Genomic DNA, 57067 nt, shown 5'->3' on the forward strand with positions numbered 1-57067 from the left:
ACTGTTCGGTAATATATTTTACCTTATCTTTCAAAATGGATTCCATTTTGCTGGATTTAGCACCTTGCTTTCTATAAGCAGGTTGCCGAGCTTCGCCGGGCCAGTTCTCTCCGCTTCTCTTGATAAGCTTTGTATTTGTATTTTATCACAATTCTGATTTTTTTCAATCCTAGTTTTCCGATATATTTTAATTACTTTATTTTATAAAAAAGGAATTGCCCATCCGAACAACTCCTTTTTCCTCATTTAAACAAGTTCTTTTATACGTATGCGATCGTTCCCAATAATATTTTCATATGTTTCGCGCTCTACAACAATTTGTGATGTACCACCTTTCGCGAAGACGACAGCTGGTCTACGAATCCGATTATAATTATTCGCCATTGAGTACCCGTATGCCCCTGTACACGAAATTGCTAGTAAATCCGCAGAAGCAACTTTCGGTAGAGTAATATCCCAAATTAACATATCCCCACTCTCACAGCACTTCCCTGCAATCGAAACAACTTCCTCGTTCTCATCATTCCCTCGATTCGCTAACATCGCTTCATAACGAGCGTTATATAAAGCAGGTCTTAAATTATCAGTCATCCCACCATCCACTGACACATATTTCCGAATACCAGGAATGTCTTTCACAGATCCGACTGTATAAAGTGTCGTTCCAGCATCACCTACAATGCTACGACCTGGTTCAACCCATATTTCTGGTAGTGGATATTCACATACTGTAAATTGTTCTCTCACCGCACTTGTTACAGCTCGCACATATGTCTCAAGAGTTAATGGTGTATCGGACTCTGTGTAGCGTATTCCGAATCCTCCCCCTACATTTAGCACTTTTACTACATAATTTGTTCGCTCTCTCACTTTTTTTAAAAATTGATGAAGAACTTCAATCGCTCGCACAAAGCCGGCTGTTTCAAATATTTGTGATCCGATATGTGAATGAATTCCTAACACGTTATAATTTGATTTTTGTAAAGCAAGCTCAATTGCCTGCATCGCTTGACCATTTGACACGCCAAATCCAAATTTTGAATCATCTTGACCTGTTGTAATATATTCATGTGTGTGCGCCTCTACTCCGGGCGTTACACGAATTAATATGTTCACAAATTTCCCATGTTGCACTGCTAAATCATGCAAAATTTCTAATTCTAAAAAATTATCTACGACAAAACAACCAATATTTGCCTGAAGAGCCATCACAATTTCTTCATCTGTTTTATTATTGCCGTGAAAATGAATGCGCGATGCCGGAAATCCTGCTTGAAGCGCAGTATATAATTCTCCTCCAGAAACAACATCTAATGACATATTCTCTTCACGAGCTACTCGGCACATCTCCATGCACAAGAACGCCTTGCTTGCATATGCTACTTGATAAGAGAAACCACTTTCTTTAAAAGCACGATGAAACGCGCGGCACTTTCCTCGAATTGACTCTTCATCGTATACATAAAGTGGTGTTCCGTATTGTTTTGCTAGCTGCGTCGTGTCGCACCCTCCAATTTCTAAGTGTCCTTGCCCATTTATTCGGCTTGTGCCGTGTAAATACATTTGAATTCCTCCCTTATTTCCTCTAAAACTCATAACCCCAATCTTCTATTCATTGCAGCACGCTTTTAGATAGACAAAAAACGCGCGGAACAATGTTCACACGCGTTTCTTATTAGGAAAAATATATATTGAAAAAATAAACGAGTTGTTATCTCCTCAAAATAAGAAACCGCATCAACATCTCCAAATAGCTCTCCATAAAATAAATCTTATGACAGTACTACATTTATTCAATGCAGTCCCAATATATGAATAAGATGGTTATTCTTATATTTCGGCAATAGTCCCTTTCAACCTATGATCACAGATTCCATTAAATCTCCCATAGCTTACTCTTTCCTATCGCGGCCTCTACCTTTGAGAGTAGATGAGGTAAGTCTATTTAATTTTCAAACATCTAATTGTTGCTATTAACAATACCAAAGGATCATTTTATTTGTCAAACAATTTTTTATATTGCTTTTTTACAGTTTAGTTTCGTATCGTTTGGTAAGCGCTTTACTGAAACCTTTGTCACTTCCCATTCGCCTTCTTCGTTATTAAATGTAATCGTTACCTTCTCAAAGGGTGGCGCAATTTTCCCGGCAACACGTTCATACTTTGTCACTTCAATACTTGCTTGAAATAAATATGTACCACTATACACTTTTTTTAAACTAATAATTTTAGGACATTGATAAGGCTTCAAGCTCCCATATTGTTTTTCAATTGCTTTATTTATTTTCGGGAATAACACAGAATAAAGGGCATCTTCCATAAGAGGTGCATCATATTGAGCTACCGACACACTTGGTGAAGCAAAAAGTATAACACTACTGCATACTATAAAATATAATAATTTTCGCATTATAACCTCCGTATTGTTACACGATTCTTTCCGCGCACGATAATAATCATACATAGAAACTCCATTTTATTGTCTCCTACTGCCCTTTTTCTACTCAATTGTTATAAAAAAGTCCACAACTCTCTTTTATTTTCGTATAATGATACTCATAGTATAATAAACATAATAATAAAGGACTGTTCGTATATATAAAATGAGGCGCTAATCAAATAGGCCCACAAGAACCGTCATGCTTTTTAGGAGAGGAGTATATTATGCTACAACGTCTGTTTCCAAAACTGCGATTCGCACTCGTTGCAGTCGTTTTATTATGGATAAAAACATATATTGTGTACAAGCTAGCTTTTGATATTAAAATTGATAATTTCTTTGAAGAATTTATGCTTTTTATTAATCCATTAGCTGCGTTACTTTTATTTTTCGGTTTTGCTTTATTTGCATCTAAACACCGGAACCGCATTATAGTTGGAATTAGTTTTATACTATCATTCATTTTATTTGGAAATGCAATGTTTTATGGATTTTATAACGATTTCGTTACGTTCCCAGTATTATTTCAAACAAATAATATGGCTGATTTAGGGACGAGTATAAAAGAACTCTTTACGTATAAAACATTACTGTTATTCGCAGATGCGATCATCTTAATGTTTCTTTCGCGTAAATTCCCAGCATTTTGCGACAAGACGCCGCTTTCTCGCTCTGAGAAGAGAACTTTCTTTAGCGGTGTAACTGCTCTATTAGCACTACAAATTGTTGTTTCCGTTATTTATAAACCACAAATGTTCTCGCGCTCGTTTGACCGTCAAACTGTCGTGAAAAATTTAGGTTTATACACATATCATCTATTTGATATTACACTTCAATCTAAATCTTCAGCTGAACGTGTATTTGCAAGTGGGGACGGGTTCTCTGAAATTAAAAACTATACAGACTCAAAAGATAAGCAAGTTGATAAGAACTTATTTGGAGCTGCAAAAGGTAAAAATGTAATTTTAATTTCAATGGAATCTACACAAAGTTTTGTTATTAATAAAAAAATAAATGGAAAAGAAATTACTCCATTTTTAAATGAATTTATTAAAGATAGTTTTTATTTCGATAACTTCTATCATCAAACAGGGCAAGGTAAAACTTCTGATGCTGAATTTATCGTTGAAAATTCACTTTATCCGTTAGACCGCGGTTCTGTATTCTTTACTCATGCAACAAATGAATATACAGCTACACCAGAACAATTAAAGAAATACGGATATTCTTCTGCTGTCTTCCATTCAAACGATAAAACGTTTTGGAATCGTGATGTAATGTATCCTGCACTTGGATATGATCGTTACTTTAATTTAAATGATTACGTAGGCACAGAACAAATGTCTGTCGGTTGGGGGTTAAAAGATAAAGAGTTCTTTGAACAATCTATTCCAAAGCTAAAATCTTTACCACAGCCGTTCTATACAAAATTCATTACTTTAACAAACCATTTTCCATTTCTTCTAAATCCAGAAGATCAATATGTTGATGAGTTTAATTCAGAAAGTGGTGTTGTAAACCGTTACTTCCCAACTGTTCGTTACACGGATGAAGCTCTTAAACAATTTATTAAACAATTAAAAGAAGAAGGACTGTATGATAATTCCGTAATTGTCATTTATGGAGATCATTACGGTATTTCTGAAAACCATAACGCAGCTATGGCTCAGTTCCTTGGGAAAGACGCTATTACACCGTTTGATTCTATGCAATTACAACGCGTCCCTCTCATCATTCACGTGCCTGGTCAAGAAGGAAAAGTCATTTCTAAAGTGTCTGGTCAAATTGATATTAAACCAACGCTACTTCATTTACTTGGTATTAAAACAAATCAATCAGTTGAATTTGGAACTGACCTATTTATTAAAGAAAAAGACCCTCTTATGGTAATGCGTGATGGTAGCTTCGTTTCGGGAGATTATGTGTATACAAAAAACATGTGCTATAAACGAAACACAGGTGAAGAAGCAGACATCTCATTATGTCAACCGAATATTGAAAAAGCAAAAACGGAATTGAAACTTTCCGACAAACTCATTTATGGAGATTTGTTACGTTTCGATCCTAACAACCGGTATAAAACTGGAACTATGACAACGAAATTTGAATAATACACGAAGCAACTTGATAAAAGTTGCTTCTTTTTTCACTTATTTTTCAAATCATTCTGCTATGAAATCTTTCACAAATTGGGAATTTCTTTCGTATGAGGAAGAAATTTATGGTATGATAAAATAAGTAAACTTTCATACACTAATTAAGAATTTATTACAGAAAGCAAGGGATCAGATTTTGTATAGAGCAGCTATTCCAAACTTATTTACGCTCGGAAATTTATATAGTGGATTCTTGTCAATCGGCTATGCATCTTTAGGATATTATAAATCAGCTGCTATTTTAGTACTTATCGGGATGATGTTAGATAGTCTTGATGGGCGTGTTGCTCGTTTATTACGTGTTGATTCACAAATGGGAAAAGAACTTGACTCGCTTGCGGATGTCGTAACATTTGGTGCAGCACCTGCTGTTCTTATGTATTACACATCTTTCTCTAATTATGGAATCATCGGACTATACATAGCGGGGCTATTCCCTCTTTTCGGAGCATATCGTTTAGCACGATTTAATGTAACACCATCTTCTACTTCAATGAAATACTTCACTGGGGTACCGATTACAGCAGCGGGAGGGCTTGTTGCTTTCTTAACATTATTTTCACATACCATTCCAAAAATCGTTCTTATTACAGTATTTGTAACGTTCGCATTTTTAATGGTGAGCCGCATTCGTATCCCAAGTTTAAAAGATGTACCAATTCCACGATATAGCATCATTATTACACTATTTTTAGTGGGCATCATTATCACAATGTACCAAACAGGATTCGGTAATTTTTCTGTTTTCTTATTCATTGCTATTCCACTATATATTTTGTACATGCTATCTCAATTCCTTAGACAAAGACCATCAAAAAGAGCAAATAAAGAAAAATAAAAAGAAACCTTCCGATTCCGGAAGGTTTCTTTTTATTTTGTAACGAATACTTTTTGATTGACAGGTGTTACAGGTTCTTCGCCATTTAACACAGCTAAAATATTTCTTACCGCCGTTTCGGCCATCGCATCACGCGTTTCGAATGTTGCATTTCCTACGTGAGGAGCAAGTACCACATTCTTTAATCCTTTTAGCTCTTCAGTAATTTTTGGCTCAAATTCAAACACGTCAAGAGCTGCCCCTTCAATTTCATTCGTTTTTAAAGCATGAGCAAGTGCCGCTTCATGCATAATTGGTCCACGTGAAGCATTTATAATATACGCTGTTTTCTTCATCATTTTGAACTGTTCCTCATCAATCATATGATGCAATTTCGGATTATACGCACAGTTAATTGTAATAAAGTCTGCTGTTTGTAATAATTCTTCCAATGTTACATATGTTGCTTCCAGTTCACTTTCAGCTTCAGGCTTTCGATTTGGTCCTGTATATAAAACATTCATTCCAAACGCTTTTGCACGCTTCGCAACTGCCTTTCCGATTTCTCCAAGACCGATAATTCCAATTGTCTTACCATGTACTTCGCGGCCTAAGAAAAATAACGGTGCCCATCCATTAAATCCAGTTGTACGACATAGCGTATCACCTTCAGGGATTCTACGTGCAGCTGCCAAAAGAAGTGCGAATGTTAATTCTGCTGTCGCTTCCGTTGATACTTTCGGTGTATTCGTTACGGCAATCCCTTTTTCTCCAGCATACGAGTAATCAATATTATCGTAACCAGCACCGTAGTTTGCAACAATCTTCAAATTAGGTGCCGCATCAATCACTTCTTTTGTCACCTTTGTAGAAAGTAGGCTTAACAATGCATCTTTGTCTTTTACACGCTCTGTTAATTCATCTAAAGAAATTAACTCCTCTTTATCGTACATTTCTACATTATGATCCTTTAATAGTTCTAATCCGATTGCTGGAATTTTCCCTGCTACTAATATTTTTGCCACTACTAACACCTCTTCTATAGAAAATAAGATCTCTCTTATCTTTCATTGTAAGAAATCCACATATAAAAACCAAGGAATTTGATTATAGTTTTGAAAATCGACACTTTTCCACAAAAAAAGAGGAGATGCAAGTCTCCCCCTCTTCTTATTCTTTTTCTTGCGATTGTTTTCCAAGCTTCACATCGATCGTTCCTTCTGCAACTGTATCACTAATTTGTTCCTCAATAACGGATTGAGATGTAGCATTCGTTTCAGAAGTATACGCTTGTTGCTGTGCATCTTGTGCATTTCGTTTATTTTGTTGTTTCACCATTTCTTTACCCTCCTTTTTATTCTTTCTTATTTTGAACAAAAAGATGGGTTTTCATGAAAAAATCGTGATCATTTTGAAATTGTTACTTCTTCTAGTAATCTCATCGTTCGGACTCGTTTCGTAAATGTAGCTAAGTGAACAATATCATGATTACGTAACGTCTTTATATTCTCTTCCACATATTTTCCTAAATCATTCGGATAATGAGCATCTGAAGAGAGTGTAATCGGAACTTCGTGTTTAGCTAATACTTGTAAATATAGCGGACTCGGACACATTTCGCGCACAGGATAGCGATAGTACAATCCCGCATTTATTTCCGTTGCTGTATTTGTTTCTACTAATGCACGCGCAATTTTCTTATAATAAGAAAGTTGTTCATTCTCATCTAACCGATAATTAAATACTTTTATGTTGTCAAGATGAGCAATAATATCAAATAACTCAGAACGAACTGCGCACTCAACCGTTTTGAAAAACGTATCATATAAAGCATATAAGTCATGTTCCTTAAAATATTCTTTCGTATCTGGATTATCAAATCCCCAGCCATTTAAAAAATGAACAGAACCAATTACATAATCAAAATCTCCTAATGCGAGTAAAGATTGTAATTGTTGTTCACCACCAATAAAATAATCTGCTTCAATTCCAAGTTTAAGCGTAACACCTCTTTTACTCCACCGTTCTTTCGCCTCTTCAATTGCCTTTGTAAAATCATGTAGTGAAGCTACCCTTACTTGTTCTAACCATTCCTTTTGTAAACGTCCAAGCCCCGAATCACTAATATCAACATATTTTTCATAGTATTCTTTCGCTTCATAAAAACGATATAAATGATCGACAATACCAACTTCTTTTATCCCTTTTCGCAAAGCTTCTTCTAAATATAAATCAATCCATTTCGTTGTAAATGGTCCTTCATTCACACGTCTTTGCAGGCGTTCTTGTGTTTTCACAAGCCATTCCATAGAATGTTTTTCTTCTTTTAGCGGTTCATAATGTTGTAATGATTCATTTATTTTAGCTAGCCATCCTATTGAATATGGCCCTTCTTCTAAATGAATGTGATAATCCACCTTCATACATATTCCCCCCTATAATGTATCTATTTCTCTTCTGTCCCCTATTCTCGAAAGCTTCCCATTTCTTTCTGTCACTTCCTCTATAATATCTTCTAATGATATATTTTTTTCGGCTAATAACACGAAGCAGTGATACAATACATCAACCATTTCTTTCACTAGCTCTTCGTTATCATTATTTTTGGATGCAATAATTACTTCAGAACATTCCTCACCAATTTTCTTTAAAATTTTATCTTCTCCTTTTGAAAACAAGTAATTTGTATATGATTCAGGAAGTGGGTTTCTCTTTCGTTCTTCAATTGTTTCAAATAGTAATGTAAAGGCGTTTTTCATATGTATCCCCCTATATAATTTTGTAATGAAAACATGTTTTTTCTCCCGTATGACATGCAGGTCCTACTTGCTTTACGACAACAACGATTGAATCTTGATCACAGTCTAAATAAAGAGATTGCACATGTTGGACATTACCTGATGTTTCTCCTTTATTCCATAACGACCTTCTTGAACGAGAATAAAACCATGTTCTTTTCGTTTCTATTGTTTTTTCATATGCTTCTTCATTCATATAAGCTAGCATTAAAACTTCTTTTGTATCTTCTTCAATTACAACTGCTGGTAATAGTCCTTTTGAAAAGTTAGGTTTCATAGCCGCACCTCAACGTTTGCATTTCTTAACTTTTTCTTTACGTCCCCTATTGTCGCCTCACCGTAATGAAAGATTGATGCCGCTAATGCTGCATCAACTGTTGTCTTTTGAAACACTTCTATAATGTGATCAGCATGACCACATCCACCTGACGCGATGACAGGTACGGAAACACTTTTTGAAATTTCTTCTGTTAAACGAAGGTCATATCCGTTTTTCGTTCCGTCTGCATCCATACTCGTTAATAAAATTTCGCCTGCGCCTAGCTCTGTAACGCGCTTTGCCCACCTGATTGCATCCATTCCCGTATCAACTCTCCCGCCGTTCACATATACATTCCACTTATCTTCTGCTACTTTTCTAGCATCAATTGCGACGACGATACATTGTGAACCAAAATGCTGTGCCCCTTCTTCGATTAATTTTGGATTTCGCAATGCTGCTGAGTTAATTGAAACTTTATCTGCTCCAGCTCTTAGTAAATTGTACATATCTTTCACACTTGAAATTCCTCCGCCAACTGTAAGAGGAATAAATACTTTTGAAGCCGTTTTTTCTACAACATCTATAATTGTTTTTCGTCCTTCATACGTTGCCGTAATATCTAAAAATACTATTTCATCTGCTCCCGCATCATTATATAAAGCTGCTATTTCAACAGGATCCCCGACATCTTGTAACCCTATAAAATTTACCCCCTTTACGACTCGCCCTTCTTTCACATCTAGACATGGAATAATGCGTTTTGCTAACATAACTTTGTTACCTCTAGCACTTCTTCTAAATCAATCGTTTTCTCGTAAAGAGCCTTACCAATTATGACACCGTATATGTTCATATCATTTAACTTTTTCACATCTTGAATAGATGCAACTCCTCCAGAAGCAATAAGTCGAGTAGAAACGCTTTTTTGTAGTAACTCCAATTGTTCTATATTCGGTCCTGCAAGTGTCCCGTCTTTCGAAATGTCTGTAAATACAATCGTTTGAACACCTACATTCTCCATTTGTTTCGCTAAATCAATGTAAGAAATTTCAGATAAATCAAGCCAACCTCTCGTTGCTACGAAACCATTTTTCGCATCAATTCCGACGATGATTTTTTCTTTATATAAAAAAACTGCTTCTTCTAAAAATGTCTTATCATACAGAGCAGCTGTTCCTAAAATCACTTTATCTACCCCTACTGAAAATAACTTCTCTACCGCTACAAGTGATCGAATTCCTCCTCCAACTTGCACTGGAATACGTACTGCCTTGCAAATTCTTTCAATGACGGACAAGTTTAACGACTCACCAGCAACTGCACCATCTAAATCAACAATGTGCAACCGTTTCGCTCCAAATTTTTCAAATATAATCGCTTGCGCAACCGGATCTTCATTCATTACTGTTTCTTTACTAAATTCTCCTTGATACAGTCTAACGCATCGTCCCTTTTTTAAATCGATAGCTGGGAAGATTTCCATGATTCTACCACTCCTTTAAAATTTTTCAACATTTTCATCCCTATGTCACCACTTTTTTCAGGATGAAACTGTGCGCCATATATATTTCCTTTTGCTACAAAACCAGGTACTTTCACTCCATAATCACTTATTCCATACACAATTTCATTTGGACAATCTGCGTAATAAGAGTGGACATAATATACGAAAGAACCGTCCTCTACTCCATTCCAAAGCGCTATCTCTCCTTCTTTCTTTAACTCATTCCATCCCATATGAGGAATTTTATAAGGAACCTTTAACTTTCGAATAACGCCTGGCAATAAATTTAACCCGTTACAGTCTTGTAGTTCCTCACTTTTTTCAAATAAAAGCTGCATTCCTAGGCAAATACCTAGAAGTGGTTTTCTTGAACGCCCTATTTCTTGTAACACACGCACTAAATCTTTTTCTTCCAATACATCCATCGCTTTTGGAAATGCACCTACTCCTGGTAAAATCACTCCATCACTTCTAAAAATCTCTTCTTTATCACTCGTTACAATGTACGCTGCTCCAATATACTTTAATGCTTGTTCTACACTACGAATATTTCCCATTCCATAATCTATAATGGCAATCAATTACAACATCCCTTTCGTTGAATTTACACCAGTAATGTTAGCATTTCTTTCGACTGCTTCTCTAAGCGCTCTACCAAATGCTTTAAATAACGCTTCAATTTTGTGATGTGTATTACTTCCGTATAAAATACGAGCATGTAATGTAATATTGGCAGCATGAGCAACTGCTCTAAAAAATTCTTCTGTTAGTTCTGTATCAAAATCTCCTAGCTTTGGATTCGTTAATTCTCCTTGAAACACAATATACGAGCGGCCGCTTATATCAATTGCGACAAAACCTAAAGATTCATCCATCGGTACATAAGCAGAGCCATAACGGTTAATCCCCTCTTTATTTTGCAATGCTTCTTTCAAACAATTTCCGAGTACAATTCCAACATCTTCAACTGTATGATGCGCATCAACGAATACATCGCCTTCCGCCTCCACTTGCAAACCAAATCTTCCATGCCTTGCAAATAAAGTTAGCATATGATCAAAAAATCCCACTCCCGTTTGTACAGAAACGTTCTTTCCTTCATCAAGCTGCAAACTTAATTTTATTTTTGTTTCTGTCGTCTCACGTATTTGACTAAACTCACGCATTATTCTTCCTCCTCAAATCTTATTTGAATTGCTCTCGCATGCGCATGTAACCCTTCTTTATTGGCAAGTTCTACAATATGATGTTGGACATCTCTTAACGCGTCCTCCGTATAAGACAGGAAACTTGATTTTTTCACGAAATCATCGACTGATAACGGTGAGAAAAATCTTGCCGTTCCACTCGTCGGTAACACATGATTCGGTCCTGCTACATAATCACCGAGCGGTTCCGGTGCATATGGTCCAAGAAAGATAGATCCTGCGTGTTTCACATAAGCTAAAGCATTCATCGGTTCTTTTATATGTAACTCTAAATGTTCCGGGGCAATTTCATTCGATAATTGGAGCGCCTCATTTAAAGAAGGAACGATACAAATAGCTCCATTTCTATTTATCGATTCACGTGCAATTTCGCTTCTCGGTAATGTTTCTAACTGTCTTTCTATCTCTTTTTCTACTTTTTTTGCTAACTCTATATTTGTTGTAATACAAATTGCCGTTGCTCTCTCGTCATGTTCTGCTTGTGATAATAAATCAGCAGCGATATATTTTGCATTACCGGTTTCATCAGCGATAACTACAATTTCTGATGGTCCGGCAATCATATCGATATTTACTATTCCATATACTTCTCGTTTTGCTAGAGCGACGTACAAATTTCCAGGTCCAACTATTTTATCCACTTTCGGAATCGATTCCGTTCCGTATGCTAAAGCTGCAATTGCTTGCGCACCACCTATCGTATAAATTTCATCCACCCCTGCAAGACTTGCAGCAACTAAAATATGTGGATCAATTCCTCCTTCTCTCGGCGGTGTTACCATTACAATCTTTTGCACACCAGCGAGTTTTGCTGGCAATACATTCATTAATACTGACGAAGGATACGAAGCCGTTCCGCCCGGCACATATACTCCTACATTTTCTAACGGCCGAATGATTTGTCCTCTAACGATGCCTTTACTCTCGCAATCGAATATGGATTGCCTTTTTTGCTTTTCGTGATACGAAATAATGTTTTTCTTCGCCTCTTGTAACGCTTCTAAAAATGAATTTTCTACAAACATACTCGCTCTTTTTATTTCTTCTTCACTTACACGAAACTCTTTCATCTCCACACCATCAAACTTGTTTGTATAAAAAGATAGGGCCTCATCCTTACTCTCCCTTACATTCCGAACAATTTCGCTTACATTTCTTTGAACAGTTTCTTCTATTATATTAGCGTTTTCTCGTAGCAATTTTATTTTCGATAACGCTTTTTGAAAATCTTCACAAACGATCTCCATTACAAGCCCCCCTATTTTCCTGACAAAATTTCTTGCTCCATCATATTTATAATACTGAATATTTCGTCTTTTTTAGTTTTTAATGCAGCCTTATTTACAATCATTCGAGCAGATATAGAACACATTTCCTCAAATACAATGAGTCCATTCTCTTGTAATGTTTTTCCTGTTTCAACAATATCGACAATTGCATCTGCCAATCCAAGAATAGGAGCGATTTCTACAGAACCTTCTATTTTAATAATTTCTACATTCTCTCCTTTATCATGAAAATAGTTAGAAGTAATATGTGGATATTTCGTTGCAATACGTTTCTTTCGGTAACTTTTCGGGTTATAAGTAGGAATAGAAGCTACACAAAACTTACACACGCCTACTCCTAAATCCAACATTTCATAAATATCTTTCTCGTTTTCCATTAGAATATCTTTTCCAACGACACCAATATCAGCTACTCCATGTTCTACATAAGTAGCGACATCTACTGCTTTCACTAAAATAAATGAGATATCTGTATTTTTACTTTGAAAGACAAGCTTTCGTCCTTTATTTTTGAGCTCTGAACAATCAATTCCAATCTGCTCAAAGAGTGGAATCACATGCTTCTCTAATCTTCCTTTCGTTAACGCAATTTGAATGTTACGCATGAAGTTTCTCCTTCTTTCTGGACTACCCATTTCTCTTTCCATACATATTCCACTAACGATTCATTCTTTGCCTCAACGACCGTTACTATTTGATTTTTTCTTGCAAATTGAAAGGTGTCGTTTACATTAGAGAATAAGGATAGCTCTACTTTTTTCCCATCCTTTTGAAGTAAATTTCGTAATCTTTCCGCTTCTGCTAATCTATTTAACTCATAATGAATGATAATATCTATTTTCTTTCGTTCATATGGTTCTTGCTGCTCTTGCATCGCCTTCACAATTTGATTGACTTGCACCGCGAGCCCAACAGCCGGCAGCATTTCTCCAAAATTTCCGATTAACTCGTCATATCTTCCACCACTAACAATTTCTTCTCCAATCTCATATATATACCCTTTTAAAATAACTCCTGTATAGTAATCTAGATGTTGGATCATACCTAAATCGATTGATATGTAAGATCCATAACCTAGTTTTTCAATGGCTTCATATATTTCTTTCACTCTTGCGATGGCCATTTTCATTTCATTACTCGAGGCGAGTTTTTCTGCTTCCTCAATCACTTCTAAATTCCCAAATAGCCTTGGTAATTTCTCAAGTAATCTTACTGTTTCATCACATCGATCTAATTTCTTTTCTCTAATAAAATTTGATAAAGCAGCATAATTTTTACTTTCAATATATGTTCTAAGTACTCTCTCTTCTTCCTCATGAATGGAGAGCTTTTTGACAATACATTTATATAACTGCACTTGCCCAATCTCTATTGTAAAAGATTGCACCTTCACCTTTTGCAGTGATTGAATGACGCTTATGACGCATTCAATTTCAGCTCTTACATTATCAATACCAATAATTTCAATACCACTTTGTACGATCTCATTATATTTTCCGGTTAGGGACTCATTCGCTCGAAATACATTTCCGCTATACGTCACTTTAAGTGGCGTATCACACCTCTGCGTTCCGATCACTCTCGCTAAAGGAATTGTCATATCTGGACGCAATACGATAATCCTTCCCTTTTCATCAAAAAATTTATACATCTTTTCTTCATCTATCGGCCGGCTTTGAAAGGCGAACACATCATAAAATTCAATTGTTGGTGTCCTTATTTCTTCATAACCTCTCTCTAAAAAAGTACGCCTTAATTTTTGCTCCACTTCTTCAATTAACGTACATTCTTCGAATAAATAATCTCTCGTTCCATTTGGATTTGCCCGTTTCCATTTTGTCATCGAAATTCTCACACCTTTCCCTTTCTAATGTATGCTTATTTCATGCACCTAAACCGAAAATAAAAAGAGCCTTGTAGATAAAATATACCTACAAGGCTCTTTAGTAGCGTGTAGGTACAACGGGAATAACCCTTGCACCTACACGTTTTCACGCTAGGTTCAAGGGCTTTATGTATGATGATGTAGTTGTGTAAGCATTTTAATAGATTGCATTGTTTTCATAATACTTACTCCCTTTCTCCTCTAATTTTTACATAGTATATAATACTTAATTCTGAATGTAAATACATTTTAAATATTCCGTTATTTTTTAATATACAGCTACCCTTCTTTCATACTCTTTTATTTCTTGTTCATATTGCATTGTAATACTAATTTCATCTAAACCATTTAATAATTTCTCTTTCCACATTTTCTCGATTGTAAAATGAAACCTGTGCGTACTTGTTGTAATGACCTCATTCTCTAAGTCTACTTCTATTTGTTCTCTTGCATCCGTTTTGGCAAGCTTTTCTCGCATTTCTTTATCCATTACAATTGGTAACATACCATTCTTCATACAATTCATATAAAAAATATCTGCAAACCCACCAGCGATAATAACACGGAAACCATAATCAGCAAGCGCCCACGGAGCATGTTCTCTTGAAGAACCGCAACCAAAATTATCACCTGTAATTAATATACTTGCTCCTTTTCTATCTTGTGCATTAAGCGGAAAATTAGGATTTTCATGGCGGTTATTATCAAAACGCCATTCATCGAATAAATATTTTCCAAATCCCGTCCTTTCAATTCTCTTTAAATATTGCTTCGGAATAATTTGATCTGTATCAATGTTATCATTCATCAGTACTGCGGCAGTACCTTTATGAATACGAAATGGCTCCATCATAACTCTCCTTTCTAATATCAACAAAATGACCATATAACGCAGCTGCTGCCGCCATTGCTGGGCTAACTAAATGTGTTCTTGCTCCTTTTCCTTGTCTTCCTTCAAAATTACGATTTGAAGTGGAAGCACAATGCTCTCCCTCAGGTACTTGATCTGGATTCATTCCAAGACACATGGAACATCCAGGTTCTCTCCATTCAAATCCCGCTTCTTCAAATATGTGATGTAGTCCTTTTTGCATCGCCGCGTCCCTTACTCTTTTCGATCCAGGCACAACGAGTGCTCGCACACCTTCTTTTACCTTTCTCCCTTTCACAACAGATGCAGCAATTTCTAAATCAGAGAGCCTGGAATTTGTACAAGATCCAATGAAAACATGCTGAACTGGAATGTCATACGTACTTTGTCCGGGTCTTAATCCCATATAAGAAAATGCTCTTTCGTCATTTGCATCATGCTTTTCTGGCAATTTTTCATCAATACGAACACCCATACTCGGGTTTGTTCCCCACGTAACGTACGGTGCTAAATCCGCCACATCTACCGAAATATGTAAATCATACATTGCATCTGAATCTGTATACAGTTCAGACCATTTTTTCTCAAAAGTTTCATAGTCTTCCGGTGCATATTTACGTCCTTTTACATAAGCAAATGTTTTTTCATCTGGTGCTATAATACCAGCCTTCGCTCCTCCTTCAATTGCCATATTACAAAGCGTCATTCTCTCTTCCATCTCCATAGCTCCAATTGTCTCTCCGTAAAATTCCATTACATATCCAGTTCCAACTGCTACACCGTACTTTGAAAGGAGATGTAAAATAATATCTTTTGCGTAAACGCCTTTCTGTAATTTCCCTTTTAGCTCAATACCCATCGCTTTCGGTTTTCTTTGCCACAGCGTTTGCGTTGCCAATACATGTTCCACTTCACTCGTACCAATACCAAACGCTAGCGCACCAAACGCACCGTGCGTCGCTGTATGACTATCACCACAAACAATAGTTTTTCCTGGCTGCGTGAGCCCAAGTTCTGGTCCGATAACATGAACGATCCCCTGCTCTTCATCTCCGATATCCGCTAACGGCACCTGAAATTGTTTACAATTTTCCCGAAGTGTATCTAGTTGCTGCTTCGCAATGCGATCGGTAATATTCCAAACATCTTTCGTTGGAATATTATGATCCATCGTTGCGAATGTTAAATCTGGTCTGCGTACCGTTCGGTTTGTAAGCCGCAAGCCTTCAAAGGCTTGCGGTGACGTTACTTCATGAACAAGATGCAGATCGATATATAATAAATCTAATCCATTTTCATTTGTCGTAACTACGTGTTTTTCCCAAAGCTTATCTAGCAACCTTTTCCCCATTATCTTCCTCTCCCTACTAACGCTTGCTCTTCCATTTCTTGCATAACTGCCTTTGTAAATGAAGTTGTCGTTTCAGTCCCCCCGATATCTGCTGTACATTTTCCTGATTTAAGAACTGCTGAAATCGCTTCTTCAATTGCACACCCTTCTCTCGTTAATCCGAACGATTGCCCAAGCATCATGGCAACAGAGCGCATCATAGCAATTGGATTCGCCTTATTTTTCCCGGCAATATCAGGTGCTGATCCATGAATAGGCTCATATAATGAAGGTCCCTTTTCCGCGTGACTTGCTGACGGAAGCATTCCTAATGATCCAGCTAATACGGAAGCTTCGTCACTTAAAATATCCCCAAATAAATTTTCTGTTACAATTACATCAAACCGTTCTGGATTCCGAATTAACTCCATGGCAGCAGCATCTACTAAAATATGTTCTAGTTCAACATCTGGATAACGAAGTGCTACTTCTTCTGTTACAGTTCTCCATAGTTTACTAGATTCTAAAACATTCGCCTTATCAATAGATGTTACTTTTTTCTTCCGCTTACTCGCTAATTGAAAAGCATAAGAAACGATACGTTCAATTTCATGGCGATGATACGTAAGTGTATCTGTTGCTACTTCGTCCGTCCGTTCTTTCGGGTAAGAAAAATAAATCCCACCTGTTAATTCACGAACGACAACGAAATCAATTTCATCAGCCTTTTTTAATGGCGATAAATGTGCCGTTGCACTTTCTACCGTTACAGGGCGAACATTCGCAAATACACCGAGGCCTTTTCTTAGAGCTAATAATCCTTTCTCTGGTCTTTCTTTCGCACTATCCCACCTTGGTCCACCAACTGCTCCTAGTAAAACCGCATCACTTGCTAAACAAGCGGCAAGTGTTCGTTGTGGTAATGGTTGCCCATTTGAATCAATAGCACTCCCGCCGAAGTACTCATCTTGCAAATGAAAATGATGACCATATAGCCTTTCTACCATGCGCAATACTTCCTTCGCACTTTCCATAACTTCCGGACCAACACCATCACCAGCTAAACAAACGATACGTTTTTCCAATTTCAACACTCCTTTTAACAGAATTTTCAGAACTATAATTGACAGGTGAGAATAGCTCCTCTCACCTGTCAAACACTTATTTCACAAGCTGGATAAAAGATTTTAATTTCCCCGCTGCGTGGACATATGCTCTTGCCGACGCTTCCAATACGTCTTGCGCGACACCAAAACCTGATACTTGATGCGTTCCTTCTTTTAATTCAACATGAACATGAGCCAGCGCGTCTTGACCTTGCGTAATAGATTGTATGCGATAATCTGCCAATTCACATTCTAAGCCTAAAATTCTTTGGATTGCATTATAAATTGCTTCAATACTACCTGAGCCAGTAGCTGCATCTTCGTATACATTTCCTTCTTCATCTTTTAATACAACTGTCGCGCATTGTGTACTATTTGATACGAAATGTACTTGCAGTTGCGTAATTGTATATTGCTGAGCCGCAAATGCTGCTTCACCAAGCATAAGTGCTTGTAAATCTTCCTCCGTAATTTCCTTCTTACGATCAGCTAATTTTTTAAAGGCTTCAAACACTGCATCTCGTTCTTCCTTTGTAAATTCATAGCCAAGCTCTTTCATTTTTTCTGTAAACGCGTGACGTCCAGAATGTTTTCCAAGTACAAATAGATTTTGAGATTCGCCTACTAGCTCTGGTTCAATAATCTCATACGTTGTCACTTCTTTTAATACACCATCTTGATGAATTCCTGATTCATGAGCGAATGCATTCGCTCCCACGATCGCTTTATTTTTCGGTACAACCATCCCTGTTAATCTGCTTACTAATGTACTCGTCGCTTTAATTTCTTTTAGCGTCATAGAAGACTGCGCTTTATAGAAATCTTTTCTAATATGAAGAGCAACTGCGACCTCTTCTAACGCCGCATTCCCTGCCCTTTCTCCAATTCCATTAATTGTTCCTTCTACTTGTAACGCTCCGCCTTTAACCGCAGCTAATGAATTGGCTACAGCCATCCCAAGATCATCGTGACAATGACAAGAGAAAATTGCTTTTTCATATGAAGGAACGGATTCTTGTAAGTATTTAAAAAGAGAATAATATTCTTCTGGATTCGTATATCCAACTGTATCTGGAATATTAATTACATTTGCTCCTGCACGAATCGCCACTTCTACTGCTTCAGCTAAAAAATCTCTTGCTGTTCTTGTCGCATCTTCTGCAGAAAATTGTACTGTCGGAAATAACGATTTCCCAAGTGTAACCGAGCGATGAATACTATCTAATACATCTTCCTTTGACATACAAAGCTTATACTTCATATGAATATCACTCGTAGCTAAAAATACGTGTAGACGAGGAGATACAGCACCTTTCACCGCTTCATATGCTCTTCGAATATCACATTCTTTCGCTCTAGCTAAACTCATGACTGTAGCATTTTGAATCGTATTTGCGATGCGTTTTACCGATTGAAAATCCCCTTCGGAAGCTGCTGCAAAGCCAGCTTCCATTACGTTAATACCAAGTCTCTCTAATTGCCTTGCGATTTGCAATTTCTCTTGTTCATTTAAATTCACTCCTGGTGATTGTTCGCCATCACGTAGCGTCGTATCCATGAACAAAATCTGCTTCATATTATTTGACCCCTGCCTTTACTCGCGGCTGTACGAAAGGCATCATTTCACGTAATTTACGTCCAACTACTTCGATTTCATGTTCATTCTCTTTCTCATTTGTCGCATGGAAATTTGGTTTTCCTGCTTTATGCTCTGCAATCCAACCTTTCGCAAATGTACCATCTTGAATTTCGGCTAGTACTGCACCCATCGCTTTCTTCGTATCTTCCGTTACAACGCGTGGTCCTGATACGAAGTCGCCCCACTGTGCTGTATCTGAAACTGAATATCTCATATTTTCAAGTCCACCTTCATACATAAGGTCAACGATTAGTTTTAGTTCATGTAAACATTCAAAATATGCAAGTTCAGGCTGGTATCCTGCATCAACTAGCGTTTCAAATCCAGCTTTTACTAGCGCAGTTACTCCGCCGCAAAGTACAGCTTGCTCTCCAAATAAATCTGTTTCTGTTTCTTCTTTAAACGTCGTTTCTAATACGCCCGCTCTCGTCGCTCCAATTCCATCAGCATAAGAAAGTGCCTTTTCAGTCGCAACTCCTGTTGCATCTTGGTATACTGCAAATAATGCCGGAACAGCGCCGCCCTCACTAAATGTACGGCGTACAAGATGTCCTGGACCTTTTGGGGCTACTAGAAATACATCTACATTCGCTGGTGGTTTTACTTGATCAAAGTGAACATTAAATCCGTGTGCAAAAACGAGAGAATTTCCTGCCTGTAAATTTGGTGCAATTTCAGCTTCATATACTTCTGGTTGCAGTTCATCTGGCAGTAAAATCATTACTACATCAGCCTGCTTTGCTGCTTCCGCTACTGTATATACAGAAAATCCATCTTCTTTCGCTTTATCCCAAGACTTCCCTTTTCTTAAACCTACTACTACATCAAATCCGTTATCACGCAAGTTTTGCGCATGCGCATGACCTTGCGAGCCATATCCGATGATTGCTACTTTCTTTTCTTTTAATACATTTACCGTTACATCTTTCTCATAATAAACCTTTGCCATTTTCATTTCCCCCTATATTTAAATGATTATTGAATTAACATAATTTGCTTATCTTGTTTTTTCATACTACGCGTAAATGCTGTTACACCTGTTCTAGCAATTTCTTTCAAACCGTATGGACGAAGTAATTCAATTAACGCTTCTACTTTCTCCTGCGTACCGGTTACTTGCACAACTATGGAATCCTTTCCAACATCTATTACAGCGGCTCGAAACGGTTCAATTAAACTATATAATTCCGCTCTCGCTACTGAAGTTGCTACTTTAATAAGTGCAAGTTCTCTTGCAATCATCGCTTCTTCTGTAATATCTGATACTTTCAAAACATCAATTTGCTTATGAAGTTGTTTAATTAACTGCTCCACTTGCTGTTCATTTTCAACGTGTACAACAATCGTCATCCGCGATATATCCGATGATTCCGTATGACCTACTGAAATACTTTCAATATTAAAATGTCTTCGTGTCATAACACCTGTAATTCGATTTAACACACCGCTTTGATTTCGAACTGTTGCTGTAACAATTCTCTTCACCTTTTTTCCACTCCCTCCATTTGGTGAACACCTCTCCCTGGCGCAACCATCGGCATTACCTTTTCTGATTGAAGTACACGGCAATCAATTACAACTGGCTCTTGTAATTCAATCGCATTCTGTATTTGCTTCTTTGCAAGAAGTGGATCATCTATGCGAACTCCTTTTATACCATACGCATTCGCAAGAGCGACGAAGTCTGGTTGACACGACAGTAAAGAGTGCGAGTATCTTTGATTATAAAATTCATCTTGCCATTGTCTTACCATTCCTAAAGCTTCATTATTTAAAATAAACACTTTAACAGGTAAGGAGTGTTCTTTTAACACACTTAATTCTTGTAGGGTCATTTGAAATCCAGCGTCACCGACAATTGCAATTACTAATTCTTCAGGCTTTGCAATTTGTGCACCAATTGCTGCAGGGAATCCGAATCCCATCGTTCCTAATCCTCCTGAAGTTACCCATTTATCTGGATTTTTTAGCGGATAATATTGGGCTGCCCACATTTGATGTTGCCCCACATCTGTTGTTACAATCGCTTCTCCTTTCGTAATTTCATATAACATATCAATTGCATATTGAGGCTTAATACTTTCAGAATTTCGTTTATAAGAGAATGGATACTTTTCTTTTCTTTTCTTTAATAAAGAGATCCACTCATGATGATCTTCTTTTCTTCCTTCTGGTTGAAGTAATACTTGGAGCGCTTGCTTAGCACTTGCAACAATAGGAATTTCAGTCGGCACATTTTTTCCGATTTCTGCTGGATCAATATCAATATGCGCGACAGTCGCCTCTTTCGCAAAATAAGCTAAATTTCCAGTAAGACGATCATCGAATCTCGCACCTATATTAATGAGTAAGTCGCATTCATATAACGCCATATTAGCTGTGTAAGAACCATGCATTCCTCCCATCCCTAGAAAAAGCTCTTCATCTGGCGGAAAGCCTCCAAGACCAAGTAATGTATGCACAACTGGAATTTCATATTTACGAGCAAAACTCGTTAACTCTTTTGATGCTTTCGCATGCAATACACCTGCTCCAGCTAAAATTAACGGCTTGCTTGCAGTCCTAATTGCTTGTAATAATTTGTTTATTTGGAGTAGATTCGGTTCATAATTCGGATTGTATCCTGGTAAATCCATTTGTACGTCATTACATCGTTCGCCTTGCTCTACTACCATATCTTTCGGAAGGTCAATAACGACTGGCCCTGGTCTTCCTGTTCTAGCAATATAAAATGCTTCTTTAATAATTCGAGGTAAATCTGAAGCCTTTCGCACTTGATAATTATGTTTGGTCACCGGCATCGTAAGCCCCATAATATCTGCTTCTTGAAAAGCATCACTTCCAATTAACGTTGTTGCTACTTGCCCTGTAAATACTACAAGTGGTAATGAATCAATCATCGCATCTGCTAGACCAGTAATCACATTTGTAGCACCCGGTCCACTCGTTGCAATGACAACCCCTGGATTGCCAGTAATTCTGGCATATCCTTCAGCAGCGTGAATAGCACCTTGTTCATGCCTTGCTAAAATATGCGGAATTTCACAGTCATAGAGTGCATCATAAAGAGGTAAAACAGCACCACCAGGATAACCAAAAATCACTTCTACTCCTTCCTTTTCTAGCGCTTCTAACAATAGCTGTGCACCAGTTGCCAGTTTCTCTTCCGTTTTTGAAGACATTGTTCTTATAAGCCCCCTTTTAAAAACTTTTATCAATAAAAAAAATCCTACGTCCACACTCCAGCTATGTGCTGAAGGGACGAAAGATTTCGCGGTACCACCCTTCTTTGCAAGAATACTCTTGCCTCAGTGACCCATAAAATGAGTCTAGCTAATAACGGAGCTACCGTCTAAGCCTAGACAAATGCTTCAGCTTAGCACTCAAGGGCGATGTTCGTCGACGTGAACCATCGGTTTCCAGCAACCACCGACTCTCTGTGAGGCTTCACAATCAACTACTCCTCCCTATCAACGCTTTCTTATGTTATAAAGAGTTGTTATCCAACTTTATTTTCTTCGTAAATTTTCTCTCCATCTTCTATAACTAACTTTCGGAATTCTTCTAATAAACGATTCGTATGTGGACCCGTTTGCCCTAAACCAATCGTTCTACCATCTACTGTCGTAACAGCAATTACTTCAGCTGCTGTTCCTGTTAAAAATACTTCATCAGCTACATATACGTCATGTCTTGTAAATAACTCTTCTCTAACGTCATATCCAAGTTTTTCACCAATTTCTAAAATAGCGTTTCGTGTAATACCTTCTAACGCTCCAGCAGAACTTGGTGGTGTAATTAATTTATTTCCTTTTACAATAAATACATTATCCCCTGAGCCTTCAGCTACGTATCCTTGATCATTTAACATAAGCGCTTCTTGTACTCCAGCCAATTTCGCTTCGATGCGAACTAAAATATTGTTTAAGTAATTTAAAGATTTTACTTGAGGCGACAATACATCTGGACGGTTTCGACGCGTTGCAACTGTTACAACTGGAATCCCTTTTTCATAATATTCTTGCGGGAATAAAGATAGTTGCTCTGCAATTACTACTACATTCGGTTTTTTACAAGAATCAGGATCTAATCCAAGGTTTCCTGCTCCTCTCGATACAACTAGGCGAATGTATCCATTAGATAATTTATTTTGTCGAATCGTCTCAACAACAATATTCGTTACTTCATCTAAAGAATATGGAATTTCTAACATGATGGATTTTGCTGATTCATATAACCGGACAAGATGCTCTCTCAAACGGAAAACATTACCGCTATAGACTCTAATTCCTTCAAATACTCCATCTCCATATAAATAACCATGATCATATACTGATACTTTTGCCTCGTCTTTTGGAACAAATTCTCCATTTAAGAAAATCCATTGCTCGTTCACTGGAAAGCGCCTCCTATGTTCTATGAATTTTTTATTGTTTCCTAGTTTACTCTCCTTTCTAAATAAATCAAGTGAATTTTTAGAAAATTTATAATTTTTATTCGCACGTACATCTTTAATTATATTGATTTAACAACATTGTTAACGTTTACAAAAAGTCAAAAAATTTTTTTCGTCAATTTTCACTAAAAAAAATATTTGTTTAAAAGAAGGATTTTCGTCAATTGATACGAATCTATTGTATTCAATAAACGGACGTCCGTTTTTATAAATTCGGGAATATACAATGACTTTTGCTGAAAAAGGGGGAAAATAATAAAAATAACGCTGTCTAAAAATAACATTCATATTTTTCATTTCGGAATCATAATCCTATTTTTAAAAAACAATTTGTCAAAATGAAGGAGGAAATCAATATGGCGTGTGTACAAATTAAAGGAACGAGACAAGAGGTAGTAGAAATGCTTCAACTATTTGATCTAATGGATACGAAAGGTTTTTGTAAATTCGATAATTATGTAGAGGTAGAACCAAATAATAAAAAACATAACAATTTTATTGCTTCCATCGACATCCATTCAAATACTTCTTCCGCCCAAGATACTTTAAACGATCAATTCGTAAGCCAAATGCTTACTGGTGTATATAACGACTAAACAAATGAATATATCCTACCATCTTTCATAAATATATGCGCCGAACTTGAGCATACTAACAACTAGATGGTAGGAGGTGAGAATTATGGCTAAAATTGGTGTTGAAAACTCGTTAACAGATGTTCAGCAAGCTCTTCAGCAACAGGGACATGAGGTCGTTACCCTTAACTCAGAACATGATGCACAAGGATGCGACTGTTGTGTTGTAACTGGGCAAGATTCTAATATGATGGGTATTGCAGATACCTCAATAAAAGGATCGGTAATTACAGCTCATGGTTTAACAACGGATGAAATTTGCCAACAAGTTGAAAGCCGTATTTAAATTCAATACACAAAAAGAAAGAGGACTCCTTCTGAAAAGGAGCCCTCTTTTTTATATTCACCTAACGGGAAAGTAACATATACTGGATGAAAGCCCTACCTCTCTCTCATCATTACGGTTCCACTGACCGCTCCTTGATTCACTAGTATACCTATAAAGCCTATAATTATAATTTATAGGGTTTGTTCACAAAAGTTGTTGGTAAAACTACCCGATCTTTCGCAAACTTTTCGTATTATATTTATAAGATTTATTCACTTTACACTAGCTGTAACCGAGACACGAATTAAAATTTTAACATCAATATAATAACTTGTCAACATTTTTTACAAATTAAAAACAGACAGTAACGGTTTGTCTGTTTTAGAATGGAGCTTTTTCTTTTATTACATATACAACAAAGCCGCTTACTAACATACATAAGCCAACTACTAAGTTTTTGATATTAATCATAAGTTCCTCTCCCTTATTCCACACATCATATATATTTACAGTTCAATTATTCCGATCATCATAAAGCGCACTTTTTCTAATATATCATAATTCCTAAAAAATGCAAGTTCACTTTTGACGATTATTTACAAATTTATCTACAGTGCTTGGTACAGTATTTAAAGCCTTCTCAATTAAATGCGTACTACTATTGAGGTGCAATACTTGCACACCGTTAGAACCAACTACTAAAAAAGCAACTGGGCTAATAGAAACCCCAGCCCCGCTTCCGCCTCCAAATGGATGACTTTGCTTATTCTCTTTATGCTGCCCTTGTCCATTATTATGTTTTTGGGAAATAAATTCACCTTTAAAGTCACTTCCTCCAGCTCCAAAACCAAAGGCCACTTGAGATACTGTTAATACTACATTTCCATCAGCTGTTGAAACTGGACTTCCAACAATCGTATTTACATCTACCATCTCTTTTAAATTTGTCATTGCTGTTTTCATTAAATTTTCAATTGGATGTTCCATTATGTATTGCACCCTTTCCTCATTATTCTTTTTTATACTTTCCAAAATAGAGGAAGTCATACTAACTTTTCCTATTTCAAAAAAACAATCTTCACCTTTTAAATGGATATTACTCCCTGTACATACTCGGATAAAGTGAAACTTTAATCAGTGGGGGTTCTTCATCCCCCACTGATTATTAGCCCTAACCAATCGGACTTTTATGGGCAGTTGATTCCCCACCTAACTTCTTTGCTTTCGCTGAATTTTGAGGTGGAGGTCTTACTGCCCATTAAAGCGGGATAAAAAAGATAAAGAGATACATACTACTATTGAACCTTGTTATGAAAGGAGTCATGACTTTGACTGAGAAATTTGATGAGTATAAAAAAAGAGATAGAATAGATAGTGATTATAGTGACTATAAAGAAGAATATGCAGCTGAGGTTGCACCACAGCGCATTGATTATGATTACGATGAGAAGGACCATAAAGATGATGTAAGATCTTCCGCTGCTGGATCAACGGCTGGCTTTATCGCTCTTGCCTTATCTATCTTATCACTTTTCACCTTCCCAACATTATTCGGTCTTGTTTCTGTACTACTAGGTATTTACGCTTATAACCGCGGAGCTACTGTAACTGGTGGTATCGCTGCGATTGTCGGCGGAATTGCAGCACTCATTGCAATTTTATTCCGAGTAGCACTTATCGGCTTATTGTTCTCCCTCTTTTAAAAAGAAAAAGGTATCTCGCTTATGCGGGATACCTTATCCTGTAAATACATCTTCTGACGGATATTTAATTTTTTGTTTTGCTGGTCGCGCTAAAGAAAATACAAGTGTTAACGGTCCAATTAATCCACAAAACATAACAAACATAATCATACATTTTCCAAATGCTGATAACTTCGCAGTAATCCCCATCGTTAACCCTACAGTACCAAATGCTGAAATTGTTTCAAATAGTAACTCAATAAAACTGAAGTTTTCTGTAAGCATTAATACAAATACTGCTGCAAAAATGAGGATTTGACTGGCAACGGCAATGGCTAATGCTCTCGTTACTGTCGACATTTTTATTGTGCGCTGAAATAATACGATTTCCTCTTTCTTTCTAAAGAAAGAAAGGACAGATGTAACTAAAATAACAAACGTTGTTAATTTAATCCCTCCACCTGTTGATACACTTCCTGCACCAATAAACATTAAAACCATCGTAAATAATATAGATGATTCTTCCATTCCCCCGTAGTCAACTGTATTAAATCCAGCAGTACGAGGAGTAATCCCTTGGAAGAAAGAAGCCCATAACTTTTCATTTAAAGGTAAATTCCCTAACGTCTTCATATTATTATATTCCAATACAAAAATCACAAGCATCGCTATCACATTTAGCGCTACCGTTCCAATAATCATGATTTTGGAATGAAGCGATAGTTTTCGAAAACTCCGGCTATACCATATATCAATTAATACGGTAAATCCGAGACCACCTATTACGATTAAAGAGCAAATCCCAATATTAATAATAGGATCGCCTACATACCTTGTTAAATTATCCGGCCATAGAGCAAATCCAGCATTATTATAAGATGCGATCACGTGAAAAATACTATAGTATACACCTTTTCCAAAGCCAAGCTCTGGAATAAAACGAAATGATAAAAAGATGACTCCAATAAACTCAATACAAATTGAAAATATAAAGACACGTTTTACTAATTTTACGAGACCACCTATATTTGTCTGATTAAACGCCTCTCCAATTAACAAGCGATGACGTAATCCGATTTTTTTACCTAATACCCAAACAACTAAAATGGCAATTGTCATAAGACCTAGACCGCCTGTTTGAATTAAAAACATAATTACAATTTCGCCGAACATCGTAAACGTACTTGCAGTATCTACTACTCCCAATCCCGTTACAGTCGCTGCTGATGTTGCCGTAAAGAAAGCATCTACCCAACTAATATGTACTTTCGTTGCGAATGGTAACTTTAATAACAAACCGCCAACCACAATTAGGCAGAAAAAACCTAATGCTAATATTTGTGGTGGATTTAATCGTATAAAACGATTATACAGCCTTTGTCTTTTTGTTACTTCCATATTCACTAACTCCCTTTTTGCCCCTCATAACTAAAGGCTTATAAAGTGAAACTTTAATCAGTGGGGGTTTTCTTCATCCCCCACTGATTATTAGTTGAACCAATCGGGCTTTAATGGGCAGCCCGCCCCCCACCTAATTTCTTTGCTTTCGCTGAATTTTGAGGTGGGGGTCTTACTGCCCATTAAAGCGTGATAAAAAACCTTAAATAGCGGGATAAACCTTATATTCTTATAATATAGTTGAGCATAATCCTTTTTTTCATAGTTTTCAACTTTTATTTATACTCGAACTTTACTTCATTTTATGACAAGACTCTTTCTATTATATTTATCCTTACTCTACAACTCTCGCAACAATCATTTTATATGTATCATTTCTTAAATCCTCATATCTTTCACTCTATGTTCACATAGGGGTCACATCTATCTTTTATAGTATATGTATCGGAGTTGTTCCTCCCTAATTTATAAGACATTCCCCAGTGTCTTGAACAACTTCCATCCCTAATTAAATTGACATAAATTGTCCCTTTCCTTAGGCCATCCTGTGTGATGGTCTTATTTTTTGTCTTTCTATCTTCTATTTAAAACTCCCTCTCTCTTTCACTCTATGTTCACATCAAGGGCACACTCACCTTTTATAGTATATATATCGAAGTTGTTCCTCCCTAATTTATAAGACATTCCCCAGTGTCTTGAACAACTTCCATCCCTAATTAAATTGACATAAATTGTCCCTTTCCTTAGGCCATCCTGTGTGATGGTCTTATTTTTTGTCTTTCTATCTTCTATTTAAAACTCCCTCTCTCTTTCACTCTATGTTCACATCAAGGGCACACTCACCTTTTATAGTATATATATCGAAGTTGTTCCTCCCTAATTTATAAGACATTCCCCAGTGTCTTGAACAACTTCCATCCCTAATTAAATTGACATAAATTGTCCCTTTCCTTAGGCCATCCTGTGTGATGGTCTTATTTTTTGTTTACTCTATCTTCTATTTAAAACTCCCTCTCCCTTTCACTCTATGTTCACATCAAAGTCACACTTACCTTTTATAGTATATGTATCGAAGCTATTCCTCCCTAATTTAAGAGACATTCCCCAGTGTCTTTGAATGGCTTCCATCCCTAATTAAATTGACATAAATTGTCCCCTTCCCTAGACCATCCTATGTGATGGTCTATTTTGTTTTTCAAATACAAAATGTAATCCTCTCTACATTAAAACAAAAATCTCACACTAAATATTCAGAAAATATTGTCAAAATAGGTATTTTTTCGGTACAATTAATGTAGAAAGCTATTTTACAAAAAATAAGGGGGGATTTTATTGAAACAAACAAAAGCAATCTTAATTGCATTATTTCTCGGTTTAGTTGTCGGACTTACTTTAAATTTAGCTGCTCCATCCATTTTTGATCCATTAAATCAATATGTGTTCAATCCACTTGGTCAATTATTTATTCGACTCATTAAAATGCTAGTTGTTCCTGTTGTGTTTATTTCTATCGTGCTTGGAGCTGCTGGTCTTGGAGATCCGAAGCAACTTGGAAGAATTGGTTTAAAATCAATTTCATTCTTCCTCGTCACAACAGCTGTTGCCATCTCTATCGCTGTTACATTTGCACTTATTATAAAACCAGGATCTGGCGGTAACTTTAAAACCGAAGGGCTTAAATATGAGGGGGCAAAAACCGAAACATCTTTCGTTGATACATTGTTAAATATCGTACCAGATAATCCAGCAAAAGCGATGGCTGATGGAAACATGTTACAAATTATTGCCTTTGCCGTATTAATTGGACTTGGTATAGCTATTTTAGGAAAACGTGTCCAAGGTATTCATTCATTACTTGAACAGGGCAACGAATTAATGATGTATCTCGTTAATCTCGTTATGAAATTAGCTCCAATCGGAACATTTGGGTTGCTTGCTTCATCCGTTGGTAAAATGGGTCTTGCAGGCGTCGCTGCGATGTTCAAGTATATGATTGTCGTTATGCTAGTACTTATTATTCACGGTGTCTTCGTATATGGTGGCTTATTAAAAGTATTAGCAAAAGAAAGCATTGTCCGTTTCTTTAAACATTTCGGACCAGTAATGGCGATTGGATTTAGTACATCTAGCTCTAATGCATCTCTTCCATTTGCAATGAAAACCGCACAAGAGAAGCTTGGTGTTCCAAAAGCAATCAGCTCTTTTGTACAACCACTAGGTGCAACAATTAATATGGATGGTACTGCCATTATGCAAGGTGTAGCAACTGTATTTATCGCTCAAGTATACGGCGTTGAACTTACTATCTCCCAGTTAGCTGTAGTCGTATTAACTGCTGTACTAGCAAGTATCGGTACTGCTGGTGTACCAGGTGTTGGGCTTGTAATGCTGACGATGGTTTTAAATCAAGTAAATCTACCAGTAGAAGGTATTGCCTTAATTATCGGTATTGACCGCATTCTAGATATGTCAAGAACAGCTGTAAATATTTCTGGTGATGCAATTTGCGCAATGATTGTCGCAAAATCAGAAGAAAAATATACTACAGATCAATCTGCCGCGTCTTAAATCAAAAAGGAGTGAAATGATTCACTCCTTTTTTGATTTACTTCCCTTTTTCGAACGATATTCTTTTCCTTTATTATCGTTACCAGTTTCAAATTCTGCACTAAACTCTTGCTGAAATTGCCCTGATTTCGGTGAGCCTTGATTTCCGCTCCCTTTACTCCCATTTCGATTTGTCATATTTCTGCCCCCTTCCTTTATTAGTAGTATGTTACATATTTTCTTTTTTATAATCTTTTACATACGAAAGAAGACCTTCCTCATATAAGGAAAGTCTTCTTTTCAAAACGTAAGCGTTTTCTTACTTATAATGACTTAAATAAGTTTTTTAGAAATAGATATCATTATATTCATTTCTTCTTCTGAAAGCGCAGAAAATCTTTCTTGCAAATATTGTTTTTTTGCATCTTCCATTTTTGCAACTAAATCTTTTCCTTGTTCAGTAATCTCCAAATATACAACTCGGCGATCTGACGTAGAACGTGAACGAGTTACAAAACCTTTATTAATTAATTTTTCTGTAACAGCTGTAATATGACTATTCGACACATTTAACTCATTCGCCACACGTGATACCATTTCTTTATTCGTACGATTCAATATTCTAAGGACGATGAACTCATTCCACGGTATGTAACCACCAAATATTTTTCCAATATCATTACGCAACGTGCGGAACATAGCAAAAACATTTGTCGATAGTTCTTCCATTAATTGCTCTCGATTTTGAGACAACTTTGACAGCCCCTTTTATTTCATTTGGTTAAATAAAAACCTTATTAATAATTTTACATGAAATCTTACTTTTTGTCACCTTATTTTCCCATAATTCGTAGTTTTTTAATAGATATTTCATGATAAAATGAAGTTGAATTTCCAAAAAAAGGAGTTGGGATAGTGGGTGAAGAAGACAAATTTTTGAATCTCAATCTAAAAGATAAAACTTTGATTATTGGTTTTGTTATTCTGTTCCTCATTGTAATTTTTGCATTTATATTTTTTGTATATGTAGGAATCTTTCATATTACTGGTGTAGAGTATAGGTCGCGCACTGCCTTACTTCTATTTTTTTTATTAATTACTTTCTTAGACGGTATTATATTTTTCATCTTCAGTTTCTTCAAGGCACTGCTATATGCAATGACACAAAACATGCCAAATTGGCTTTCTATTACTCTTTTCGCAATCATTGAAATTACGCTAGATTGGTTCGTCATTCATACCGCTGACGATTGGATAGAGAGCGTGCAACTATCCAACATAGCTGAATTATGTGTCGTACTATTCTTTTTCCTATTAAGTAAATTATTAAGTGACAAGAAAGAGTAAGAATACAAGCTTTTCTATATAAAAATTGGTACAATGAAAACAAATCATACTAAAGAGGTGTTACTTATGAACTTACAACAATGGGCTGATAAAGGTATGTCCTTTGATACATATGTGAATGAAATGAAAGTAAATCAATACGAGCTACTGCACATTTACAATAACTTTTTAATTCCAAATGAATTACTTCCTGTATTAGAAGAACGTCAAAATGATGGCTGGCGTGTTATCGTATTAACAGCTGATTGGTGTGGCGATGCTCTTTTATGCGTGCCTGTTATGAAACGAATTTCTGAAGTTGCAAATATTGATATGTCATTATTAATTCGCGATGAAAACTTAGAATTAATGGATCAATATTTAACAAATGGAACAGCACGTGCGATTCCAATCTTTATTTTCATTGATAAAGATGGAAACGAACAAGCCGTTTGGGGACCACGTGCTCCAAAAGTACAAGAGTTAGTAACTTCAATGCGCGCTACATTGCCTGAAAAAGAAGACCCAACATTCGAAGAGAAACAAAAAGAAATGTACGCTAATTTCCGTGCCACATTAGCTGATGACACTTCTCTTTGGGAACATGTAATGGAAAGTATGATTGAGAAAGTAATAAAATAAAACCTGCCGATTTCGGCAGGTTTTTTATTAAACAAAATTACAATCCTTTTTTCTGAGAATATGCAGCATCTACGCACTCTGCTAACCGTTCCATTTCACCCATATATACTGCACGGGTCATCCATCCAGTCAACTTATACATAATCTTATATAAAAAATTCTTCGGTTCAAATTCTATAATTAAAGTAAGTGATGTACCTTCCTCATCCTCTTCTAACATATAAGTTGCGGCTGTATAGCCTTGCTTCATTTCACATCCAATTGATACGATATAAGGTGCTTCACACTCTAAAATTTCTGCCTCAAACTCATATATTTTCTTTCCCATCTTTTGCACGGATATATATTTATCACCTTCACGAGGATTATTTACATCTACATGTGGAGGATACCTATTTTCCACCATAAAGGTACTCCATTCCATTATTTTCTCGTCATTATTTACATAATCAAATACAACATCAATTGGTGCTGGAATTACTATTTCTATTGCAAAACTCACTAAACTGCCCCTCTCAAATACACTATCGATTTCCTTAAAATTATTATATAGACATCATTATGTCATATTTCATATGGTGAAATACAAGTATATGAGGGTAAAAATTTTCCCTCACGATAAAAAAACACCCTATAGAATAGACTTTTTTCAAATGTCTATTCTATAGGGTGTTACCAAGAATCTATTTCTTACATAATGAAGAAGTAGAATACCGCAGCTAAAATGAAACGGTAATAAGCGAACGGTGTTAGTTTTACACGAGCTAATAATTTTAAGAATGAAACAATTGCAAGCATCGCAACAACGAATGCAGTCACAAATCCTGTTGCAAATAACGTTACATCTGCCGAGCTTAATACATCCCAGCTTTTAATTAAATCTAATCCTGTTGCAGCCACCATCATCGGTACTGCTAAAATGAACGTATATTCAGCTGCCGCTGTATGCGACACGCGAGCTAATAAACCACCACTTATTGTAGAACCAGAACGAGAAAATCCTGGCCAAAGTGCTAAACATTGGAACATTCCAATTGTAAATGCTTGCTTATATGTGATTTCATCTAACGTTCTTGCTGTACTTGGTTTTGAAAACTTCTCAGCAACAATCATTAAAATACCACCAGCCACTAAACTAATGACAACTGGTCCTGGACCAAATAAAACCTTTTTAATTGCACTATGGAATAATACACCTAGTACCCCGGCAGGAATCATCCCAATAATAATATGTAATAAATTTAACGATGGCCCTTCTTTTACTTTTCCAATTCCAACTAACGACCATAACCGTTTCCAAAATACAACTACAACCGCTAAAATCGATCCCAATTGGATTACAACTTCAAAAACTTTCGCTCTCTCGTCTTCAAATCCAATTAAGTGTCCTGTTAAAATCATATGTCCTGTTGATGATACTGGTAAAAACTCTGTTAAACCTTCAACAGCACCCATGATTAAACCAATTAACCAATCAGCCACAAGTAGTGCCTCCTTAATAACAAATAATATGTAATTTTTTCACACCTTACCATAATACCTTATCCCTTTTTAAAGTGCATCCTTTTTTTATTGATACCGTATGTTGTAGACACGTATTTCTTTTCTATTTTTTGATTAAATTGTATGATAGTTAGAGTTTGTTTTTTAGCGGAAAGGGGATTTTATGAAAGAAACTAATTCATTATCACAAAAATTAAAGCAATTTGTATTACTATTTTTCCCGATTTTCGTTACGCAAATGTCATTATTTGCAATGAGTTTTTTCGATACGACAATGTCAGGACATGCAAGCCCTATTGATTTAGCAGGTGTTGCTATCGGAACAAGTATATGGATTCCAGTTAGTACGGGATTAACAGGAATTTTGATGGCTACGACTCCAATTGTTGCACAACTCGTTGGATCTAAGAAAAAAGAGGATGTTCCTCACGTTGTCATACAGGCAGTATATTTAGCCATTTTCGCTAGCCTCATTGTTATCCTTATCGGTTTCTTTACTGTTACACCTATTTTAAATGGCATGCGATTAGAAGAACCTGTAGAACGTATTGCAGCACAATTTTTAAGTATTATCGCAATTGGAATTATCCCTTTATTTACTTACACAGTTTTACGCGGATTTATTGATGCATTAGGAAAAACTCGTACAACGATGATCATTACATTACTATCATTACCAATTAATGTAGTATTAAATTATGTATTAATTTTCGGTAACTTCGGTTTTCCAAAACTCGGTGGTGTCGGAGCAGCAATTGCTTCTGCAGCAACCTATTGGTGCATTTTAATTATTACCGTTATGATTATTCGTACGAAAGAGCCTTTTGCATCTTTCAATATCTTTAAACAATTATATCGCCCTTCTCTTTCGAGTTGGAAAGAATTCTTAAAACTTGGCGTCCCTATCGGATTTGCTATCTTTTTTGAAACGAGTATTTTCGCTGCGGTAACACTTATGATGAGTAATTTTAGTACGACAACAATCGCAGCTCATCAAGCAGCTATGAACTTCGCTTCTTTGCTATATATGACTCCTTTAAGTTTAGCAATGGCCATGACCATCTCTGTTGGATTTGAAGTTGGAGCGAAACGATATAATAACGCAAAACAATATGGATTTATCGGGATTGGCTTAGCACTTGCATTCGCCCTATTATATTCCATTCTTCTTTACTTCTTTGATGATGAAATTGCTTCGATTTATACGACAGATATACAAGTTCATCATTTAGCAAAAGAATTCCTTATATTTGCGATTTTATTTCAAATTTCAGATGCAATTGCAACTCCTGTACAAGGGGCACTACGTGGTTATAAAGATGTAAATGTCGCCTTAATTATGACATTGATCGCCTATTGGGTAATTGGTCTCCCTCTTGGCTACATATTAGCAACCTATACTGATTGGGCAGCAAAAGGATATTGGATTGGTCTTATTATCGGTCTAGCATTTGGAGCAACCTTCCTGCTTGTCCGTCTCTTTCAAGTTCAAAGAAAATACACAACAGAAGACCGCCGCTCACGATAGAGGGCGGTTTTCTTTATGCATATTTTTTCTTTAAACGTATAACATAATGAAAAAGAAAGGTGGATACATATGGACGAAAAAGAAAAAAAGCAATCATTCGACGAAGAATTCGCCCCTGAAATTTCACCTGGATATCGGCAAGATGTACATAAACAACCTAAATATAAAAACACTTCGTTTTTAATGGGTATTACCATTTTTGCTGCTGTATTGCTTGTGCTTATCATTTTCGTTTATTTTTGATGGAAGGTGATTTATTATATGAAGAAACAAGATTCCAATCGTTCAAAAAGAACTGTAAAAACAGAAAAAGGGTATGCAGGTGATTCTGTTCTTACTCAAAAACAAGTCGAGCAAGGAAATTTATATATTGCTCAAAAAGAAATTGGTCAACAAAATGAAAACCTTTAGAATCCCTCAAAGAACTGGGGGATTTTTTATATCGCTATTTATGGTGCTGGTTCATTAGAGAAGTGATTAATAGTCTTTTCTTCATAACACTCCCCCCTCTTCATAATAATAATTATATTTTAACATATAGATGGAAAATTCTGATATCATGGGATAGAATAACTTAACTTAGAAATGAGGAACAATTATGGACTCTTACAAACAATATATTAAAGAAGCTCTACCTAATCTTTCTATACATTCCTATAAACAAAATGAAGAAGGATGGGATAATGTAGCGATTATAGTAAATGATGAGCTACTGTTTCGTTTCCCGCGAAAACAGGAATATGCAATGCGAATTCCATTAGAAAAAGAACTATGCACACTTCTCTCTTGTTCACTACATGAAATTGAAGTTCCAAAGTATCACCTATTCTATGAAAAGAATACTGATGCTATTCCGCTTTGTAGCTACTATACTCTCATTCATGGTGAACCTTTAAAAACAGAAATAGTTACTACACTAGAAAAACAAGAACGAAAAGCACTTATTACACAATTAGCAACTTTCCTTGCTGCTCTACATAGTATTCCTTTAAAAAATGTTACAGCGTTAGGATTCCCTATTAAAAAAACACTTACCTACTGGAAAGAGCTACAAACAAAATTAAATAAGTATGTTACTAACAATCTTACTTCGTTCCAGAAATCAGCCTTAAATCGTTTATTCGAGAATTTCTTTTCCTGCCTAGCTACATCCAAATTTCAAAATACAATCATTCACGGTGACTTTACACATCATCACATTTTATTTGATAACCAAAATAAAACCATTTCAGGAATTATCGATTTTGGTGATGCTCAAATTGGAGATCCTGCCTTTGATTTTGCTGGGCTATATTATGATTTCGGACATGAATTTACTACATCAGTATATGAACAATACAGTACACTTACTTCACACCATGATCCATTACTCATTCACCACATCACAAATTTTTATCAATACAGTCCTTTACTACATAATATGATTTATAACTTTGAAACAAAGAATGAACTTGAGTTTTTAGCTAGTATAGAACAACTGAAAGCAATACTACAGGGATGAGATTACATTCTCTCCCTATATTCTCTCTCCTCATATAACATTAACTTTTTATCCATTTCAACAATGACTTTATACAGTTGAAATGCCTGTAAAATTTGCAGTTGAATTCCAAAAGGGGCATTCTGTTCTTTTAACCATTGAAATACTTGCGTTTCATCTTTCATTGATTATTCCTCCCTTTATTAAAATCTGCTACAAATATACGGTACATGATGAAAAGCTTTTCATGTCAATAACAAAAAAGAATGCAACATTGCATCCTTTAATGTACGATATTTTTCTTCTGTTTCGCTTCTTTCTTTACTTCTTCCCCTTGGCATTCACTACGAAATGCACAACTTATACACTCAGAACGAAAATGACGCTCTGTATAATGCTCAGGTTGCTGTAACATTTCTTTCATTCTAGATAAATGAACCATTCCAGTTATAATATCTTCCTGTTTCGGAATGTAATCATACTTAGTTCCTTCTATTAAATTAATAACTTCAATTTTTCCTGGAAGAATGCCGAAAGCTTTATAACTGAATACTGTCATTAACTTTTGACAAAGAGCAAGCATTTCCTCATCCGCATCGACAACATACTTTTTAATTACAAACGACTCAGTACTCCACTCACCAACTTCTAATGTCAATGACATGTGGACACCTAACTCTTCCATATATGTTTGAAATTTTTCATATAAAAATAACGGTGGTGTCTGACTATTATCTCTTTCAACAAACTGTAATAAGTGATCCGTTAGCTTCGCCAACACAATGTAATACTCAGTCTTTGAAACAAACATATTAACCCTTACTTTTTTCCAATACTTTTCTATTAATATTAAAAGTACAATTTTCGTTTGTTGACCTGCAGGTAGTGTGTAATATTCGTTAATAATTCGATTCACAATCATTTGTGCGATTTGTTGCCATTCAAACGAAGAAGGTTCTCTTCTTTTTATATGACGAAAATAAAATTTATGCGGACAACGCATAAAATCATACAAATGATAATCTGTCATCGTTTTAATTGCGATTTTCTCATGCACTTGCTCTTCATCTCCCTTCTGCCATTAAGAAAGGTGTTTTACAAATTCAGCTCCAAACTGTAAACATTTTTCTACATCATCATCTTCTGGCGTTAATTCTACTTTTAGTCCTTCTAACACAACTGCAGCTCCGCGTTCTTGTAGCTTTTCTATTAAAATGTCAACTGCCACGCCGTATTTTGGATAAGCCGAATCACATGATCCGAATACCGCCGCTTTTTTCCCATTTAAATCAATAGAATCCATTGCGTCATAAAAATCTAAGAAATCATCAGGAAGGTCACCATCTCCCCAAGTGTATGCACCTAAAATAATTCCATCATACTGTTCTAATATAGAGGCTTCTGGTGAATCCATAATATCAATCACTTCAATTTCATTTTCAGTTTCACGAATCACGCCGGCAATATGATCAGCCATTTCCTCTGTATTTCCACTCATACTTGCAAAAATCATTACTAACTTACTCAACTGAACCTCTCCCTTTACTTTGTATCTCTTTTTCTGTTTGAATGCTCTTCTTCTCATCTACATATTCAGAACGAATTACATTTCGTTGCCATTCCATATGCTGATCAACTTCTTTATTTTTATCTTTTAATCCCCTCCGTAGAAGGTGAAATTTTTTTCTCATTAACATGTCGCATCCATCCTATTGATAATAATTATCAATTTCAACTACTTTTAGATTAATTGACATTGATTATCACTGTCAACAACTTTTTTTTTAAAAATGATTAAAATGTACAAGCTTGTCCGTTAGCTATTCATATACTATAAATGAGCATAGTTCTTTCTCAGCCCTCTCTGACGGAAAGAAATAAAAGCAACTGCGATAGAGCGCAGTTGCCTTTTTTTTATACTTTTCTATGATTTTAGTAATCTTATCGCTGTCTCTAAAAATAATTCCACTCCATAAATGAGAGCTGATTCATCTACATCAAATTTTGGATGATGATGCGGGTAGCAAGTATCTATCTTTTTATTACCAGTCCCTAATTTAATGAAACAACCAGGTGCTTTTCTTAAATATGCCGAAAAATCTTCTCCTCCCATAGAAGGTTCAAGCTTCACAACACGCTCATTTCCAAACAAATGTAGTGCACTTTCTTCTACTACTTTCGTAATATATTCATCATTAATAACTGGATCATATCCATATCGATACGAATATGTATACGACCCTCCATGTGCTCTTGTAATTCCTTTCACGATTTTCTCAATTTTCTCTTCTGCTTCCACCCTTAATGCTTGATCAAATGAACGAACAGTTCCCATTAAAGTTGCTGCACTAGGAATAATATTATCAGCCATTCCCCCATGAAACTGCGTAACTGAAACGACTCTTTGCATAAAAGCACTTGTATTTCTTGATACGATATGTTGTAAATTTGTAATAATCTGTGCTCCGATAGCAATAGGATCTATCGTTTCTTCTGGCCTCGCCGCGTGCCCTCCTTTCCCTTGAATTTCAACTGTAAATACGTCTGGTGCCGCCATCATCGGCCCATATGCAATTCCTATCTTCCCGCTCTCAAGTCCTGACATAACATGTAAACCTATTACATAATCAACACCATCCATTACGCCTGCTTCAACCATTTCTTGTCCCCCGCCGGGATATACCTCTTCTGCGTGCTGAAAGAATAGACGAATCTCCCCTGCAAAATCTTCCTTTATATTTGACAGTACCTCTGCTGTGCTTAACAAAATAGCTGCGTGAGCATCATGCCCACATGCATGCATCATTCCTTTATTCACAGACGTATAAGATTTATTTGTCTCCTCTTGAATTGGTAAAGCATCTATATCAGCTCGAATCGCAACTACTTTCCCTTGTTCCGTTCCTCTTTTAATTGCTAGTACACTATACTTCGTCGGTCTCGTTACTTCAAAAGAAGAAAATGAGCATACTGTATCATATATAAATTGCGAAGTTTCTTTTTCGTGAAATGATAATTCCGGATACTTATGGAAATACCTTCTCCATTTCACGATATTTTCTTCCGAAATTAGATTCTTCCACACTCTATTCATAATAATTTCCTCCTTTTTAAAGGGGCTAGAAATGTAAAAGTTTACTTCATCTCGAATGACTCATAAGCACAAATACTATATTTTACGTATTCTTCTAGTCCACTTTTATGTATTCACACAGTCCACTTCCTATTTACATATCAAATCCATTACAAATTGATGCTGAATGTAATATAATTGCTAAGTTAGGGATTTTCTTTTTTAGTATTTAGTGCTAATATCAGAAAAGAGCCTTTTGACTTATTTTTACCTAAAATGTGGAATTTTGTTTTTTTCACAATCATGTAGGACATGATACCTACAAAGAGCTATTATTTCATTAAGAGAGGGAAAGACATGGAAAGATTAAAAGAGATATGGTCTCGACCACTCACACAATGGGTTGCAAAGACGGTTTATTACCTTGCAATTTTATTTGCATTACTTTGGTTGTATGGATTCCATGATACAAACACAAGTACATTTATTTACAATGAATTCTAGGGTGGGAACGTTATGAAGTTATTAGAACAAATTGAAAAGTGGGCTATTGAAACGCCTGATCAAACTGCTTTTGTTTGGCGAGATGCGAAAATTACGTACAAACAATTAAAGGAAGATTCTGATGCGTTAGCACATTGGATTTCTTCTGAGTATCCAGATGATCGTTCACCAATTATGGTGTATGGCCATATGCAACCTGAAATGATTATTAACTTTTTAGGATGTGTAAAAGCTGGACATGCTTATATTCCTGTAGATTTATCTATCCCAGCTGATCGTGTACAACGTATCGCTGAAAATTCTGGTGCGAAACTACTTTTATCAGGAACTGAAGTAACTGTAACTGATTTACCAGTTCGCATTGTAAGTGAGGACAACTTAAAAGATATTTTCTTTACTCATAAAGGGAACACTCCAAATCCTGAACATGCGGTAAAAGGTGATGAGAACTTCTACATTATTTACACATCAGGAAGTACAGGTAATCCGAAAGGGGTTCAGATTACTTATAACTGCCTTGTAAGTTTTACAAAATGGGCTGTAGAAGATTTCAACTTACAAACGGGGCAAGTATTCTTAAACCAAGCACCTTTCTCATTCGATTTATCTGTCATGGATATTTACCCATCATTAGTAACAGGTGGTACACTTTGGGCAATCGATAAAGATATGATTGCACGTCCAAAAGACTTGTTTGCTTCTTTAGAGCAATCGGATATACAAGTATGGACTTCCACACCATCTTTCGCAGAGATGTGTTTAATGGAAGCATCTTTCTCTGAGAGTATGCTACCAAACATGAAAACATTCTTATTCTGCGGTGAAGTGTTACCAAATGAAGTAGCTAGAAAATTAATTGAGCGTTTCCCAAAAGCAACAATTATGAATACGTACGGTCCAACAGAAGCTACTGTCGCTGTAACAGGTATTCACATTACAGAAGAAGTGCTTGATCAATACAAATCACTTCCAGTTGGCTACTGTAAATCAGACTGCCGCCTTCTTATTATGAAAGAAAATGGAACGATTGCACCTGATGGTGAAAAAGGTGAAATCGTAATTGTCGGTCCAAGCGTAAGCGTTGGATATTTAGGAAGCCCTGAATTAACAGAAAAAGCATTTACTATGATTGACGGTGAGCGCGCCTATAAAACAGGCGATGCTGGCTATGTTGAAAATGGTCTTCTATTCTATAATGGTCGTCTTGATTTCCAAATTAAGCTGCATGGTTATCGAATGGAATTAGAAGAAATTGAGCATCACCTTCGTGCGTGTTCTTACGTAGAAGGTGCAGTTATCGTTCCAATTAAAAAAGGTGAGAAATACGATTATTTATTAGCGGTTGTTGTTCCTGGAGAACATTCATTTGAAAAAGAATTCAAATTAACATCTGCAATCAAAAAAGAACTCAATGAGCGATTACCAAACTACATGATTCCACGTAAATTCATGTATCAATCTTCTATTCCAATGACACCAAATGGAAAGGTAGATCGCAAAAAATTATTGAGTGAGGTTACAGCATGACCGCATATGGATCATTTTATTTTTTCGCTATAGTGGGCATTTTATTAATACCTACTATCATAGCTGGATTAAAAGGTAAAATGTTGCGTAAATATAATGCCGTTTTAACATTAGTCATGCTTGCTATTATCTTCTCGGATAAACCGAAGCAAGCGATTATGTTAGCCGCATTTATTATTTGGCAATATGCCCTGATTAAAGGCTATTTACTTTTAAGAAAACAAAACAATAGTACATTCACGTTTTGTATAGCTGTTATTTTATCGATTTTGCCACTTATTTTGGCAAAAATCGCACCATTTGTACCTGAATTGCATTTTATTGTTTTCGCAGGTATGTCTTATGTAACATTTAGAGCTGTACAAATGGTCTTTGAAGTTCGTGATAATTTAATTAAAGAAATTTCCTTCTTTAATTTCTGGGAATTCGTTTTATTTTTCCCTGCGATTTCAAGTGGACCTATCGATCGTTATCGTAGATTCCAAAAAGATATCCAAAAGCCACCTAGTGCTGAGGAATATCAAAATTTACTATATACAGGGCTTAACCGTATTTTCCAAGGTTTTCTGTATAAGTTTATAATCGCGCACTTGATAACAACATACCTTGTAAAGGCAGTATTCGCCAATCAAGATACACTTTTATCTAATGTGATTTTTATGTACGCTACTAGCATGCAGTTATTCTTTGACTTTGCGGGTTATAGTGCGTTCGTAATTGGTATCAGTTATATGATGGGAATTAAAACTCCTGAAAACTTTAATAAGCCATTCCTCAGTCGTAATATTAAAGACTTCTGGAACCGCTGGCACATGAGTTTATCATTCTGGTTCCGTGATTTTATTTACATGCGTTTCGTCTTTTTTGCAACGAAGAAAAAGTTAATTAAGAACCGTTACACTATTTCGTATATCGGGGCATTTTTAAACTTCTTCATTATGGGAATTTGGCACATCCAAGGAAGCGCTGTTGCGCAGTATGTTATTTATGGTCTATATCATGCTGCACTGTTTATTTTATTCGATATTTTCGAACGAAAAAACAAGAAGCAGAAGTTTTGGCCAAACAATAAATTTACACACGTCCTTGCGATTGTAATTACGTTCCACGTTGTATGTTTCGGTTTCCTCATTTTCTCTGGACACCTTAACAGATACTTTTAATGCACCCTTCTTATAACTAGTAAGAAGTTGCACATATAATATATTTCGGATATAAAGGAGATTTTAAAAATGGCAGAATTCAAAGAGCAAGTATTAGATATTTTAGAAGAAGTATGTGAAAACGATATTGTGAAAGAAAACTTAGATGTTCAATTATTTGAAGAAGGTATTCTTGATTCTTTCGCTGTAGTATCTTTATTAGTTGAATTCCAAGAGCGTTTAGATATTGAAGTTTCTATTTCTGATTTTGACCGTGACGAGTGGGCTACTCCAAACATGGTTATTAAGAAGTTGGAAGAAATCCGATGAACAAAGCAAAATTTGGTCCGATGCTTTTAGCATTGGCCCTTTTTGCTGTATTCTTACTTATTCCAACGCGCTTCCTACTTCCACTTTTAAGTGATGAAAAAGTAGAACAAGCTGCCACTTCTTTAAAAGAAGAAAAGATTCAAAGTATGATTTTACAGCAAAAGATGTTAGCAGACCCGAAATACCTTCCGATGTACGGTTCATCGGAATTTGCACGTATGGATGCTTTCCATCCATCAAATTATTTCAAAGTAAAGCCTGAAGGGTTCACACCATTCCTTCTTGGACGCGGAGGAACACAAGACCTTGTACATGTATTAAACTTTGCATCTACAATGGATCAATTGAAAGATAAGAAAATGGTATTCGTTCTTTCTCCGCAATGGTTTGTACCACAAGGTATTGATGAAACACACTTTGCACCTAACTTTTCAAAGCAACAAGGTTACCACTTCATTTTCAACGATGATGTAAAACCTGAAATGAAAAAGCAAATTGCAAAGCGTTTATTAAACTTTGAGATCGTTAAGAAAGAAACTTTACTTAAAATTTCGCTTGAAGGTATCGTTTACGATGATACAAAGCATAAAGTAAAAGCACTTGCTGCTAAACCTTTCGCTTATATTTACCGTAACATTTTAGATCGTAAAGATTTATTTACAGCTATGTTTAATATTAAACCGCATAAAGAAAAGCTTGACCCTTCATTAAAACAAATGAACTGGGAAGAGGCTCGTAAACATGCAGATCAAACTGGTGCAGTAGAATCTAAATCTAACAAATACGGTATCGAAGACGGCTACTTCAACAGTAAAATCAAGAAGAAATTAAAGCAACGTGAAGGCTACTTAAAAAATGATGCTTATGATCAATCGCCAGAATATGAAGATTTACAAATTGTACTTGATTTATTAAAACAATCTGGTGCAAAACCACTCTTCATTTCTGTTCCTGTAAAAGGTCCTTGGTACGATTACGCTGGCTTCCCGAAAGAACGCCGCGAATTGTACTACAAGAAAGTTCATGAGCAAATTGAGAAAGCTGGCTATCCAATTGCCGACTTCTCAAATCATGAGTATGATAAATACTTCTTAAAAGATCACATGCACTTAGGTTGGAAAGGCTGGGTTTATATTGATGAAGCCATCCAACAATTTTATAAAGCAAACTAAAGAAAAGACCGCTTGAATTATTCAAGTGGTCTTTTTCTATATACATTTTGCAATTGTTCAATTACGTTATCTGCTTCTTTCATCACTCTCTCCACTACATGCTGAGCTGATTCTATTCGTGCTAATGATGACGCTTGTCCTGCCCAAAGTGACATATACTCTCCATTATTTTGCTTTGCTGCTTGTTGGCGTATTTTAGAGGTTAATACATTTTGCACTGGATACATCGGAAGGTCTTCTTCTTTCCCTTCATGCTTCTCTATAAATTCATTACGAATACCGCGTGCATATTTCCCAGAAAACGCACGCGTCACAGTTGTACTCGTATCTGTACTACGTAAAACCGCTTTTTTATACACGTCATGCGTAATGCTTTCTTCACTCGTTAAAAAGGCTGATCCCATTTGAACAGCTTCTGCCCCCAGTGTAAATGCCGCAACAAGCCCTTGTCCGTTCATTACACCACCAGCTGCAACAATCGGGATATGCGGGACTGCTGCTACTAACTGCGGAATTAATGCGAACGTCCCAATCATAGCGTCCTGTTCTTTCCCGATAAACGTTCCTCTATGCCCCCCTGCCTCACTACCTTGACCGACAATAATGTCTACTCCTAATTCAGCAAGTACTTTCGCCTCTGCCACATGAGTAGCTGTTCCGATGACTTTTATTCCTCTTCTTTTCAAGTCATTTATTTCTTCTTTTTCTAACGTTTGAAATGCAAAGCTTACGACTGGCACGTTTTCTTCTACTAACACTTGTAATTGTTCTTTATAACTTTTTGGAAGCTTTAACTGTTCTTCTTCCTCTATACCCAATCCTCTATTCACTCCGCTAAGTAATCCCTTAGCCAAGTTTATCTTCTCTTCTTCTATTTGTATCTCTTTCGTTAATAGTAAATTAACACCGAAAGGCTTATCTGTTCGTTCCCGTATTTTATAAATCGCTTCACGAATTTGTTCTGGGCTCATATAGCCTGCTCCAAGCGTTCCTAATCCTCCGCTATTACTTACAGCTGCAACGAGTTCTGGCGTCGTAATCGCACCGGCCATTCCGGCTTGAATGATGGGATACTTAATTTGTAATAAATCTATGACTCGACTTGTAAACATCATTTCTCCTCCTATTCCCTTTATATCTTCTTTATTTGACAAACTTTCCCCTTCTTTTACAAGGGTTGAACTTCCTATGAAGCGAATATATTGAAAGTGAAGGAGGCTGAAAAAAATGATATATCCAAATGCATTACAACAAGGTGATACAGTAATGATTATTGCACCGTCCGGCCCGCCAACAATTGAAAACGTATTAAAAGGTGTAACTGTACTACAAGAAATGGGTTTATCTGTAGTAATCGGGAAGAGTGTTTATGAGAAATATGGATATTTAGCGGGAAGTGATCAAGTTCGGCTCGATGATATACATGAAGCATTTTCAAACCATGAAGTAAAAGCCGTTTTCTGTGCACGAGGTGGTTACGGAAGTGCTCGTCTCCTCCCTCACATTCAATATGAAATCATTCGGCAAAACCCTAAAATCTTTTGGGGTTATAGCGATATTACAGCTTTACATACTGCCTTTTCACGTTATGCAAAGCTCGTTACTTTTCATGGCCCAATGGTTGAAGAGTTAGGAAAAGGTGTAGATTCTCTTTCTTTATCTTCTTTCAATCAACTCTTTCATCCGTATTCAACCATTTTATCTGCGTCAGAATGTATCGTACCTAGCTCTTCTCGTACAATTACAGGTCAGTTAGTTGGAGGCAATTTAGCGGTGTTAACGAGTATCATTGGCTCCGCCTACGAGATAAATACGTCCAATAAACTTTTATTGCTTGAAGACATTGGGGAAGAGCCATATCGCATTGACCGTATGTTAAATCAGCTACTTTTATCTGGAAAGTTTAATGAATGTAGTGGCGTTATTTTTACAAGTTGTCATGACTGCACTCCTTCTAAACCATCTCAATCATTACAAACAATACTATATGAATATTTTACTCCATATGCTATACCTGTCCTATTCGGTTTACCGATTGGACATATAAGCCCAAACATTGGGATTCCTCTTGGAGCTACAGCTACAATAAGTACACATAATAAAACACTCTCTATTTCTTCCGGCGTAGCCACCCCGTGTTCAAATTAAAAAGGAAAAGCGATTATGCTTTTCCTTTTATTTATAATAGTTAAAAATTCGTCCAGATGCGATATCTGCAATTTCTTCTGGAATAAATGTTTTACTTATATCCGTACCCACATTTAATACTGCTGTGGCATCTTTCTCAATGCTACTAAATAATTCTTTCCCACGTATCGTAATAAGGGGTGTTCCTTCTGGCAACACGTCTTTTACAAATTCCATTTGTGTAAAGAACGGAACGATCCATCTACCCTCTCCTTGGAAATGACGCAAGCGAAGAATTCCTTCTGTTGCCCCTTCCTCTGCTTCTAGTGAGCCAGCAACATAAAACTCAGTAGATAAGAGCAATTCATAAAATTCCTTTTGCTTTTGTTTATCATCCCCTGCTACAACAAGTACTTTTTCTATTCTCTTTACCGGAATTTGCTCCATATGATGCCACCCCTATTTTCAAAATGATTGTACTTAGATTATACGAAATATTCTTATTTTTTTCTACATAATTCGCAATTATTTTCTTAAAATAATTTTATATCAATTATGATAAGTGCTATTTGATTCATCATCATTTTCTCCTTCTTTCGGCTGTAATTGAAACAGAAAACCAAGTTGTTGTGACGCAGTAATAAAACAAATATAAGCGCAAAGCTCTACAATTTCTTTTTCCGTCCAATATTGTTTCAATACATGAAACATAGTATCATCTATTGCCTTTTTGTCATGAATAAATGTATGCGCAAAAGTAACTGCTACACCAATTTCTTCTACCTTTTGCATATCATCAGGTCTTCCCTTTGCCATACAGTACGGGCATTCATTCCCGTACGCTAATGTTCTTCTCACTTGCTCCTTTAACTCTGCTGAAAGAGTTCCTTTATTGTACAGTGTATTTTCTAATGTACTCCACGAATGTAATATTTCTGGATTATGCCCTAATAGCTTTTGAAACTTTGTATCTCCTACATTTGATAATAAAATTCTCTCCATTATTTTCCCTCCTATTCCCTTCAGTTTTATTGTAAAATAAATAAAGTTCTCTTTACATTTCATATGAATCTTAATTTATATTTTTCCTTTACAAAAATTATCATTTCACTGGAGGTATATTTACAAATGCAACTAGACCGTGTTGATCGAAAAATTTTAAATGAATTATATAATGATAGTCGCCTTTCCATGCGTGAATTGGCGAAACGAGTAAACTTATCTGCTCCGTCTACTGCAGAACGTGTTCGTAAACTCGAAAGTGAAGGCGTTATCCAAAAATACACAATCGATATCGATTATAAAAAAGCAGGACTTGTTTTAGACTGTATTTTAGAAATCACTTTAAAAAACGGTGATACAACACGTATGCAACAGTTTATTCAGTCCTATCCATCTGCAAGTTTTTGTTACCGCGTAACAGGAAGCTTATGCTACATTGTAAAAATTTCTGTTCCTTCACTCGTTGAACTTGAAGAATTTATCAATGATGTTTCTTCATATGCAACGACTGTTTCTCATATCGTATTATCAGAAGTATCTCTTACTCCTGATATTGAACATATCTTCCCAGAAGATTAATTAATTTTTATTCATAAAATATATAAAAACCCCTTACATTAAGAATAAAAATAATATATTATGTATTAAAATACATAAAGTTCGAGAAAGGGGCTTTACATTGAAAATCTGGTTTTATGAAAAAACGGCACAATTAGATGACTTGCTTGGCATTTGGGATAATGTTCCGACTATCCCTCGAATTGGTGAAAAAGTTGAGATTTTAAAAACAGTCCGCACTGTTACAGATATTAAATATGTAAAGAACGGTAATAATTTCCGTGTGGAAATTATTACAAATTAAAAAGTAGCTCACAAGGAGCTACTTTTTAATTATCTATCATGCGCTTTCTTTATAACGATTTTATCGTCTTCTACAGATACTGTTACATTATCATTTTCTTCTAACCCGAGCTTATTTACAGCCTCATCTGGTAGCTCTACAGCCATCAATCTATCTGTTACAATCACTTGACTATACACTTCGTTTTCTTGTGATGCACTCACTACTTTTTCCTCATTTATGAAGCGCACTGGTGGCACACCCACTTCTTTTACTGTACGCCACTGTTTCCAAACGTAAGGAATTAACCAAAGTAATCCAACAACTGTAAGACCGATACCGATCCATAAATTACTTTGCGCTTGTAATTCAGGAATTGAAATTGCGCTACTCTCTTCTCCGCCAACAAATTGCATACTTGTTGCAATGAAATTATTTAAAGCATGCACAGCTATATTCGTCCATATATTTTTTGTTTTTATGTATAAAAGACACATAACAACACCAAACATGAACGCACCAATAACATCAAAATGTCCTAAGCCAAAAATAATGGAAGATATAATGACAGCTTTTTTAATGCCCCATTTATAAGCCATTCGCTGTAAAAAGAAGCCTCTAAAAATAACCTCTTCCATAATAGGTGCTAACACACATGATGAAATGAAAGTAAATATTGTCATATATATGTTACTCGTATTAATAACATTTCCATCTTCTAACATAGTAACTAAGAAATTCGGTAACGTATGTGCTAATATGTAAAATTGAATATGAGATATACCAACTGAAAAAATCATTCCCATTACCGTTGCTAACACAATTAATCCCCACGGTAAACGTCCTGGCTTATCAAAAAAACTGTTAAATATAACATTATTTTTATTGGTTTTTACGTATAACCAAAATAACGGAAATACAAAAAACACAGTTATTTGTGAAATAACCTCCGTCGTATTCTCAGAAACATTTGATAGACCTAATGGGATCATCGTAAGGAACAACCCTATAATCATCCATCCAAAAAAGCTACGTAGTCTTATACGTGAAAATGCATCGTGCATATAGAACACCCCCAAAGATAGTAAAAGTAAATGGTGTGATAACTAAATTATAATATGAATATAGTTGAAATTCTCCCTATTTTTCTCAAATACTTTCGAATAACATATATAGTAATCATTCTTTTCTTTCAGTTGAAATATACAAGAAAGTTATGTAATAAAAATCCCCGTTTTTACAAGCGGGGATTTCTTTTATTATAATACGTCACGTTTTTGGAATAATGCACTTGATGCTACAAGTAATACAACAAAGTATGCAGCTACAAGTAATAATGAAGTTGTAAATGTAAACTCTGTAAATGTTGGTTCTATTCCGCCACTTACTAGCTTATTGCTATCGTACACACTTAAATTTAAATGGAAGAACACTACAAACTTCGCTACACCTTTTGCAAACATCATTAGTGCCATATTAATTGCTCCTTGTAAAAAGAAGAAGAACATCGTGATAATTAATGGTAATACAGATTTTCTAAATACGTTTGCTAAGAAAAATGCAAGAGTCGCAAAGAAGAACGGTGAAAGTACTTGATATAAAGTAGATTTCATTACGATTCCTACCGTTAATTCTGTTTTGCTACCATCCATTACAATTCCGCCAATAATCATTGCAATTAACGTGCTAGCAACTATGATAAATACTATAGTAAGTAACACTGTAATATATTTAGAGAATAAAACTGTCATTCGTTTTCTTGGACGGATTAATAACTGCTTAATTGTACCTTTTTGGAACTCATCAGTAATCATACGAGAAGCAATCGTAATGCCAAAAATTGTTGCAAACAAAGTAATTAAACCAATCTCTGAACTTGCAAAATCTAAATATGATCCTTTAAATTCAGTTCCGTCTCCCCATTTCAGCATCACTAAAACTCCCAAAATCTCCAATACTGCAATAACACCAATTAAAATATACATACCTTTTTTCGCATGCAACTTTAAAAATTCATTTTGAATTAATTTAAACATTACGCTTTCACTCCCCCTGTAATCGCTAAGAGCTCATCCTCTAACGTTTTATTTTGAATGGTAACTCCGTATACAAGCACATCTTCATTCACAAGTTTCTTTACAAGTTGTGGAATTTCTTCTTTCGTTACAGATACTACAATGACATTTCTTTGCGCCTTTCCTTTAATGATTTCATTTGCTTTCTGAACTTGCTCTACTTCAAACGCTACAACTACTGTCTCATCATGTTTTGCTTGTTCATGTAAGTTGTATTCTTGTACAAACTCACCTTGCTTAATAATAACGACGCGATCACACATGAGTTCAATTTCACTTAATAAGTGACTTGATACGATTACAGCAATATTCTCTTCTTTCGCTAAACGTTGTAAATAATCACGAATTTGGCGAATACCAGCTGGATCTAATCCATTTGTCGGCTCATCTAAAATTAAAATTTTCGGCTGATGCAGTAATGCCTGCGCAATTCCTAAACGTTGTTTCATACCAAGTGAATATGTTTTCACTTTTTTATGAATTGCATGCTCTAATTCAACCAGTTTTACAATTTCAGCAATGCGCTCTTTACGAATTGGTGTAATTGCCATGTTCGCAAAATGCTTCAAGTTTTGCATTCCTGTCATATAATCATATAGTTCAGGATTTTCTACAATCGCTCCAATTTGCTCTAGCGCCTTTTCACGCTCCGTGCGAATACTATGACCACAAATTGTAATATCGCCTTCTGTCATTGAAATAAGACCTGTCATCATACGGATCGTCGTCGTTTTACCACTACCGTTCGGTCCAAGGAACCCGTACACTTCTCCTTCACGAACTTCAAATGATAAACCACGAATAATTTCCGTTCCACCAATCTTTTTTCGAACATTCTCTAACTTTACTACTACGTTTCCCAATGTTTATTCCTCCTTTAGACTTCTAATTTTTTATCAATTATGCGACCTGTTATATAAACAAGTAAAACAAATATACCGATTGAAAAAGCAATACTATATAAATTCATAAGACTTTCCGGATATAGTATAAAATTTATATCTATTGAGTCATCTATATAAATTAATTTTCTAATAAAAGTAGATGTAGGTGCAAGTCCGCCTAGCATTTCATATATCATGTTGATTACTTTCGTTATTAGTAAAAATAAGAAGAAAATAATTACATACTCCATTTTTTTCTTTTTCAAAGAAAATACTTTCACACCAGCTACTGTAAAAAGTAAAACTAACAATATACTTGATAAATTAAATACATATAACATAGTACTAAAGAGGTGCTTTAGTGGATTGAATACACTTTGAGTAAATAATACTTCATAGAGCTCTGTACCTTTTATTATTTTCATAGAAATGCCATATAAAAAAATAGAGCCTATTAATTCAAAAATAAGTAAATAAATTACAGCGTATAACAATATTGCTAAAACAATCTTTTTACCGGATATCGATGTTAACCGAAATAATGTGCTTTCAGTCATTTTTCCAAATGCAGACACCGCCTGAATAACTATCATTGCTAAAAAAGTTATATATACTAGAATAACGAAAGCAACTATAATTGTTTGTCTTACTTCTCCTGATTCTTGCTTAATATAATTTCCCAAACTTACGAAAGCTACAGCGACAACGAATATAAATGATAACAAAGAAATAATTATTTGTTTTTTATTTATATTGTACATATATATTAAGCTCGGCTTCATCTACTAAACACCTCCTTAAACACCTCTGTAACAGCTTTTCCTCTCTGAAAACGTAACTCTTCTACATTTTCATACAATACAATTTCCCCATCTTTTAAAAAGATCACTTCATCAAAAATATTTTCAACTTCATTTATTAAGTGCGTCGAAATTAGTATCGTACAATCTTCGCGATAAAACTGTAAAATAAGTTCCAGTACGTGTTCCCTAGAAACGAGATCAATTCCGCCCAGTGGTTCATCTAGCACGTATAACTTCGCTTTCCTCGAAAATGTTAAAATAATTTGTAGCTTTTCAACCATCCCTTTTGATAAAGCTGTAACTTTTTCTTCTAACGGTATTTTAAACTCTGCAATCGTATCTACCGCTTTTTGCATATCAAAGTCCTTATAAAAATCACGATAGAAAAATATAGAATCTTTTACTGTCATCCAATCATCAAATACTGGCTTATCAGACATAAACGAAACGATCTCTTTCGTTTCTAATCCTACTTTTTTACCAGCGATTATAATACTCCCTTCGGAAGGATGCTGCAAACCAGCAATCATTTTCAATAACGTCGTTTTCCCGCTCCCGTTATCTCCAACGAGTCCAACAATTTTCCCTTCCGTAATCTCAATGCTTAATTCACGGATTACTGCTTTTAACCCGTATCTCTTCCATAAGTTTTCTATTTTTAATAGCTCTGTCATTCGCTCTCCTCCCTTTTCTCATGTAATGAAGAACGAAGGATTGTAAGAATTTCTTCTTCTGAAAAACCTAAATTATCCATTCCATCTATAAAAGAATGAAGTAATTCTTTCGCCATCTCTTTTCGCAGCTCCATAATTTTCTCCCCTTCATTCGTTACATATCGTCCCATTCCTCTACGCGTTACAACAACCCCATCCCGTTCTAGCTCTTGAAATGTACGCTGGATCGTATTTGGATTTACTTGTAATTCACTCGCTAATTCACGTACAGAGAGAATTTTATCACCAGGCAATAAATGTCCCGTTACGATTTCTTTTTTTATGTATTCCATTACCTGGATGTAAATTGGTATATTTGGAGAAAACTCTATTTTCATTTCTTCCCTCCTTTTGTATCGGTGTACTAGTTAAATAATACACCGATACAAAAAGATTGTAAATACCCATTTACTTACAAAAAAATTCTATCCATTAACCGGATAGAATTTTTCAAACAAAAATCGTTATACAAAAATAATAGTGTTATGTAAACAAAATCATAAAGAAAAGCTATCTTATTCATTGATAAGACAGCTTTTCTTTATGATCATATATTAAAAATTAAACACGAAGTCATCGTCAGATAACTTTTCAACGTTCGTTGCTTTTACGTAACCATTTCCTTTTACAGAGAAGAAATCATGGTTTTTCGTATCTGTACGTAAACCATTTAAAACGATTGGGTTAATTTCTTCTTCTTCAAACTTCGGCTCAAGTCCTAAGTTCATAAGTCCTTTATTCGCATTGTAACGAACGAAACGATTTACATCCTCTACAAGACCGATAGAAGTGTAAATTTCTTCTGTGTATGCCATTTCAATTTCATATAGTTCCATTAATAACTCTTGCGTTTCTTTTTGCACTTCTTGTTGATCTTCTGCAGAAAGTTCCGCGAAGATTTGTTGTGCTAAAATACCGACGAATACGCCGTGAATTGACTCATCACGAATTATTAAGTTAATAATCTCACCACTTGCCGTCAGTTTACCTTGACCAGCTAAGTAAAGCGGATAGAAGAATCCACTATAGAATAAGTAACTTTCTAAGAACACACTTGCTACCATTGCCATGTATAACTCTTTTTTCGTCACTTCAGGTTTTAATAAACGACGATAGTAACTCGTAATAATACCAGCCTTTTTCTCAAGTAACGGATGAGTATCTACCCAGTCAAAAATCTCATCGATTTCTTCTTCAGTAGCTAACGTCGTGAAAATATGACTGTAACTCTTCGCATGTACTTCTTCCATTGCACCCATGAAAGCTAATACACTTTTCGCTTGTAAATTTTCAAGGTGAACAAGTACAAGTGGCATCCCTTCGCCGCCTTGTTTCGTATCTAAAAGTGTTAAACCACCTAATACACGCTTATAAGCAACCTGCTCTTCTTTTGATAATTGCGCCCAAGTATTTTTGTCAGAAGACACTGCGATTTCTTCTTCTGTCCAAAACTGAGCGATGTTTTGCTTCCAAAACATTAAACTAAAATCATCTTCTTTTTTGTTCCAGTTTACCGCACGCATTCAATCGCCCCTTCTCTAAATATGATAACTAAGCATGAGCAGGGTTCAGAAAACCCTGCTCATCATGTCTCACTTTTTATATTAAACGGTACAAGCCACACACTCTTCCACGCTTAATTTACGCGTTCTCGTATAATACAGACTCTTTAAGCCTTTTTTATGTGCATAGATGTAGTAACGTGCTAATTCACGTGTTGAAATATCACTATTAACGTAAAGAATTGTACTAATCCCTTGGTCAATATGTTCTTGAATTTCTGCGATTAAATCAATTAATTTAAACTGATTCATATCGTAAGAAGATTTATAGTACCAGAACGTATCTTTTGATAAATACGGCATTGGATAATATGTTGTCGCATTCGCATACGTTCTTGATTCGATTTGACTTACGATCGGCATTACGCTTGAAGTTGCATTTTGAACGTAACTGATTGATTGTGTCGGAGCAATTGCAAGACGATATGAGTTGTATAAACCATTCTTCTGCACTTGCTCTTTTAAACTTGTCCAATCTTCTTTTGTTGGAATATGAATTCCTTCAAATAATTGCTGAACTTTTTCAGTTACTGGGCTGTAATCTGTCGTTTCATACTTTTCAAAGTATGTGCCATTCGCATAATCAGATTTATCGAAGTCTTTAAATGTTTCGCCTTTTTCTTTAGCGATTTCCATACTTTTCTCAATAGAGTAGTAATTTAACATCATAAAGAATGTACGAGCGAACTCTTTCGCTTCTGCACTTTCATAAGCGATTTTATTTTTTGCTAAATATCCGTGTAAGTTCATTGCGCCAAGTCCAACGGAATGAAGCTCATCATTAGCTTTTTTCACAGTTGGTGCATTCGGAATGATTGTCATATCAGAAACAGCTGTTAAAGCTTCCATTCCCGCATGAACCGCTTCACGAATTTCTTTGTTTTCCATTACATTTACGATATTTAACGATCCTAAGTTACAGTTAATATCACGACGGATAATGTCATCTGTACCGTAATCATTTATTTCAGAAGTTTCTTGAAGCTGGAAGATTTCTGTCTCGAATGTTCAACCGAGTTCGCTACTCCTCAGCCCGTTGCTCATGCAACTGCTGTATGTCACCATACAGGACAGACTATATCATCACCTACAGCATTACCTGATTAGGTGCTCCGCTTTTCGAACGCCAATCGCTTGCGCTCTACTCCCATAAGGGATAGTCGTTAGGCTTTTACTTATCTTAATCTTTCAGAAAGTCTCTTATTACTTTATGTTGTCCCATAACTCTGCTATACAAAATAATAAGATACATTCTGAACTTTTATATTTTCATTCTAAGATAAGATTTAGCACGGTAGGTTACCTCAAATTTGAGGCTTTCCCCGTTTAACGGAGTTTTCGACTAGCATTTCTACTAGAAGGTGCTACATATTTAACACAAGTTCGACATCTTCACAGTTCCAATATCCTTCAATGGATGTTGGTTATTTGCATTTGATTTAAACATTAAGTACGGATAACCAGACTCAAGCTGAATCATAGCAATTTTAATAAGCATATCACGTGCACTAATATCTAGCGGCTTCTTCTTCACTTTAGGATTGCTCATTAATTCATCGTACATTTCATCGATATCAATATCATCTAAATGCTTTCCGTATTCTTTATACACTGTATAAGGCGCGAAAACATGGAAAGGTTCGTTTTTCTCAGCAAGCTCAAAGAACTTGCTTGGAACGATAATTCCGATTGATAGAGACTGAATACGGCTCTTCTCATCGGCATTTATTTTTTTCGTATCAAGGAATTCAATAATATCCCAATGGAAAATGTTTAAGTATACTGCGCCAGCACCTTTTCGTTGGCCAAGTTGATTCGCATATGAAAACGAATCTTCAAGTAATTTCATAACAGGTACTACACCACTTGCAGCGTTGTCGATACCTTTAATTTGCTCACCGCGTGCGCGTAGCTTAGATAAGTTTAAAGCTACTCCTCCGCCGATTTTTGATAATTGCATTGCAGTATTAATGTTAAAGCCAATTGAATTTAAGCTATCATCCATCTCTAACAAGAAACAAGACACCATTTCTCCTCTTCTGCTTCTTCCCGCATTTAAAAAGGTTGGTGTCGCTGGTTGGTAGTTTTGTTTGACAATCATGCTTGCGAATTGTTTTGCCTTCGCAACATCACCGCGTCCTAAGTATAATGACACAATTGCTACACGATCTTCATAGCTTTCTAAGTATTGTTTTTGATCATTTGTTTTTAACGCATAATCTTTGTAGAACTTAGATGCTGCCATATAAGATTGGAACTCGAAGTTTTCACCATAAGCGATGTTATATACCTCTTCTACTTCCTCCAAGTTATACTCGTCCAGAACGTTGTAATAGTAATCATGTTCTTTCATATACTCCATTCGCTCTGCCACGCTATTAAAATGAACGGTATTCTCTCTAGCTTCTTCCATAAAGACTTCTAATGCCTCTTTATCTTTATGAAGCTGATAAAAACCGTCCTGCATTTGCGTGATTTCATTATTCAGTTCAATGTGTCGCAATCTCCCGCACCCTTTCCTTAAAATATTCTACATCGTTAT

At 35.8% G+C, this 57067-nt stretch carries 67 protein-coding genes, 1 pseudogene, 2 riboswitches and 1 other annotated feature (1 of these 71 cut by a window edge); of the genes and pseudogenes, 20 read left to right on the forward strand and 48 right to left on the reverse strand.

Features of this window, described 5'->3' with window-relative positions; translation table 11 throughout:
• Window positions 1-20: 20 nt before the first annotated feature.
• Window positions 21-129: riboswitch (SAM riboswitch) on the reverse strand.
• Between the two features lie 117 nt (window positions 130-246).
• Window positions 247-1563: a diaminopimelate decarboxylase gene (lysA, locus tag AC0NJG_RS08795; protein ID WP_474062985.1), complete on the reverse strand. Its 1317-nt coding sequence runs from the start codon at window positions 1561-1563 to the stop codon at window positions 247-249.
• Window positions 1564-1743: 180 nt separating this feature from the next.
• Window positions 1744-1925: riboswitch (Lysine riboswitch) on the reverse strand.
• An 89-nt stretch (window positions 1926-2014) separates the two neighbouring features.
• Complete coding sequence (locus tag AC0NJG_RS08800; RefSeq protein WP_173601331.1) at window positions 2015-2410, reverse strand: DUF3888 domain-containing protein; 396 nt, start codon at window positions 2408-2410, stop codon at window positions 2015-2017.
• Window positions 2411-2664: 254 nt separating this feature from the next.
• Between AC0NJG_RS08800 and AC0NJG_RS08805 the strand changes: the two genes are divergently transcribed.
• Together AC0NJG_RS08805 and pssA are read left to right on the forward strand one after the other, a co-directional pair.
• Window positions 2665-4551 carry an LTA synthase family protein gene (locus AC0NJG_RS08805; RefSeq protein WP_087951807.1) on the forward strand — a complete coding sequence of 629 codons (1887 nt, stop codon included), beginning with the start codon at window positions 2665-2667 and terminating at the stop codon, window positions 4549-4551.
• Between the two features lie 181 nt (window positions 4552-4732).
• Complete coding sequence (gene pssA, locus AC0NJG_RS08810) at window positions 4733-5434, forward strand: CDP-diacylglycerol--serine O-phosphatidyltransferase (RefSeq protein ID WP_000285422.1); 702 nt, start codon at window positions 4733-4735, stop codon at window positions 5432-5434.
• A gap of 32 nt (window positions 5435-5466) precedes the next feature.
• Here the strand turns inward: pssA and AC0NJG_RS08815 are convergent, their stop codons facing one another.
• The 21 genes from AC0NJG_RS08815 to AC0NJG_RS08915 all read right to left on the reverse strand — a co-directional run bounded on the left by AC0NJG_RS08815 (window position 5467) and on the right by AC0NJG_RS08915 (window position 24058).
• The gene (locus AC0NJG_RS08815; RefSeq protein ID WP_088328138.1) at window positions 5467-6438 is read right to left on the reverse strand and encodes a 2-hydroxyacid dehydrogenase family protein; all 972 of its coding nucleotides are present in this window, start codon (window positions 6436-6438) and stop codon (window positions 5467-5469) included.
• A gap of 145 nt (window positions 6439-6583) precedes the next feature.
• On the reverse strand, window positions 6584-6751 hold the full coding sequence (locus tag AC0NJG_RS08820; RefSeq protein ID WP_087951805.1) for a DUF4025 domain-containing protein: 168 nt from the start codon (window positions 6749-6751) through the stop codon (window positions 6584-6586).
• 68 nt (window positions 6752-6819) lie between these two features.
• On the reverse strand, window positions 6820-7836 hold the full coding sequence (locus AC0NJG_RS08825; protein ID WP_474062986.1) for a histidinol phosphate phosphatase domain-containing protein: 1017 nt from the start codon (window positions 7834-7836) through the stop codon (window positions 6820-6822).
• 12 nt (window positions 7837-7848) lie between these two features.
• Window positions 7849-8172: a phosphoribosyl-ATP diphosphatase gene (hisE, locus tag AC0NJG_RS08830; RefSeq protein ID WP_087951803.1), complete on the reverse strand. Its 324-nt coding sequence runs from the start codon at window positions 8170-8172 to the stop codon at window positions 7849-7851.
• Between the two features lie 10 nt (window positions 8173-8182).
• Window positions 8183-8488, reverse strand: coding sequence for a phosphoribosyl-AMP cyclohydrolase (gene hisI, locus AC0NJG_RS08835; RefSeq protein ID WP_000803969.1), 306 nt, complete (start codon window positions 8486-8488; stop codon window positions 8183-8185).
• Window positions 8485-9243 carry an imidazoleglycerol phosphate synthase cyclase subunit gene (gene hisF / locus AC0NJG_RS08840; protein WP_087951802.1) on the reverse strand — a complete coding sequence of 253 codons (759 nt, stop codon included), beginning with the start codon at window positions 9241-9243 and terminating at the stop codon, window positions 8485-8487. The genes hisI and hisF overlap by 4 nt, the downstream gene beginning before the upstream one ends.
• Window positions 9237-9956 carry a 1-(5-phosphoribosyl)-5-[(5-phosphoribosylamino)methylideneamino]imidazole-4-carboxamide isomerase gene (gene hisA, locus AC0NJG_RS08845; RefSeq protein WP_087951801.1) on the reverse strand — a complete coding sequence of 240 codons (720 nt, stop codon included), beginning with the start codon at window positions 9954-9956 and terminating at the stop codon, window positions 9237-9239. Before hisA ends, hisF begins: the two co-directional genes overlap by 7 nt.
• The gene (hisH, locus tag AC0NJG_RS08850; protein WP_087951800.1) at window positions 9929-10558 is read right to left on the reverse strand and encodes an imidazole glycerol phosphate synthase subunit HisH; all 630 of its coding nucleotides are present in this window, start codon (window positions 10556-10558) and stop codon (window positions 9929-9931) included. The genes hisA and hisH overlap by 28 nt, the downstream gene beginning before the upstream one ends.
• Window positions 10559-11143 (reverse strand): imidazoleglycerol-phosphate dehydratase HisB, encoded by a 585-nt coding sequence (gene hisB, locus AC0NJG_RS08855; protein ID WP_087951799.1) that lies wholly within the window; start codon window positions 11141-11143, stop codon window positions 10559-10561.
• Entirely contained in the window at window positions 11143-12432 is a 1290-nt protein-coding gene (hisD, locus tag AC0NJG_RS08860) for a histidinol dehydrogenase (RefSeq protein ID WP_088328135.1), read from the reverse strand. The genes hisB and hisD overlap by 1 nt, the downstream gene beginning before the upstream one ends.
• Window positions 12433-12443: 11 nt before the next feature.
• Window positions 12444-13079, reverse strand: coding sequence for an ATP phosphoribosyltransferase (gene hisG / locus AC0NJG_RS08865; protein WP_087951797.1), 636 nt, complete (start codon window positions 13077-13079; stop codon window positions 12444-12446).
• Window positions 13055-14317: an ATP phosphoribosyltransferase regulatory subunit gene (hisZ, locus tag AC0NJG_RS08870; RefSeq protein ID WP_474062987.1), complete on the reverse strand. Its 1263-nt coding sequence runs from the start codon at window positions 14315-14317 to the stop codon at window positions 13055-13057. Before hisZ ends, hisG begins: the two co-directional genes overlap by 25 nt.
• A 310-nt stretch (window positions 14318-14627) precedes the next feature.
• Window positions 14628-15209, reverse strand: coding sequence for a 3-isopropylmalate dehydratase small subunit (leuD, locus tag AC0NJG_RS08875; protein WP_087951795.1), 582 nt, complete (start codon window positions 15207-15209; stop codon window positions 14628-14630).
• Window positions 15187-16581, reverse strand: coding sequence for a 3-isopropylmalate dehydratase large subunit (gene leuC, locus AC0NJG_RS08880; RefSeq protein ID WP_087951794.1), 1395 nt, complete (start codon window positions 16579-16581; stop codon window positions 15187-15189). Before leuC ends, leuD begins: the two co-directional genes overlap by 23 nt.
• On the reverse strand, window positions 16581-17645 hold the full coding sequence (gene leuB / locus AC0NJG_RS08885) for a 3-isopropylmalate dehydrogenase (protein ID WP_087951793.1): 1065 nt from the start codon (window positions 17643-17645) through the stop codon (window positions 16581-16583). Before leuB ends, leuC begins: the two co-directional genes overlap by 1 nt.
• A gap of 76 nt (window positions 17646-17721) precedes the next feature.
• Window positions 17722-19242, reverse strand: coding sequence for a 2-isopropylmalate synthase (leuA, locus tag AC0NJG_RS08890; RefSeq protein WP_087994454.1), 1521 nt, complete (start codon window positions 19240-19242; stop codon window positions 17722-17724).
• A gap of 1 nt (window position 19243) precedes the next feature.
• A complete protein-coding gene (gene ilvC, locus AC0NJG_RS08895; RefSeq protein ID WP_087951791.1) occupies window positions 19244-20254 on the reverse strand; it encodes a ketol-acid reductoisomerase in 1011 nt (336 codons plus the stop codon).
• Window positions 20255-20280: 26 nt separating this feature from the next.
• Complete coding sequence (gene ilvN / locus AC0NJG_RS08900; protein ID WP_087951790.1) at window positions 20281-20790, reverse strand: acetolactate synthase small subunit; 510 nt, start codon at window positions 20788-20790, stop codon at window positions 20281-20283.
• Complete coding sequence (gene ilvB, locus AC0NJG_RS08905; protein ID WP_087951789.1) at window positions 20787-22487, reverse strand: acetolactate synthase large subunit; 1701 nt, start codon at window positions 22485-22487, stop codon at window positions 20787-20789. Before ilvB ends, ilvN begins: the two co-directional genes overlap by 4 nt.
• A gap of 72 nt (window positions 22488-22559) precedes the next feature.
• Window positions 22560-22788 (reverse strand) — a binding site (T-box leader).
• Window positions 22789-22804: 16 nt separating this feature from the next.
• A complete protein-coding gene (gene ilvE / locus AC0NJG_RS08910; protein WP_001005497.1) occupies window positions 22805-23701 on the reverse strand; it encodes a branched-chain-amino-acid transaminase in 897 nt (298 codons plus the stop codon).
• A 141-nt stretch (window positions 23702-23842) separates the two neighbouring features.
• Window positions 23843-24058, reverse strand: a complete 216-nt coding sequence (locus tag AC0NJG_RS08915; protein ID WP_140168456.1) for a hypothetical protein — start codon at window positions 24056-24058, stop codon at window positions 23843-23845.
• A 59-nt stretch (window positions 24059-24117) separates the two neighbouring features.
• Here AC0NJG_RS08915 and AC0NJG_RS08920 point away from each other — a divergent pair, with 59 nt between their 5' ends.
• Window positions 24118-24357: a DUF3911 family protein gene (locus AC0NJG_RS08920; RefSeq protein ID WP_000752509.1), complete on the forward strand. Its 240-nt coding sequence runs from the start codon at window positions 24118-24120 to the stop codon at window positions 24355-24357.
• An 85-nt stretch (window positions 24358-24442) separates the two neighbouring features.
• Window positions 24443-24682, forward strand: a complete 240-nt coding sequence (locus AC0NJG_RS08925; protein ID WP_001062582.1) for a YkuS family protein — start codon at window positions 24443-24445, stop codon at window positions 24680-24682.
• A gap of 363 nt (window positions 24683-25045) precedes the next feature.
• Here AC0NJG_RS08925 and AC0NJG_RS08930 read toward each other — a convergent pair whose 3' ends face one another.
• Window positions 25046-25135 (reverse strand): hypothetical protein, encoded by a 90-nt coding sequence (locus AC0NJG_RS08930; RefSeq protein ID WP_000608225.1) that lies wholly within the window; start codon window positions 25133-25135, stop codon window positions 25046-25048.
• 108 nt (window positions 25136-25243) lie between these two features.
• On the reverse strand, window positions 25244-25711 hold the full coding sequence (gene ytfJ, locus AC0NJG_RS08935; RefSeq protein ID WP_087951787.1) for a GerW family sporulation protein: 468 nt from the start codon (window positions 25709-25711) through the stop codon (window positions 25244-25246).
• A 263-nt stretch (window positions 25712-25974) separates the two neighbouring features.
• Here ytfJ and AC0NJG_RS08940 point away from each other — a divergent pair, with 263 nt between their 5' ends.
• Window positions 25975-26367, forward strand: a complete 393-nt coding sequence (locus tag AC0NJG_RS08940; protein ID WP_002020776.1) for an imidazole glycerol phosphate synthase — start codon at window positions 25975-25977, stop codon at window positions 26365-26367.
• Between the two features lie 33 nt (window positions 26368-26400).
• Here the strand turns inward: AC0NJG_RS08940 and AC0NJG_RS08945 are convergent, their stop codons facing one another.
• The gene (locus AC0NJG_RS08945; RefSeq protein WP_474062988.1) at window positions 26401-27744 is read right to left on the reverse strand and encodes a TrkH family potassium uptake protein; all 1344 of its coding nucleotides are present in this window, start codon (window positions 27742-27744) and stop codon (window positions 26401-26403) included.
• 1332 nt (window positions 27745-29076) lie between these two features.
• Here AC0NJG_RS08945 and AC0NJG_RS08950 point away from each other — a divergent pair.
• Window positions 29077-30312, forward strand: a complete 1236-nt coding sequence (locus tag AC0NJG_RS08950; RefSeq protein WP_016716973.1) for a dicarboxylate/amino acid:cation symporter — start codon at window positions 29077-29079, stop codon at window positions 30310-30312.
• Window positions 30313-30333: 21 nt separating this feature from the next.
• Here the strand turns inward: AC0NJG_RS08950 and AC0NJG_RS08955 are convergent, their stop codons facing one another.
• Both AC0NJG_RS08955 and AC0NJG_RS08960 read right to left on the reverse strand, forming a co-directional pair.
• A complete protein-coding gene (locus AC0NJG_RS08955) occupies window positions 30334-30489 on the reverse strand; it encodes a hypothetical protein (RefSeq protein ID WP_000184931.1) in 156 nt (51 codons plus the stop codon).
• A 135-nt stretch (window positions 30490-30624) separates the two neighbouring features.
• Window positions 30625-31044: a MarR family winged helix-turn-helix transcriptional regulator gene (locus AC0NJG_RS08960; protein ID WP_016716972.1), complete on the reverse strand. Its 420-nt coding sequence runs from the start codon at window positions 31042-31044 to the stop codon at window positions 30625-30627.
• 162 nt (window positions 31045-31206) lie between these two features.
• Between AC0NJG_RS08960 and AC0NJG_RS08965 the strand changes: the two genes are divergently transcribed.
• Both AC0NJG_RS08965 and AC0NJG_RS08970 read left to right on the forward strand, forming a co-directional pair.
• The gene (locus AC0NJG_RS08965; protein ID WP_088326538.1) at window positions 31207-31638 is read left to right on the forward strand and encodes a YrvL family regulatory protein; all 432 of its coding nucleotides are present in this window, start codon (window positions 31207-31209) and stop codon (window positions 31636-31638) included.
• Window positions 31639-31671: 33 nt separating this feature from the next.
• Complete coding sequence (locus tag AC0NJG_RS08970) at window positions 31672-32259, forward strand: thioredoxin family protein (RefSeq protein ID WP_140421174.1); 588 nt, start codon at window positions 31672-31674, stop codon at window positions 32257-32259.
• Window positions 32260-32296: 37 nt separating this feature from the next.
• Here AC0NJG_RS08970 and AC0NJG_RS08975 read toward each other — a convergent pair whose 3' ends face one another.
• A complete protein-coding gene (locus AC0NJG_RS08975) occupies window positions 32297-32761 on the reverse strand; it encodes an SRPBCC family protein (protein WP_016716970.1) in 465 nt (154 codons plus the stop codon).
• A 188-nt stretch (window positions 32762-32949) separates the two neighbouring features.
• On the reverse strand, window positions 32950-33741 hold the full coding sequence (gene uppP, locus AC0NJG_RS08980) for a bacitracin resistance undecaprenyl-diphosphatase (RefSeq protein WP_000796264.1): 792 nt from the start codon (window positions 33739-33741) through the stop codon (window positions 32950-32952).
• A 184-nt stretch (window positions 33742-33925) separates the two neighbouring features.
• Between uppP and AC0NJG_RS08985 the strand changes: the two genes are divergently transcribed.
• The 4 genes from AC0NJG_RS08985 to AC0NJG_RS09000 all read left to right on the forward strand — a co-directional run bounded on the left by AC0NJG_RS08985 (window position 33926) and on the right by AC0NJG_RS09000 (window position 36791).
• On the forward strand, window positions 33926-35290 hold the full coding sequence (locus tag AC0NJG_RS08985) for an MATE family efflux transporter (RefSeq protein ID WP_087951784.1): 1365 nt from the start codon (window positions 33926-33928) through the stop codon (window positions 35288-35290).
• Between the two features lie 69 nt (window positions 35291-35359).
• Window positions 35360-35533 carry a hypothetical protein gene (locus AC0NJG_RS08990; RefSeq protein WP_000343560.1) on the forward strand — a complete coding sequence of 58 codons (174 nt, stop codon included), beginning with the start codon at window positions 35360-35362 and terminating at the stop codon, window positions 35531-35533.
• A gap of 18 nt (window positions 35534-35551) precedes the next feature.
• Window positions 35552-35701, forward strand: coding sequence for a hypothetical protein (locus tag AC0NJG_RS08995; protein ID WP_000743738.1), 150 nt, complete (start codon window positions 35552-35554; stop codon window positions 35699-35701).
• A 187-nt stretch (window positions 35702-35888) separates the two neighbouring features.
• Complete coding sequence (locus tag AC0NJG_RS09000; protein WP_474062989.1) at window positions 35889-36791, forward strand: aminoglycoside phosphotransferase family protein; 903 nt, start codon at window positions 35889-35891, stop codon at window positions 36789-36791.
• A 2-nt stretch (window positions 36792-36793) separates the two neighbouring features.
• On the opposite strand, the gene AC0NJG_RS09005 is transcribed toward AC0NJG_RS09000, so the two are convergent.
• The 5 genes from AC0NJG_RS09005 to amaA form a co-directional block, all read right to left on the reverse strand.
• Window positions 36794-36955 (reverse strand): hypothetical protein, encoded by a 162-nt coding sequence (locus AC0NJG_RS09005; RefSeq protein ID WP_016716967.1) that lies wholly within the window; start codon window positions 36953-36955, stop codon window positions 36794-36796.
• 98 nt (window positions 36956-37053) lie between these two features.
• Window positions 37054-37827, reverse strand: coding sequence for a hypothetical protein (locus AC0NJG_RS09010; protein WP_087951782.1), 774 nt, complete (start codon window positions 37825-37827; stop codon window positions 37054-37056).
• Window positions 37828-37851: 24 nt separating this feature from the next.
• Window positions 37852-38298, reverse strand: a complete 447-nt coding sequence (locus AC0NJG_RS09015; RefSeq protein WP_087951781.1) for a flavodoxin — start codon at window positions 38296-38298, stop codon at window positions 37852-37854.
• Window positions 38291-38461 (reverse strand): hypothetical protein, encoded by a 171-nt coding sequence (locus tag AC0NJG_RS09020; protein WP_164083067.1) that lies wholly within the window; start codon window positions 38459-38461, stop codon window positions 38291-38293. Before AC0NJG_RS09020 ends, AC0NJG_RS09015 begins: the two co-directional genes overlap by 8 nt.
• Before the next feature lie 233 nt (window positions 38462-38694).
• Window positions 38695-39864, reverse strand: a complete 1170-nt coding sequence (gene amaA / locus AC0NJG_RS09025; protein ID WP_087951780.1) for an N-acyl-aliphatic-L-amino acid amidohydrolase — start codon at window positions 39862-39864, stop codon at window positions 38695-38697.
• A 336-nt stretch (window positions 39865-40200) separates the two neighbouring features.
• Between amaA and AC0NJG_RS09030 the strand changes: the two genes are divergently transcribed.
• The 5 genes from AC0NJG_RS09030 (at window position 40201) to dltD (ending at window position 44518) form a co-directional block, all read left to right on the forward strand.
• Complete coding sequence (locus AC0NJG_RS09030; RefSeq protein ID WP_000440293.1) at window positions 40201-40347, forward strand: teichoic acid D-Ala incorporation-associated protein DltX; 147 nt, start codon at window positions 40201-40203, stop codon at window positions 40345-40347.
• 12 nt (window positions 40348-40359) lie between these two features.
• A complete protein-coding gene (gene dltA, locus AC0NJG_RS09035; protein WP_474062990.1) occupies window positions 40360-41874 on the forward strand; it encodes a D-alanine--poly(phosphoribitol) ligase subunit DltA in 1515 nt (504 codons plus the stop codon).
• Window positions 41871-43037 carry a D-alanyl-lipoteichoic acid biosynthesis protein DltB gene (dltB, locus tag AC0NJG_RS09040; RefSeq protein WP_474062991.1) on the forward strand — a complete coding sequence of 389 codons (1167 nt, stop codon included), beginning with the start codon at window positions 41871-41873 and terminating at the stop codon, window positions 43035-43037. The genes dltA and dltB overlap by 4 nt, the downstream gene beginning before the upstream one ends.
• Window positions 43038-43106: 69 nt before the next feature.
• Window positions 43107-43346 (forward strand): D-alanine--poly(phosphoribitol) ligase subunit DltC, encoded by a 240-nt coding sequence (gene dltC / locus AC0NJG_RS09045; protein ID WP_000807310.1) that lies wholly within the window; start codon window positions 43107-43109, stop codon window positions 43344-43346.
• The gene (dltD, locus tag AC0NJG_RS09050; RefSeq protein ID WP_474062992.1) at window positions 43343-44518 is read left to right on the forward strand and encodes a D-alanyl-lipoteichoic acid biosynthesis protein DltD; all 1176 of its coding nucleotides are present in this window, start codon (window positions 43343-43345) and stop codon (window positions 44516-44518) included. Before dltC ends, dltD begins: the two co-directional genes overlap by 4 nt.
• A gap of 17 nt (window positions 44519-44535) precedes the next feature.
• On the opposite strand, the gene AC0NJG_RS09055 is transcribed toward dltD, so the two are convergent.
• Window positions 44536-45630 (reverse strand): NAD(P)H-dependent flavin oxidoreductase, encoded by a 1095-nt coding sequence (locus AC0NJG_RS09055; protein ID WP_088307039.1) that lies wholly within the window; start codon window positions 45628-45630, stop codon window positions 44536-44538.
• A 115-nt stretch (window positions 45631-45745) separates the two neighbouring features.
• Between AC0NJG_RS09055 and AC0NJG_RS09060 the strand changes: the two genes are divergently transcribed.
• On the forward strand, window positions 45746-46666 hold the full coding sequence (locus AC0NJG_RS09060; RefSeq protein ID WP_071724110.1) for a S66 peptidase family protein: 921 nt from the start codon (window positions 45746-45748) through the stop codon (window positions 46664-46666).
• Between the two features lie 27 nt (window positions 46667-46693).
• Here AC0NJG_RS09060 and AC0NJG_RS09065 read toward each other — a convergent pair whose 3' ends face one another.
• Together AC0NJG_RS09065 and AC0NJG_RS09070 are read right to left on the reverse strand one after the other, a co-directional pair.
• Window positions 46694-47092: an SseB family protein gene (locus tag AC0NJG_RS09065; protein WP_016716961.1), complete on the reverse strand. Its 399-nt coding sequence runs from the start codon at window positions 47090-47092 to the stop codon at window positions 46694-46696.
• A gap of 102 nt (window positions 47093-47194) precedes the next feature.
• Window positions 47195-47710: a carboxymuconolactone decarboxylase family protein gene (locus tag AC0NJG_RS09070; RefSeq protein WP_016716960.1), complete on the reverse strand. Its 516-nt coding sequence runs from the start codon at window positions 47708-47710 to the stop codon at window positions 47195-47197.
• Window positions 47711-47773: 63 nt separating this feature from the next.
• On the opposite strand from AC0NJG_RS09070, the gene AC0NJG_RS09075 reads away from it, so the two are divergent.
• Both AC0NJG_RS09075 and AC0NJG_RS09080 read left to right on the forward strand, forming a co-directional pair.
• Window positions 47774-48226, forward strand: coding sequence for an Lrp/AsnC family transcriptional regulator (locus tag AC0NJG_RS09075; protein ID WP_001175498.1), 453 nt, complete (start codon window positions 47774-47776; stop codon window positions 48224-48226).
• Between the two features lie 100 nt (window positions 48227-48326).
• Window positions 48327-48509: a DUF3913 family protein gene (locus AC0NJG_RS09080; RefSeq protein ID WP_000707107.1), complete on the forward strand. Its 183-nt coding sequence runs from the start codon at window positions 48327-48329 to the stop codon at window positions 48507-48509.
• Between the two features lie 29 nt (window positions 48510-48538).
• Here the strand turns inward: AC0NJG_RS09080 and AC0NJG_RS09085 are convergent, their stop codons facing one another.
• The 10 genes and pseudogenes from AC0NJG_RS09085 to nrdI form a co-directional block, all read right to left on the reverse strand.
• Window positions 48539-49552, reverse strand: coding sequence for a CPBP family glutamic-type intramembrane protease (locus tag AC0NJG_RS09085; protein ID WP_474062993.1), 1014 nt, complete (start codon window positions 49550-49552; stop codon window positions 48539-48541).
• Between the two features lie 195 nt (window positions 49553-49747).
• Entirely contained in the window at window positions 49748-50524 is a 777-nt protein-coding gene (locus tag AC0NJG_RS09090) for an ABC transporter permease (protein WP_088326518.1), read from the reverse strand.
• Window positions 50524-51426, reverse strand: a complete 903-nt coding sequence (locus AC0NJG_RS09095; protein ID WP_474062994.1) for an ABC transporter ATP-binding protein — start codon at window positions 51424-51426, stop codon at window positions 50524-50526. The genes AC0NJG_RS09090 and AC0NJG_RS09095 overlap by 1 nt, the downstream gene beginning before the upstream one ends.
• Window positions 51427-51440: 14 nt before the next feature.
• Complete coding sequence (locus AC0NJG_RS09100) at window positions 51441-52229, reverse strand: ABC transporter permease (protein ID WP_173601747.1); 789 nt, start codon at window positions 52227-52229, stop codon at window positions 51441-51443.
• Window positions 52226-52924 (reverse strand): ABC transporter ATP-binding protein, encoded by a 699-nt coding sequence (locus tag AC0NJG_RS09105; RefSeq protein ID WP_087951768.1) that lies wholly within the window; start codon window positions 52922-52924, stop codon window positions 52226-52228. The genes AC0NJG_RS09100 and AC0NJG_RS09105 overlap by 4 nt, the downstream gene beginning before the upstream one ends.
• Window positions 52921-53301, reverse strand: a complete 381-nt coding sequence (locus AC0NJG_RS09110) for a GntR family transcriptional regulator (RefSeq protein ID WP_087951767.1) — start codon at window positions 53299-53301, stop codon at window positions 52921-52923. The genes AC0NJG_RS09105 and AC0NJG_RS09110 overlap by 4 nt, the downstream gene beginning before the upstream one ends.
• A 216-nt stretch (window positions 53302-53517) precedes the next feature.
• The gene (gene nrdF / locus AC0NJG_RS09115; RefSeq protein WP_001203021.1) at window positions 53518-54486 is read right to left on the reverse strand and encodes a class 1b ribonucleoside-diphosphate reductase subunit beta; all 969 of its coding nucleotides are present in this window, start codon (window positions 54484-54486) and stop codon (window positions 53518-53520) included.
• Between the two features lie 81 nt (window positions 54487-54567).
• Window positions 54568-55518, reverse strand: a complete 951-nt coding sequence (locus AC0NJG_RS09120; protein ID WP_074543497.1) for a ribonucleotide reductase large subunit — start codon at window positions 55516-55518, stop codon at window positions 54568-54570.
• Between the two features lie 382 nt (window positions 55519-55900).
• A pseudogene (locus AC0NJG_RS09125) lies at window positions 55901-57028 on the reverse strand (ribonucleotide reductase N-terminal alpha domain-containing protein); the annotation flags it as partial.
• Window positions 57015-57067, reverse strand: partial view of a class Ib ribonucleoside-diphosphate reductase assembly flavoprotein NrdI gene (gene nrdI, locus AC0NJG_RS09130; protein WP_000959450.1) — the final stretch only. 307 nt of this gene lie beyond the right edge of the window; only the last 53 of its 360 coding nucleotides appear in the window; its start codon lies beyond the right edge, outside the window; its stop codon occupies window positions 57015-57017. The pseudogene AC0NJG_RS09125 and the gene nrdI, both read right to left, overlap by 14 nt.

The sequence above is a fragment of the Bacillus sp. SSR7 genome (assembly GCF_055902415.1).

What these genes read in the sequence shown, in the direction of transcription:
- dltB (WP_474062991.1), top strand. Translation starts at nt 41,871, where the DNA reads ATGACCGCATATGGATCATTTTATTTTTTCGCTATAGTGGGCATTTTA.
- AC0NJG_RS08985 (WP_087951784.1), top strand. Translation starts at nt 33,926, where the DNA reads ATGAAAGAAACTAATTCATTATCACAAAAATTAAAGCAATTTGTATTA.
- amaA (WP_087951780.1), bottom strand. Translation starts at nt 39,864, where the DNA reads ATGAATAGAGTGTGGAAGAATCTAATTTCGGAAGAAAATATCGTGAAA.
- AC0NJG_RS09070 (WP_016716960.1), bottom strand. Translation starts at nt 47,710, where the DNA reads ATGAAATGTAAAGAGAACTTTATTTATTTTACAATAAAACTGAAGGGA.
- AC0NJG_RS09085 (WP_474062993.1), bottom strand. Translation starts at nt 49,552, where the DNA reads ATGCACGATGCATTTTCACGTATAAGACTACGTAGCTTTTTTGGATGG.
- lysA (WP_474062985.1), bottom strand. Translation starts at nt 1,563, where the DNA reads ATGTATTTACACGGCACAAGCCGAATAAATGGGCAAGGACACTTAGAA.
- hisD (WP_088328135.1), bottom strand. Translation starts at nt 12,432, where the DNA reads ATGGAGATCGTTTGTGAAGATTTTCAAAAAGCGTTATCGAAAATAAAA.
- AC0NJG_RS08805 (WP_087951807.1), top strand. Translation starts at nt 2,665, where the DNA reads ATGCTACAACGTCTGTTTCCAAAACTGCGATTCGCACTCGTTGCAGTC.
- AC0NJG_RS09100 (WP_173601747.1), bottom strand. Translation starts at nt 52,229, where the DNA reads ATGAAGCCGAGCTTAATATATATGTACAATATAAATAAAAAACAAATA.
- dltC (WP_000807310.1), top strand. Translation starts at nt 43,107, where the DNA reads ATGGCAGAATTCAAAGAGCAAGTATTAGATATTTTAGAAGAAGTATGT.
- AC0NJG_RS08970 (WP_140421174.1), top strand. Translation starts at nt 31,672, where the DNA reads ATGAAAACAAATCATACTAAAGAGGTGTTACTTATGAACTTACAACAA.
- hisI (WP_000803969.1), bottom strand. Translation starts at nt 8,488, where the DNA reads ATGAAACCTAACTTTTCAAAAGGACTATTACCAGCAGTTGTAATTGAA.
- AC0NJG_RS08955 (WP_000184931.1), bottom strand. Translation starts at nt 30,489, where the DNA reads ATGACAAATCGAAATGGGAGTAAAGGGAGCGGAAATCAAGGCTCACCG.
- AC0NJG_RS08800 (WP_173601331.1), bottom strand. Translation starts at nt 2,410, where the DNA reads ATGCGAAAATTATTATATTTTATAGTATGCAGTAGTGTTATACTTTTT.
- ilvB (WP_087951789.1), bottom strand. Translation starts at nt 22,487, where the DNA reads ATGTCTTCAAAAACGGAAGAGAAACTGGCAACTGGTGCACAGCTATTG.
- hisZ (WP_474062987.1), bottom strand. Translation starts at nt 14,317, where the DNA reads ATGACAAAATGGAAACGGGCAAATCCAAATGGAACGAGAGATTATTTA.
- AC0NJG_RS08940 (WP_002020776.1), top strand. Translation starts at nt 25,975, where the DNA reads ATGAAAGGAGTCATGACTTTGACTGAGAAATTTGATGAGTATAAAAAA.
- AC0NJG_RS09090 (WP_088326518.1), bottom strand. Translation starts at nt 50,524, where the DNA reads ATGTTTAAATTAATTCAAAATGAATTTTTAAAGTTGCATGCGAAAAAA.
- ytfJ (WP_087951787.1), bottom strand. Translation starts at nt 25,711, where the DNA reads ATGACTTCCTCTATTTTGGAAAGTATAAAAAAGAATAATGAGGAAAGG.
- AC0NJG_RS08945 (WP_474062988.1), bottom strand. Translation starts at nt 27,744, where the DNA reads ATGGAAGTAACAAAAAGACAAAGGCTGTATAATCGTTTTATACGATTA.
- AC0NJG_RS08915 (WP_140168456.1), bottom strand. Translation starts at nt 24,058, where the DNA reads ATGAAAAATATGAATGTTATTTTTAGACAGCGTTATTTTTATTATTTT.
- AC0NJG_RS09060 (WP_071724110.1), top strand. Translation starts at nt 45,746, where the DNA reads ATGATATATCCAAATGCATTACAACAAGGTGATACAGTAATGATTATT.
- AC0NJG_RS08920 (WP_000752509.1), top strand. Translation starts at nt 24,118, where the DNA reads ATGGCGTGTGTACAAATTAAAGGAACGAGACAAGAGGTAGTAGAAATG.
- AC0NJG_RS08820 (WP_087951805.1), bottom strand. Translation starts at nt 6,751, where the DNA reads ATGGTGAAACAACAAAATAAACGAAATGCACAAGATGCACAGCAACAA.
- dltD (WP_474062992.1), top strand. Translation starts at nt 43,343, where the DNA reads ATGAACAAAGCAAAATTTGGTCCGATGCTTTTAGCATTGGCCCTTTTT.
- AC0NJG_RS09110 (WP_087951767.1), bottom strand. Translation starts at nt 53,301, where the DNA reads ATGAAAATAGAGTTTTCTCCAAATATACCAATTTACATCCAGGTAATG.
- AC0NJG_RS09020 (WP_164083067.1), bottom strand. Translation starts at nt 38,461, where the DNA reads ATGAGAAAAAAATTTCACCTTCTACGGAGGGGATTAAAAGATAAAAAT.
- AC0NJG_RS08925 (WP_001062582.1), top strand. Translation starts at nt 24,443, where the DNA reads ATGGCTAAAATTGGTGTTGAAAACTCGTTAACAGATGTTCAGCAAGCT.
- nrdF (WP_001203021.1), bottom strand. Translation starts at nt 54,486, where the DNA reads ATGCGTGCGGTAAACTGGAACAAAAAAGAAGATGATTTTAGTTTAATG.
- leuD (WP_087951795.1), bottom strand. Translation starts at nt 15,209, where the DNA reads ATGGAGCCATTTCGTATTCATAAAGGTACTGCCGCAGTACTGATGAAT.
- AC0NJG_RS09105 (WP_087951768.1), bottom strand. Translation starts at nt 52,924, where the DNA reads ATGACAGAGCTATTAAAAATAGAAAACTTATGGAAGAGATACGGGTTA.
- AC0NJG_RS09065 (WP_016716961.1), bottom strand. Translation starts at nt 47,092, where the DNA reads ATGGAGCAAATTCCGGTAAAGAGAATAGAAAAAGTACTTGTTGTAGCA.
- leuC (WP_087951794.1), bottom strand. Translation starts at nt 16,581, where the DNA reads ATGGGGAAAAGGTTGCTAGATAAGCTTTGGGAAAAACACGTAGTTACG.
- hisB (WP_087951799.1), bottom strand. Translation starts at nt 11,143, where the DNA reads ATGCGTGAGTTTAGTCAAATACGTGAGACGACAGAAACAAAAATAAAA.
- AC0NJG_RS08930 (WP_000608225.1), bottom strand. Translation starts at nt 25,135, where the DNA reads ATGATTAATATCAAAAACTTAGTAGTTGGCTTATGTATGTTAGTAAGC.
- AC0NJG_RS09030 (WP_000440293.1), top strand. Translation starts at nt 40,201, where the DNA reads ATGGAAAGATTAAAAGAGATATGGTCTCGACCACTCACACAATGGGTT.
- hisG (WP_087951797.1), bottom strand. Translation starts at nt 13,079, where the DNA reads ATGCGTAACATTCAAATTGCGTTAACGAAAGGAAGATTAGAGAAGCAT.
- AC0NJG_RS08990 (WP_000343560.1), top strand. Translation starts at nt 35,360, where the DNA reads ATGGACGAAAAAGAAAAAAAGCAATCATTCGACGAAGAATTCGCCCCT.
- hisE (WP_087951803.1), bottom strand. Translation starts at nt 8,172, where the DNA reads ATGAAAAACGCCTTTACATTACTATTTGAAACAATTGAAGAACGAAAG.
- AC0NJG_RS09075 (WP_001175498.1), top strand. Translation starts at nt 47,774, where the DNA reads ATGCAACTAGACCGTGTTGATCGAAAAATTTTAAATGAATTATATAAT.
- dltA (WP_474062990.1), top strand. Translation starts at nt 40,360, where the DNA reads ATGAAGTTATTAGAACAAATTGAAAAGTGGGCTATTGAAACGCCTGAT.
- AC0NJG_RS09005 (WP_016716967.1), bottom strand. Translation starts at nt 36,955, where the DNA reads ATGAAAGATGAAACGCAAGTATTTCAATGGTTAAAAGAACAGAATGCC.
- AC0NJG_RS08995 (WP_000743738.1), top strand. Translation starts at nt 35,552, where the DNA reads ATGAAGAAACAAGATTCCAATCGTTCAAAAAGAACTGTAAAAACAGAA.
- leuA (WP_087994454.1), bottom strand. Translation starts at nt 19,242, where the DNA reads ATGAAGCAGATTTTGTTCATGGATACGACGCTACGTGATGGCGAACAA.
- AC0NJG_RS08825 (WP_474062986.1), bottom strand. Translation starts at nt 7,836, where the DNA reads ATGAAGGTGGATTATCACATTCATTTAGAAGAAGGGCCATATTCAATA.
- AC0NJG_RS09000 (WP_474062989.1), top strand. Translation starts at nt 35,889, where the DNA reads ATGGACTCTTACAAACAATATATTAAAGAAGCTCTACCTAATCTTTCT.
- ilvC (WP_087951791.1), bottom strand. Translation starts at nt 20,254, where the DNA reads ATGGCAAAGGTTTATTATGAGAAAGATGTAACGGTAAATGTATTAAAA.
- hisF (WP_087951802.1), bottom strand. Translation starts at nt 9,243, where the DNA reads ATGTTAGCAAAACGCATTATTCCATGTCTAGATGTGAAAGAAGGGCGA.
- AC0NJG_RS09055 (WP_088307039.1), bottom strand. Translation starts at nt 45,630, where the DNA reads ATGTTTACAAGTCGAGTCATAGATTTATTACAAATTAAGTATCCCATC.
- hisA (WP_087951801.1), bottom strand. Translation starts at nt 9,956, where the DNA reads ATGGAAATCTTCCCAGCTATCGATTTAAAAAAGGGACGATGCGTTAGA.